General features: G+C 66.3%; 45 protein-coding genes (2 of these 45 running past the window's edge). 24 read left to right on the top strand and 21 right to left on the bottom strand.

What is annotated here, in order from left to right:
* The 4 genes in view from ACETPF_RS02900 to ACETPF_RS02885 are tightly spaced (at most 28 nt apart) and all read right to left on the bottom strand, a layout consistent with a single transcriptional unit that may run on beyond the window.
* Nucleotides 1–1,123: the 5' portion of a sugar porter family MFS transporter gene (locus ACETPF_RS02900; RefSeq protein ID WP_373932760.1), read on the bottom strand. It extends 290 nt beyond the left edge of the window; the window shows 1,123 of its 1,413 coding nt (coding positions 1–1,123); it begins with the start codon at nt 1,121–1,123; the stop codon falls past the left edge of the window.
* A 28-nt stretch (nt 1,124–1,151) separates the two neighbouring features.
* Nucleotides 1,152–2,027, bottom strand: a complete 876-nt coding sequence (locus tag ACETPF_RS02895) for an SMP-30/gluconolactonase/LRE family protein (RefSeq protein ID WP_373933052.1) — start codon at nt 2,025–2,027, stop codon at nt 1,152–1,154.
* A gap of 1 nt (nt 2,028) precedes the next feature.
* Nucleotides 2,029–2,787, bottom strand: coding sequence for a D-xylose 1-dehydrogenase (gene xylB / locus ACETPF_RS02890; RefSeq protein WP_373932759.1), 759 nt, complete (start codon nt 2,785–2,787; stop codon nt 2,029–2,031).
* A complete protein-coding gene (locus ACETPF_RS02885) occupies nt 2,784–3,926 on the bottom strand; it encodes a fumarylacetoacetate hydrolase family protein (protein WP_373932758.1) in 1,143 nt (380 codons plus the stop codon). The genes xylB and ACETPF_RS02885 overlap by 4 nt, the downstream gene beginning before the upstream one ends.
* A 164-nt stretch (nt 3,927–4,090) precedes the next feature.
* Here ACETPF_RS02885 and ACETPF_RS02880 point away from each other — a divergent pair, with 164 nt between their 5' ends.
* Nucleotides 4,091–4,270, top strand: coding sequence for a hypothetical protein (locus ACETPF_RS02880; RefSeq protein WP_373932757.1), 180 nt, complete (start codon nt 4,091–4,093; stop codon nt 4,268–4,270).
* A 107-nt stretch (nt 4,271–4,377) separates the two neighbouring features.
* On the opposite strand, the gene ACETPF_RS02875 is transcribed toward ACETPF_RS02880, so the two are convergent.
* Entirely contained in the window at nt 4,378–4,797 is a 420-nt protein-coding gene (locus tag ACETPF_RS02875; RefSeq protein WP_373932756.1) for an EF-hand domain-containing protein, read from the bottom strand.
* A 260-nt stretch (nt 4,798–5,057) separates the two neighbouring features.
* Here ACETPF_RS02875 and purB point away from each other — a divergent pair, with 260 nt between their 5' ends.
* Nucleotides 5,058–6,374 (top strand): adenylosuccinate lyase, encoded by a 1,317-nt coding sequence (gene purB / locus ACETPF_RS02870; RefSeq protein ID WP_373932755.1) that lies wholly within the window; start codon nt 5,058–5,060, stop codon nt 6,372–6,374.
* Nucleotides 6,375–6,462: 88 nt separating this feature from the next.
* On the opposite strand, the gene ACETPF_RS02865 is transcribed toward purB, so the two are convergent.
* The gene (locus ACETPF_RS02865; RefSeq protein ID WP_373932754.1) at nt 6,463–7,533 is read right to left on the bottom strand and encodes a LacI family DNA-binding transcriptional regulator; all 1,071 of its coding nucleotides are present in this window, start codon (nt 7,531–7,533) and stop codon (nt 6,463–6,465) included.
* 75 nt (nt 7,534–7,608) lie between these two features.
* Nucleotides 7,609–9,753 carry an alpha-glucuronidase family glycosyl hydrolase gene (locus ACETPF_RS02860; protein WP_373932753.1) on the bottom strand — a complete coding sequence of 715 codons (2,145 nt, stop codon included), beginning with the start codon at nt 9,751–9,753 and terminating at the stop codon, nt 7,609–7,611.
* A gap of 139 nt (nt 9,754–9,892) precedes the next feature.
* Here ACETPF_RS02860 and ACETPF_RS02855 point away from each other — a divergent pair, with 139 nt between their 5' ends.
* The 8 genes from ACETPF_RS02855 to ACETPF_RS02820 all read left to right on the top strand — a co-directional run bounded on the left by ACETPF_RS02855 (nt 9,893) and on the right by ACETPF_RS02820 (nt 24,534).
* Nucleotides 9,893–12,268, top strand: a complete 2,376-nt coding sequence (locus tag ACETPF_RS02855; protein WP_373932752.1) for a glycoside hydrolase family 3 N-terminal domain-containing protein — start codon at nt 9,893–9,895, stop codon at nt 12,266–12,268.
* Nucleotides 12,265–14,625, top strand: coding sequence for a glycoside hydrolase family 3 N-terminal domain-containing protein (locus ACETPF_RS02850; RefSeq protein WP_373932751.1), 2,361 nt, complete (start codon nt 12,265–12,267; stop codon nt 14,623–14,625). Before ACETPF_RS02855 ends, ACETPF_RS02850 begins: the two co-directional genes overlap by 4 nt.
* Nucleotides 14,626–14,639: 14 nt before the next feature.
* Nucleotides 14,640–15,851: a D-mannonate dehydratase ManD gene (gene manD, locus ACETPF_RS02845; RefSeq protein WP_373932750.1), complete on the top strand. Its 1,212-nt coding sequence runs from the start codon at nt 14,640–14,642 to the stop codon at nt 15,849–15,851.
* A 141-nt stretch (nt 15,852–15,992) separates the two neighbouring features.
* Nucleotides 15,993–17,288 (top strand): MFS transporter, encoded by a 1,296-nt coding sequence (locus ACETPF_RS02840; RefSeq protein ID WP_373932749.1) that lies wholly within the window; start codon nt 15,993–15,995, stop codon nt 17,286–17,288.
* Nucleotides 17,285–18,700, top strand: coding sequence for a glucuronate isomerase (gene uxaC / locus ACETPF_RS02835; protein ID WP_373932748.1), 1,416 nt, complete (start codon nt 17,285–17,287; stop codon nt 18,698–18,700). Before ACETPF_RS02840 ends, uxaC begins: the two co-directional genes overlap by 4 nt.
* Nucleotides 18,697–20,175 (top strand): mannitol dehydrogenase family protein, encoded by a 1,479-nt coding sequence (locus ACETPF_RS02830; protein WP_373932747.1) that lies wholly within the window; start codon nt 18,697–18,699, stop codon nt 20,173–20,175. Before uxaC ends, ACETPF_RS02830 begins: the two co-directional genes overlap by 4 nt.
* 131 nt (nt 20,176–20,306) lie before the next feature.
* On the top strand, nt 20,307–23,195 hold the full coding sequence (locus ACETPF_RS02825) for a TonB-dependent receptor (RefSeq protein WP_373932746.1): 2,889 nt from the start codon (nt 20,307–20,309) through the stop codon (nt 23,193–23,195).
* A gap of 115 nt (nt 23,196–23,310) precedes the next feature.
* Complete coding sequence (locus ACETPF_RS02820) at nt 23,311–24,534, top strand: SGNH/GDSL hydrolase family protein (RefSeq protein WP_373932745.1); 1,224 nt, start codon at nt 23,311–23,313, stop codon at nt 24,532–24,534.
* Here the strand turns inward: ACETPF_RS02820 and ACETPF_RS02815 are convergent.
* On the bottom strand, nt 24,518–25,000 hold the full coding sequence (locus ACETPF_RS02815) for an Lrp/AsnC family transcriptional regulator (protein ID WP_373932744.1): 483 nt from the start codon (nt 24,998–25,000) through the stop codon (nt 24,518–24,520). The genes ACETPF_RS02820 and ACETPF_RS02815 overlap by 17 nt on opposite strands.
* A gap of 98 nt (nt 25,001–25,098) precedes the next feature.
* Between ACETPF_RS02815 and putA the strand changes: the two genes are divergently transcribed.
* Both putA and ACETPF_RS02805 read left to right on the top strand, forming a co-directional pair.
* Nucleotides 25,099–28,692, top strand: a complete 3,594-nt coding sequence (gene putA, locus ACETPF_RS02810) for a trifunctional transcriptional regulator/proline dehydrogenase/L-glutamate gamma-semialdehyde dehydrogenase (RefSeq protein ID WP_373932743.1) — start codon at nt 25,099–25,101, stop codon at nt 28,690–28,692.
* A 97-nt stretch (nt 28,693–28,789) separates the two neighbouring features.
* The gene (locus ACETPF_RS02805) at nt 28,790–29,917 is read left to right on the top strand and encodes a DUF6270 domain-containing protein (protein ID WP_373932741.1); all 1,128 of its coding nucleotides are present in this window, start codon (nt 28,790–28,792) and stop codon (nt 29,915–29,917) included.
* A gap of 15 nt (nt 29,918–29,932) precedes the next feature.
* Here the strand turns inward: ACETPF_RS02805 and leuA are convergent, their stop codons facing one another.
* The 6 genes from leuA to ACETPF_RS02775 form a co-directional block, all read right to left on the bottom strand.
* Nucleotides 29,933–31,606, bottom strand: a complete 1,674-nt coding sequence (leuA, locus tag ACETPF_RS02800; RefSeq protein ID WP_373933051.1) for a 2-isopropylmalate synthase — start codon at nt 31,604–31,606, stop codon at nt 29,933–29,935.
* Nucleotides 31,607–31,848: 242 nt separating this feature from the next.
* Nucleotides 31,849–32,469 (bottom strand): YceI family protein, encoded by a 621-nt coding sequence (locus ACETPF_RS02795; RefSeq protein ID WP_373932740.1) that lies wholly within the window; start codon nt 32,467–32,469, stop codon nt 31,849–31,851.
* A gap of 111 nt (nt 32,470–32,580) precedes the next feature.
* Nucleotides 32,581–33,333: a FadR/GntR family transcriptional regulator gene (locus ACETPF_RS02790; protein WP_373933050.1), complete on the bottom strand. Its 753-nt coding sequence runs from the start codon at nt 33,331–33,333 to the stop codon at nt 32,581–32,583.
* Between the two features lie 17 nt (nt 33,334–33,350).
* On the bottom strand, nt 33,351–34,274 hold the full coding sequence (locus tag ACETPF_RS02785) for a Gfo/Idh/MocA family protein (RefSeq protein ID WP_373932739.1): 924 nt from the start codon (nt 34,272–34,274) through the stop codon (nt 33,351–33,353).
* The gene (locus tag ACETPF_RS02780; RefSeq protein ID WP_373932738.1) at nt 34,271–35,848 is read right to left on the bottom strand and encodes an aldehyde dehydrogenase (NADP(+)); all 1,578 of its coding nucleotides are present in this window, start codon (nt 35,846–35,848) and stop codon (nt 34,271–34,273) included. The genes ACETPF_RS02785 and ACETPF_RS02780 overlap by 4 nt, the downstream gene beginning before the upstream one ends.
* 92 nt (nt 35,849–35,940) lie before the next feature.
* Entirely contained in the window at nt 35,941–37,743 is a 1,803-nt protein-coding gene (locus tag ACETPF_RS02775) for an IlvD/Edd family dehydratase (RefSeq protein ID WP_373932737.1), read from the bottom strand.
* Nucleotides 37,744–37,831: 88 nt separating this feature from the next.
* Here ACETPF_RS02775 and ACETPF_RS02770 point away from each other — a divergent pair, with 88 nt between their 5' ends.
* Nucleotides 37,832–38,737, top strand: coding sequence for a 2-dehydro-3-deoxygalactonokinase (locus tag ACETPF_RS02770; RefSeq protein WP_373932736.1), 906 nt, complete (start codon nt 37,832–37,834; stop codon nt 38,735–38,737).
* Entirely contained in the window at nt 38,734–39,366 is a 633-nt protein-coding gene (locus ACETPF_RS02765) for a 2-dehydro-3-deoxy-6-phosphogalactonate aldolase (RefSeq protein WP_373932735.1), read from the top strand. The genes ACETPF_RS02770 and ACETPF_RS02765 overlap by 4 nt, the downstream gene beginning before the upstream one ends.
* A gap of 4 nt (nt 39,367–39,370) precedes the next feature.
* On the opposite strand, the gene ACETPF_RS02760 is transcribed toward ACETPF_RS02765, so the two are convergent.
* Entirely contained in the window at nt 39,371–41,407 is a 2,037-nt protein-coding gene (locus tag ACETPF_RS02760) for a hybrid sensor histidine kinase/response regulator (protein ID WP_373932734.1), read from the bottom strand.
* Between the two features lie 144 nt (nt 41,408–41,551).
* Between ACETPF_RS02760 and ACETPF_RS02755 the strand changes: the two genes are divergently transcribed.
* From ACETPF_RS02755 to ACETPF_RS02710, 10 genes are all read left to right on the top strand, one after another.
* Nucleotides 41,552–42,586, top strand: coding sequence for a COX15/CtaA family protein (locus tag ACETPF_RS02755; protein ID WP_373932733.1), 1,035 nt, complete (start codon nt 41,552–41,554; stop codon nt 42,584–42,586).
* Nucleotides 42,583–43,383 carry a hypothetical protein gene (locus ACETPF_RS02750; protein WP_373932732.1) on the top strand — a complete coding sequence of 267 codons (801 nt, stop codon included), beginning with the start codon at nt 42,583–42,585 and terminating at the stop codon, nt 43,381–43,383. Before ACETPF_RS02755 ends, ACETPF_RS02750 begins: the two co-directional genes overlap by 4 nt.
* A gap of 135 nt (nt 43,384–43,518) precedes the next feature.
* Nucleotides 43,519–43,998: a 50S ribosomal protein L13 gene (rplM, locus tag ACETPF_RS02745; protein WP_373932731.1), complete on the top strand. Its 480-nt coding sequence runs from the start codon at nt 43,519–43,521 to the stop codon at nt 43,996–43,998.
* Entirely contained in the window at nt 43,998–44,531 is a 534-nt protein-coding gene (gene rpsI / locus ACETPF_RS02740; protein ID WP_373932730.1) for a 30S ribosomal protein S9, read from the top strand. Before rplM ends, rpsI begins: the two co-directional genes overlap by 1 nt.
* Nucleotides 44,532–44,696: 165 nt before the next feature.
* Nucleotides 44,697–45,119, top strand: coding sequence for an iron-sulfur cluster assembly scaffold protein (locus ACETPF_RS02735; RefSeq protein ID WP_373932729.1), 423 nt, complete (start codon nt 44,697–44,699; stop codon nt 45,117–45,119).
* A complete protein-coding gene (locus tag ACETPF_RS02730) occupies nt 45,119–46,918 on the top strand; it encodes a cation:proton antiporter domain-containing protein (RefSeq protein WP_373932728.1) in 1,800 nt (599 codons plus the stop codon). Before ACETPF_RS02735 ends, ACETPF_RS02730 begins: the two co-directional genes overlap by 1 nt.
* Entirely contained in the window at nt 46,915–47,241 is a 327-nt protein-coding gene (locus ACETPF_RS02725; protein ID WP_373932727.1) for a DUF423 domain-containing protein, read from the top strand. The genes ACETPF_RS02730 and ACETPF_RS02725 overlap by 4 nt, the downstream gene beginning before the upstream one ends.
* A 45-nt stretch (nt 47,242–47,286) precedes the next feature.
* Nucleotides 47,287–47,757, top strand: coding sequence for a Fur family transcriptional regulator (locus ACETPF_RS02720; RefSeq protein WP_373932726.1), 471 nt, complete (start codon nt 47,287–47,289; stop codon nt 47,755–47,757).
* Between the two features lie 49 nt (nt 47,758–47,806).
* Nucleotides 47,807–49,741 carry a 1-deoxy-D-xylulose-5-phosphate synthase gene (gene dxs / locus ACETPF_RS02715; protein ID WP_373932725.1) on the top strand — a complete coding sequence of 645 codons (1,935 nt, stop codon included), beginning with the start codon at nt 47,807–47,809 and terminating at the stop codon, nt 49,739–49,741.
* Nucleotides 49,742–49,760: 19 nt separating this feature from the next.
* Complete coding sequence (locus ACETPF_RS02710; RefSeq protein WP_373932724.1) at nt 49,761–50,792, top strand: polysaccharide pyruvyl transferase family protein; 1,032 nt, start codon at nt 49,761–49,763, stop codon at nt 50,790–50,792.
* A 56-nt stretch (nt 50,793–50,848) separates the two neighbouring features.
* Here the strand turns inward: ACETPF_RS02710 and ACETPF_RS02705 are convergent, their stop codons facing one another.
* From ACETPF_RS02705 to ACETPF_RS02680, 6 genes are all read right to left on the bottom strand, one after another.
* A complete protein-coding gene (locus ACETPF_RS02705) occupies nt 50,849–51,259 on the bottom strand; it encodes a DUF3035 domain-containing protein (RefSeq protein ID WP_328274804.1) in 411 nt (136 codons plus the stop codon).
* Complete coding sequence (gene lspA / locus ACETPF_RS02700) at nt 51,259–51,768, bottom strand: signal peptidase II (RefSeq protein WP_373932723.1); 510 nt, start codon at nt 51,766–51,768, stop codon at nt 51,259–51,261. The genes ACETPF_RS02705 and lspA overlap by 1 nt, the downstream gene beginning before the upstream one ends.
* Nucleotides 51,765–54,695, bottom strand: a complete 2,931-nt coding sequence (ileS, locus tag ACETPF_RS02695) for an isoleucine--tRNA ligase (RefSeq protein WP_373932722.1) — start codon at nt 54,693–54,695, stop codon at nt 51,765–51,767. Before ileS ends, lspA begins: the two co-directional genes overlap by 4 nt.
* Nucleotides 54,696–54,858: 163 nt before the next feature.
* On the bottom strand, nt 54,859–55,785 hold the full coding sequence (locus ACETPF_RS02690; RefSeq protein ID WP_373932721.1) for a bifunctional riboflavin kinase/FAD synthetase: 927 nt from the start codon (nt 55,783–55,785) through the stop codon (nt 54,859–54,861).
* An 8-nt stretch (nt 55,786–55,793) separates the two neighbouring features.
* Nucleotides 55,794–56,312 carry a dihydrofolate reductase gene (locus ACETPF_RS02685; protein WP_373932720.1) on the bottom strand — a complete coding sequence of 173 codons (519 nt, stop codon included), beginning with the start codon at nt 56,310–56,312 and terminating at the stop codon, nt 55,794–55,796.
* Between the two features lie 43 nt (nt 56,313–56,355).
* Nucleotides 56,356–57,671 carry the 3' portion of an ATP-binding protein gene (locus ACETPF_RS02680; RefSeq protein ID WP_373932719.1) on the bottom strand. Its footprint extends 394 nt past the window's final position, so 1,316 of the gene's 1,710 nt are visible here — the last part of the coding sequence; its start codon lies off the right edge, out of view — the gene reads right to left on this strand; it ends in the stop codon at nt 56,356–56,358.

Genomic DNA, 57,671 nt, shown 5'->3' with positions numbered 1-57,671 from the left:
CGACCAGCGCGATGATGCCGTTATTGCCGGGCAGCGACACCGCGCCATCCGCGCCGGTGACGGCGGTGGAAAAGGCGTAGGCCACCGTCGCCAGCGTCACCGCCATGCCAGCCGAGCCGATCAGCAGCAGCGGCTTGCGCCCGATCCTGTCGACCAGCGCGATCGTGGCGAGGCAAGCGCCGATCGACAGCACGCCCGAGAGGATATTGGTCTGGAGCGCATAATCCTCGGAAAAGCCGACCGCTTCCCACAGTGTCGCGCCATAATAGAAGACGACGTTGATGCCGACGAACTGCTGGAATACGGCCAGGCCGATGCCGGTCCAGACGATCGGGCGGATCTTGCCGCTGGCCTTGTCGATCAGGTCGGACAGCTTCGGGCGATGATGGTCGGCGGCCAGGCTGGCGCGGATCTCGGCCACCTTGCGGGTAGCTTCGGCCTCGCCGAACAGCCGGGTCAGCACCGCATGGGCGCGCTCGTCCTGCCCGCGCGCCACCAGATAGCGGGGGCTTTCCGGGATCACCAGCAGCGCCAGGAAGTAGATGGCGGCCGGGATCGCCTGGAGCCAGAACATCCAGCGCCACGCCGGATAGTCGAGCCACAGCGGCGCGGTCGATCCGCCCGCATAGCGCGCCAGCACGAAATTGGCGACGAAAGCGCCGGTCAGGCCGGAGATGATCATCACCTGCTGCACCGACGACAGCCGCCCGCGCACGGCGGCGGGGGTAACTTCGGAAATATAGACGGGCGATATCACGCTCGCCGCGCCGACGCCCAGGCCGCCGATGATACGGGCGACGATGAAGATGGCCGACGAATCGGCCGCGCCGGCGAGCAAAGCGCTCAGCAGAAAAAGGATGGCGGACAGCATCATGACGCCGCGCCGGCCGATGATGTCGGCCATGCGCCCAGCGCCGAACGCGCCGATCGACGATCCGATCAGGATCGCGCCGACATTGATGCCGATGCCCAGCTTGCCGAGGTCGAAGGCGCTTTCCAGCCCCTTCTGGGTGCCGTTGATGACCCCCGAATCATAGCCGAACATGAATCCGCCGATCGTCGCCACCGCGACGATGGCCGCAATGAAGGCCATGTTGACCTTGCCTGCGCTCCCCTCGCTCATTCGCCCGTCCTTCCTGTGTTCTTGTCGTTTATATCGTCGCAACGATCCCTGGCAGCCCAGCGACCCCGGGATCGAAGGCGAACAGATCGCCTGCCAGGGGCTGCACTGTCAACGCTGTCATGTCCAGTCCCTTGCGCGCGGTCGTCGCATAGGCCGTCCGCAGCCCCTCGCCGCCGAAGGCGATCTTGGTGATGTTGGCGACGGGGAAGCGGATTTCCCGCATCAGCGTGCCGGCCGGATCGTATCGCCGCACCGCCCAGCCCCCGAACAGCCCGGTCCACACGCAGCCTTCAGCATCGACGGTCGGACCGTCGGGCCAGCCCGTGCCGTCCTCGATCGTGGCGAAGATGGTCGGGCGGTCGACCACTTTCCCGTCCTGCAGCGCGCATTGCCAGATGCGCTTGCCCAGCGTGTCGGTGTGATAGAGGATGCGCCCGTCCGGCGAGAGGGCAGGGCCGTTGGTGATGGAGAAGGGCGGCAAGCCGACATCGGCGCACACGCCCTTGTGAAGGCGATAGAAGCGGCCGCTTGTCAGCTCCTCGCCATCGTCCATCGTGCCGAACCAGATCGCGCCATCGGGCGCGACGGTCGCGTCATTCTGGCGGTTGCCGGGCAGATGCGCTTCGGGCGCATGGAGGGGCGTGAAGCTTCCGTCCGTCGGATCGAAGCGATGAACGCCCGATTGAAGCCCAGCGGCGAACAGCCCGTCGTCTGTCGGCAATATCCAGCCAACCTGCCCCGGCGCGGTCCAGCTTCGTCCTGCATCCAGAGCGGGATCGTAGCGGTGGACGCGATGCTCCTTGATATCGACGAACCAGAGCGCCGCGTCGCGCGCGACCCAGGCCGGCCCCTCGCCCAGCGTCGCGCCAACCGATAGGACGCTTTGCGGCTCCACGCTCGCCATGTCAGCGCCACCCGGCGTCGATGAAATAATCATGGCCCGTGCAGTAGCGCGCGTCGTCCGACGCCAGGAACATCGCCAGCGCGGCGACGTCGACCGGCAGGATGCGTCCGTCCAGGCACTGGGCGGCGACGATCTCCGCCTCGCCCTCGGGCGTGTACCATTTCTCCTGGCGCAGCGTCTTCACATTGCCGGGAATGATGGTGTTGACGCGGATATTGTCGCGGCCAAGGTCGCGGGCCATGCTCCGCGTCAGCCCCTCGATCGCCGCCTTTGCGGTCTGGTAGAGCACCAGTTCCGGCAGAGCGAGGTGCCAGCTGATCGACCCGAAATTCAGGATGACGCCGCCGCCCGCGCGCTTCATCGTCGGCACCGCCGCCTGCGCGACGAAGAAGAGGTGGCGCAGATTGACCGCCATGCGCTCGTCCCAATAAGCGGGCGTGACCTCCTCGATCGTGTGCCGATCGTCATTGGCGGCGTTGTTGATCACGATGTCGATCCCGCCCAGCTGCTGCTCGACGGACCCGATCATGGCCTGCACCGCGTCGATGTCGCGCAGGTCGACGGCATGGAAGAGGGGCGCGACCGGCGCGTCGGCGAGCCGCGCGATCAGCGCCTCGCTTTCCGCCACGGCGATGTCGCAAAAGGCGACCCGTGCGCCCTGCCGGGCAAATGCTTCGACCAGACCCTCTCCGATACCGCTACCGCCGCCGGAAATGAAAACCCGCTTGTCCTTCAAGCTGGGGTAGATGGCGCGGTTCATGCGTGTTCTTTCTCTTTCACATTCAGCAGACCGCGCGCGGCCAGATTGGTCATCAGGGCGCTGACGCCGAAGGTCCAGGGCGCGGCGTCCTTTGACGTCACCACCTTGTTCACCAGCTTGCCGAGGCGCGGGGTGGAAATGGTGACGATGTCGCCAACCTTGTGGGTAAAGCCGCGACCCGGCTCGTCGCGGTCCTGCACGGGCGCGAAGAGCGTGCCCAGGAACAGCGCGAAACCGTCGGGATATTGGTGCTGCGACAGCGTCTGGCGCACCAGGTCGAGCGGATCGCGGCTGATCTGGTTCATGCTGCTGACGCCGTCGAGCCGATAGCCTTCCGGCCCGTCGATGGTCAGCGCGACCTCGGCATTGCGGACATCGTCGATGGTGAAGCCGTCATCGAACAGGCGGATCAGCGGGCCGAGCGCGCAGGAGGCGTTATTATCCTTCGCCTTGCCCAGCAACAGCGCCGAACGCCCCTCAAAATCGCGCAGGTTGACGTCGTTGCCCAGCGTCGCGCCGATCGTATTGCCGGCGCTGTCGACCACCAGCACGATTTCGGGCTCGGGGTTGTTCCAGGTCGAATCGGAACGGACGCCGATTTCAGCGCCGACGCCCACCGTCGAGAGGATCGGCGACTTGGTGAAAACCTCCGCATCGGGGCCGATCGCGACCTCCAGATATTGCGACCACAGACCGTCCTCGATCAGCGCGGCCTTGAGCGCCGCCGCCTCGGGCGTGCCCGGCACCACGCTGCGGATCGATCCGCCGACCCGTTCCTCCAGCCGACCGCGAATCTCGACGGCACGGGACGCATCGCCACGCGCGCTTTCCTCGATCACCCGCTCAAGAGCCGAAACGGCGAAGGTGACGCCGCACGCCTTGACGCATTGCAGGTCGACCGGGGTCAGCAACGGCAGGTCCATCTCGTCGAGCGGGCCGATCGCTTCGCCACTTTCGGGCGACAGGGGCAGCATGTCCGTCAGCTGCGCGACCGTGGGCGCGACTCGGCTCATGTCATAGGCGATGCCGTTCGCCACGAGGATCGGGCTGGGGCCGGCGGCGGTCTGCACGCGGCCAAGGAAAAGGCCCTCCCGCCAATCGGACGGAAGGCAATCGGGCAAGGAGGTGTCCCCCGGCATCATCAACTCCTATCTGATGCTTGTATTTGATAGCGCTACCAACATCTATCTGGCCGCGAAGTCAAGACCCGCGTCAGCGAAAAGCGAACCATCAATCCAGAATGAGCGGCCCCCGCATCTCCCGTCTTTTCGTTCGAGCCTTATTGCGCCATACAGGGGAGACTATGAGCAAAGACAAAGCCGCCACGCCCGAGCCTGAAGCGCCCGCAAATCCCGAAGGCCCGACAAATCTCGCCACTGCGGCCCGCACGTCCGCGGGCAAGGGCGTGTGGATGGGCACCGCCGTCGGCATCGGTTCCGCCGCGATCGTCGCCGCCCTGCTATATTCCCGCCGCAAGAGCTGACGCCGCCGGAAAAAAAAGGGCGGCATGGCCTTCGCTCCATGCCGCCCTCCGGTGCGACCCGGCAGGCTCTTATCTGCCCGGATGATCCGGGTCGTGCCCGTCTGCCGTCAGCCCGCGCCGCCGCTCAGGTAGCTGATCAGTTCAGGCTTGCTGACAGAGATATTCTTATCCTTGTCGGCGGTGGTGAAAGCACCATTGGCCCATGCAGTCACCTGCTCGGGCGCCAGCGTCGTGCCGGTCGCCTTCATCTCCTGATCCTTCAGGGCCATCATCCAGCGCGAAAATTCCGACTGGTCGAGCGCGCCGTCCTTGTTGACGTCATAGGCCGGAAACTCGCTGTCGACGATCGCCGCTACACTGGAGGCCGGGTTGGCGGGCGCTGCCGGTTGCGGTTGCGCGGGTGCGGCGGGTTGCGCCGGCATTGCCGATTGCGGGGCGGCGGGGCTGGCGCTCTGATCAGGGGCGGTCTGCGCCATCGCCGGCGCCGTCATGGCCAAAGCCGTGGTGAACAATAAAGTGCGGAACATCACAAACTCCTTTTGCCAATTGATCGGCCTGGATGTGGTTGGTTCCAGTCCAGCATTTCAACTGAAGCAACAATGAATAAACCTGGATCAATGTTCCTGAACAACCGTTCATCTTGTCATATTCGTCCTCAATATTGTGTCGCTTCGTCGCGAATATTTCCCGCGCCTCTCCTCTCGACCCAGGGGCGCCGCGATTTGCCCCGCTGCGCCGACGCTGCTAGGCGGCGCGCATATTGTCTCCTCCAACCGCAGGATTCGCTATGGTCCCCCGCTACGCCCGCCCCGCAATGACCGCCCTCTGGGAACCGGAAGCGCGCTTCAAGATCTGGTTCGAGATCGAGGCGCACGCGACCGAGAAGCTGGGTGAACTGGGCGTGGTGCCGCCCTCGGCGGCGAAGGCGCTGTGGGACTGGTGGGCGACCAACCCGGCGATCGACGTGCCCGCGATCGACGGAATAGAGGCGGTGACCAAGCATGACGTCATCGCCTTCCTCACCTGGGTCGCCGAACAGGTCGGCGACGAAGCCCGCTTCATGCATCAGGGCATGACCTCGTCCGACGTTCTCGACACCTGCCTTGCCGTGCAACTCACCCGCGCCGCTGACATATTGATCGACGATCTCGATGCGCTGCTGGCCGTCATCAAGCGCCGCGCTTTCGAGCATAAGCTGACCCCGACCATCGGCCGTAGCCACGGCATCCACGCCGAACCCGTCACCTTCGGCCTTAAGATGGCGGAAGCCTATGCCGAGTTCAGCCGGTGCAAGGCGCGCCTGATCGCAGCCCGCGCCGAAGTCGCCACCTGCGCCATTTCCGGCGCGGTCGGCACCTTCGCCAATATCGACCCGCGGGTCGAGGAGCATGTCGCGGAGAAGCTGGGCCTCGCCGTCGAGCCGGTCTCGACACAGGTCATCCCGCGCGACCGCCATGCCATGTTCTTCGCGACCCTGGGCGTCATCGCCTCGTCCATAGAGCGGCTGGCGGTCGAGGTCCGCCACCTCCAGCGCACCGAAGTTCTGGAAGCGGAGGAATATTTCTCGCCCGGCCAGAAGGGCAGCAGCGCCATGCCGCACAAGCGCAACCCGGTGCTGACCGAAAATCTTACCGGCCTCGCCCGCATGGTCCGCGCCTATGCGCTCCCCGCGATGGAAAATGTCGCGCTCTGGCACGAGCGCGACATCAGCCATAGCTCGGTCGAGCGCTATATCGGCCCCGACGCCACCATCACGCTCGACTTCGCGCTCGCCCGCCTGACCGGCGTCATCGACAAGCTGCTCGTTTACCCCGAGCGCATGATGAAGAATCTCGACAAGATGGGCGGCCTCGTCCACTCGCAGCGCGTGCTGCTGGCGCTGACCCAAGCCGGCGTGAGCCGCGAGGACAGCTACCGCTACGTCCAGCGCAACGCGATGAAAGTGTGGGAATCGGACGGCCAGCTCTCGCTGCTGGAACTGCTTAAAGCCGACCCCGACGTCGCCGCCGCGCTCCCCGCGCAGGAGATCGAGGAGAAGTTCAACCTCGATTATCACTTCAAACAGGTCGACACGATCTTCCGCCGGGTGTTCGGCGAAGTCTGACACCAAATCCGTTCGTTTCGAGCCTGTCGAGAAACGGTAGCGCTCCGCTAGTCACTTCTCGACAAGCTCGAATGGAACGGAGGTGGGTTTACCGCACCCCCATCCTCGGGCGCATCCGTGGCGCCGCGTCGGATTGCCGGCGGATCAGTTCATAGTCGAGCACCAGATGCTCGGCCTCTCCGTCGCGCCCCTGTCGCGCGCGCAATTCGCGCACCAGCACCTCCACTGCCGCGCGCGCCATCGCGCTGATCGGCTGGCGGATGGTCGTCAGTTCGGGCCAGATCGTCGTCGCCAGCGAGGTGTCGTCGAAGCCGCAGACGGTGAGGTCGCCCGGCACGTCGAGGCCGGTGCGGTGGGCGATGGCGACGGTCGCCGCCGCCATATCGTCGTTGCTGGCGAAGATCGCGGTCGGCGGGTCGAGAAGCGAGAGAATATGCTCGGCCGCATCCAGCCCCGACCGATAGGTGAAATAGCCCTGGGCGATCAGTTCGTCCTGCACCGGCAGTCCGGCCTGTTGCAACGCCTCGACATAGCCCTCGAACCGCTTGGTGCTGGCGCTCTGGTTCGGATTGCCCTTGATGAAGCCGATCCGGTTATGGCCGAGCGCGATCAGATGCCGCGTCATTTCATAGGCGGCATGGCGGTCGTCGATCGTCACGGCGGCAAGGTCGGGCAGCGGCAGGCCGGTCGCCACCGCCACCGCCGGCATCCCGGCCTTCTCCAGCGCCTTGACCAGATCCGACATGTCGCACAGCGGCGGGGGCAGGATGACCCCGTCGACCCGGCCGCGCTGGAGATGATCGACCACCGCCTTGATCGACATCGCCTCGTCCCATTTCTCGACGACCAGATGGACGCCGCTGCGGCTGGCCTGATCGAGGCTGCCGACCAGAAACTCGCTGAGATAGGAGGAGGAGGGGTTGGAGTAGAGCAGGCCGATGCGCGTCTCCTCACCGCCCGCCAGCGTCCGCGCGGCGGCGCTGGGCGCATAGTTGAGCGCCGCGATCGCCGCCTCCACCTTCTCCCGCGTCGCCGCCCGCACCACCTGCTCGGAATTTATGACCCGCGAAACCGTCATCGGCGACACCCCCGCATGGCGCGCCACATCGTTGATGGTCGGCGCGTTGCGCTGGCGGCGCGAAGTTCTTGTGTCGCTCAACGGGGTCAGGCTTTCTTGCGTATAATGTCGTTCCCGAAATGGTAGCGCCATCTTGCGCGCAACATAAGTGAAAAATCAGTGATGGCCAGGAGCGTAGGGAAAGCGCTGCGCCTTGTACCAATTGAGGTCATGTTCAGGCGCGGCCGCGCCGGCGGGCAGGGGCAGGCGGTTGATCGACTGGAAATAGGCGATGCTGGCGTCCCGCCACCATTGGGCCTCGCGCCGCTGGATGGCAAGGAAGCTCTCCGTCTGGGCGAAGCGTTCGGCATCGACCAGCGGGCGAAGGCTCTGCCATGTCCGCTGCATGTTGGCCACATAGGCGAGGCCCCGATCATAATGATCGACCATCCCGTTCCACAAGGTCTCGCCCGATTTCAGGCGGTAATGCCACGGAACATGATGAAACCAGAGCAGGTCGCGTTCCGGTGTAGTCTTGGGATTTGCGAGCATTTTCGCGATTTGCGGCGCATATTGGGCGATGGCGTCGCTGCCGGTCCTGGTGCGGTCGAAGCCGATGCCGGCCGCGTCCGCCTTGTGATAATAAACCGGATTCCATTCGGGCCGTGCCAGGTCCGACACCCAGGGGGCGGGGCCATAATGATGGCCGGTGCCCATCACATGGGCCAGGCCCAGCGGCGTCATATAGTCGACCGCCGCCTCGCGCGATCCCATCATCATGGCAACGACCGGTCCGACCACGCGCGGGTCGGGCGCGAAAGTCATCGCCGCCCATTCGCGCGCGATGGCTTCCGCCGACAGGCTGGTGTCCCACGCCATACGACCAAAGGCGTACCAGTCCGCCTGGTTGAAGATCGACCCGCTCCAGTCGCGATCGACCCCGATATTGGCGACCCCGGCGATCCCGGTCAGCCGGTGGCCGAGCAGCGACCCGTCGATCACCCTGGCGACGGTCGATCCCTTGCCCTTCGCATATGTATCGGCGTCCAGCACCTCCTCGAACAGCGGCCCCAGATAGGTGAGGTGGGTCGACTGGCCGAGATATTCCTTGGTGATCTGGAATTCCATCATCAGCGGCGTCTTTGGCATCGCGCCGAACAGGGGATGGAAGGGCTCGCGCGGCTGGAAATCGATCGCGCCATTCTTGACCTGCACGATGACATTGTCGGCGAACTGCCCGTCCAGCGGCTTGAAGTCGGTGAAAGCCTGCTTGGCGCGGTCGTCGGGATTGTCATGGGCATAGACGAAGGCGCGCCACATCACGATCCCGCCATGGGGCTTCACTGCGGCTGCCAGCATGTTCGCACCATCGGCATGGGTGCGCTTATAATCCTGCGGCCCCGGCTGGCCTTCGCTGTTGGCCTTGACCAGAAAGCCGCCGAAATCAGGGATGGCGCGATAAATCTCGTCCGCCTTCGCCTTCCACCAGGCCGCCACCTGCGGGTCCAGCGGGTCGGCGGTCTTGAGGCCGTCCAGTTCCATCGGCGCGGTCCACTTGACCGACAGATAGACGCGGATGCCATAGGGCCGGAAGATGTCGGCCAGCGCCGCCGCCTTGGCGATATAGGGGGCGGTCAGGCTGTCCGCCTTCGCATTCACATTGTTGAGGACCGTGCCGTTTATCCCGATCGAGGCGTTGGCGCGGGCATAGTTGGTATAGCGCGGTCCCTTGTAATCGGGCAGCCGCCACCAGTCCCATATCGATTGCCCGGCATAACCCCGCTCCACCGTGCCATCCAGATTGTCCCAATGGTTGAGCAGCCGCAGCCCGATTTTCGGTGCGCTGACGATGTCGATCGCATCGAGAGCCGCGCCCGTCTGGGCCAACCGCAGCCAGTGATAGGCGCCGTGCAGCAGGCCGACATCACTGTCGGCCGCGATAAGCGTCATCGCCGTGCCGCCTTGCTGGATCGACCGGATCGCATAGCCTTCCGCGCCAAGCGCGGCTGTCTTTACGGGCAGGGCAGGGGCCGTCGCCGGCGTCGCCAGCCACAACGCTCCTGTCTGAGATTCCGCCGTCCGCGCAGGCGTGCGGCCGGTCATGCCGGCGACGCCGCGTTGCAGCTCGTCGGTCGCGGCTTTCAGGATCGCGCTGCTTCCGACCGCCACGATAGCGCTCGCATGAGCGGTGATCGCGGCAGCGCGGCTCTCGTCGGCGCGGGCGTAGCGCAGCCACAGATCATAGCCGTCCTCCGCCGACGCCATCGGCGACAGCGCCATGCAGGCGAGGCTCAACATCCAGAAACCCAGGCGCGCTATCACTCATCCCTCTCCTCGATGCGATCCTTGCCGGCCATTTAAACGGCGTTGACAAACATGTCTTGTCCGACCAATGGTAACGGTATCAGTCAGCGCTGCAAGCTAAAAGCGGCGGCCGGCTGAAAATGGAGGGGGCTTTCACATGATTCATCCCGGCAAAATCCTGGGCCTGTCGACCGCGCTGGCGCTCAGCATGATCGCGCCCGTCGCTGCGGCCGCCCCTGCGCCAGCCTCCGCCAGCGCCCGCCCGCTCTACAAGGACGCATCCGCCCCCGTCGAGTCGCGCATCGACGATCTGCTCGCCCGCATGACGCTGGACGAAAAGATCGCGCAGATCACCACGGTATGGGAGGGAAAGGTCGCGATCTTCGACGACCGGCTCCAGCTCGACCTCGCCAAGCTCCGGGCCGCCTATCCGGCGGGTCTCGGCCATTTCGCCCGCCCTTCCGATGCGAAGGCGGGCGGGAGTCCTCGGGTCGTACCGGGACGTGACGCCCGCCAGACGGTCGCGCTCGTCAACGCCCTGCAAAAATGGGCGATGACGGAAACCCGCCTCGGCATCCCGATCCTCTTCCATGAAGAGGGGTTGCACGGCTACGCAGCCCTCGGCGCGACCAGCTTCCCCCAGGCCATCGCCATGGCCTCCGCCTTCGATCCCGCGATGCTGCGTCAGGTGAACGCGGTCATCGCCCGCGAAATCCGATCGCGCGGGGTCACCCTGGTCCTTTCGCCGGTCGTCGACATCGCCCGCGATCCGCGCTGGGGCCGGATCGAGGAGACGTTCGGCGAAGACCCCTATCTCGCCGGCGAGATGGGCGTCGCCGCTGTCGAAGGCTTGCAGGGGGAGGGGCGCGCCCGCACCCTGCGCCCCGGCAAGGTGTTCGCTACGCTCAAGCATCTGACGGGCCACGGCCAGCCCGAAAGCGGCACCAATGTCGGCCCCGCTCCCTATTCGGAGCGCGAACTGCGCGAGAATTTCTTCCCGCCATTCGAACAGGTGGTGAAGCGCACCGGCATCGAAGCGGTCATGGCGTCCTATAACGAGATTGACGGGGTGCCAAGCCACGCCAACCGCTGGCTGCTGGAGGATATTCTCCGCCGCGAATGGGGCTTCAGAGGGGCGGTCGTGTCCGATTATTCGGCGGTCGACCAACTCATGAGCATTCACCATATCGCCCCCGATCTGGAAGGTGCGGCGATCCGCGCGCTCGACGCAGGCGTCGACGCGGACCTGCCCGACGGCATCTCCTATGCGAAGCTCGGGAAGCTGGTGCGCGACGGCAAGGTCGCCGAGGCGAAGGTCGACCAGGCGGTGCGCCGGATGCTGGAGCTGAAGTTCCGCGCCGGCCTGTTCGAGAACCCTTATGCCGATGCCGCCGCCTCGGAAAAGATCACCAACAATGCCGAGGCCCGCGCGCTGGCGCTGACCGCCGCCCAGCGCTCCATCACCCTGCTGAAGAATGACGGCATGCTGCCGCTGAAGCCCGAAGGCACGATAGCGGTCATCGGCCCCAGCGCCGCCGTCGCGCGTCTGGGCGGCTATTACGGCCAGCCGCCACATACCGTATCGATCCTCGACGGGATCAGGGCGAAGGTCGGATCGAATGCGAAGATCGTCTTTGCCCCAGGCGTCAAGATCACCGAGGATGACGACTGGTGGGCCGACAAGGTCGTGAAGTCCGATCCTGCCGAAAACCGCAAGCTGATCGCGCAGGCGGTCGAGGCGGCGCGGGGCGTCGACCATATCGTCCTGACCCTGGGCGACACCGAACAAACGAGCCGCGAAGGCTGGGCCAGCACGCATCTCGGCGACCGCCCCAGCCTTGATCTCGTCGGCGAACAGCAGGAACTGTTCGACGCCTTGAAGGCGCTGGGCAAGCCGATCACCGTCATCCTCATCAACGGCCGGCCCGCCTCGACGGTGAAGATCAGCGAGCAGGCGAACGCCATAATCGAAGGCTGGTATCTGGGCGAGCAGGGCGGCAATGCCGTCGCAGACGTGCTGTTCGGCGACGTCAATCCGGGCGGCAAGCTGCCCGTCACCGTCCCCCGCTCGGTCGGCCAGCTGCCCATTTTCTACAACGCTAAGCCATCGGCGCGGCGCGGTTATCTGTTCGATACCACCGACCCGCTCTACCCCTTCGGCTATGGCCTCAGCTACACGACATTCGAGCTTTCCGCGCCCAAGCTGGCAGCAACCAGCATCGGTGCGGGCGGCCAAACAACTGTCTCACTCGCTGTTCGCAACACGGGTCAACGTGCCGGAGACGAGGTCGTCCAGCTCTACATTCGCGACAAGATCAGCTCGGTCACCCGCCCTATCAAGGAACTGAAGGGCTTCCGGCGCGTGACGCTGAAACCGGGCGAGAGCCGCACCGTCAGCTTCGCGATCACGCCCGAAAGCCTCCAGATGTGGAATGACGAAATGCACCGCGTGGTCGAGCCGGGCGAGTTCGAGATCATGACCGGCAACTCGTCGGTCGCGCTCCAGTCCACGACGCTGACGGTCACTCCATGAGCCTGTCGCGTCGCCACGCCCTTGGCCTGCTCGCCTCCACTGCCGCAACGCCGGCGCTGGGGAAGGCGCGCAGCGGCCCGCTCTACAAGGATGCGTCCGCGCCCATCGACCTGCGCGTCCGCGATCTCCTCTCCCGCATGACGCTGGAGGAGAAGGTCGGTCAGATCATCGCGCTCTGGGCGACCAAGGCGGAGGTGATGGACGGCATCGCCTTCTCGCCCGCCAAGGCGAGCGCCGCCTATCCCGACGGCTTCGGCCAGATCACCCGCCCGTCCGACAAGCGCGGCGTAGCGGGCGATGCCAACCAGGCGGGCGGCGTCGGCGCGCGCTGGCGCACGCCGCAGGAGACCGTCGATTTTGTCACCGCCGTCCAGAAATGGGCGATCGAGGAAACCCGCCTTGGCATCCCCGTCCTCTTCCACGAGGAATCGCTGCACGGCTATATGGCGACCGAAGCGACCATGTTCCCGATGGCGATTGGCCTCGCCGGCAGCTTCGACCGCGACCTGATGCGCGACGTTCAGTCCGTCATCGCCCGCGAAGTCCGCGCGCGCGGCGTGCATCTGGCGCTGTCTCCCGTCGTCGATATCGCCCGCGATCCCCGCTGGGGCCGGATCGAGGAGACGTTCGGCGAAGACCCCTATCTCTGCGGCGAAATGGGCGTCGCCGCCGTCCTCGGCCTGCAAGGGGAAAGCAGGCAGCTCGGCCCCGACAAGGTAATGGCGACCCTCAAGCACATGACCGGCCACGGCCAGCCGCAGGCGGGCGAGAATGTCGCGCCAGCGCCGATCAGCGAGCGGGAACTGCGCGAAAATTTCTTCCCGCCCTTCCGCGAGGTGTTCAAGCGCACCGGCATCGCCGCCGTGATGCCCAGCTATAACGAGATTGACGGTGTGCCGAGCCACCAGAACAAGTGGCTGCTGAACGACATTCTGCGCGGCGAATGGCATTTCGATGGCGCGGTGGTCAGCGATTATGGCGCTGTCCACGAACTCGACACCATCCACCATGTCCAGCCCGACCCGCAGGCCGCCGCGCGCGCCGCCCTGCGCGCGGGGGTCGATTGCGAGCTGCCCGACGGGATGACCTATCGGACGCTCGTGGAACAGGTGCGCGGCGGCAAAGTCCCGCAGGAAGCCGTCGACATCGCAGCCGAGCGCATGTTGACGCTGAAATTCCGCGCGGGCCTGTTCGAAAATCCCTGGCCGCGCCGGGATCATGCGGCGATCACCGGCAACCGGGAAGCGCGCGCGCTGGCGCTCAAGGCCGCGCATCGCTCCGTCGTTCTGCTGAAGAACGACGGCGTCCTGCCGCTCACCCCCGGCGCGCACAAGCGCGTCGCGGTGATCGGCCCCAACGCCGCCATCGCCCGCCTCGGCGGCTACTCCAGCGTGCCGCGCCAGACCGTCTCGCTGCTGGAAGGCGTGCAGGCCAAGCTCAGGGGCAAGGCGGATGTCGTCCATGCCCAGGGCGTGTTCATCACCCAGAGCGAGGATCGCTCGGCCAACGAGGTGCTGCTCGCCGACCCGACGAAGAACCGAGCGCTGATCGCGGAGGCGGTAGAGGTCGCGAAGTCAGCCGACATCGTCATCCTCGCCATCGGCGACACCGAACAGACCAGCCGCGAGGGCTTCGCAAGGAACCATCTCGGCGACCGCACCAGCCTCGATCTGGTCGGCGAACAGAATGACCTGTTTCTCGCCATGAAGGCGACCGGCAAGCCGGTCGTCGTCTGCGCGATCAACGGCCGCCCGCCCAGCTATCCCACCGTGGCGGAAGGCGCGAACGCGCTGCTGGAATGCTGGTATCCGGGGCAGGAGGGTGGCACCGCGATGGCCGACATCCTGTTCGGCGACGTCAGTCCCGGCGCGAAGCTGCCCGTGACCGTCGCGCGCGACGCGGGGCAGGTGCCGGTCTTCTACAACCGCAAGCCGAGCGCCCGGCGCGGCTATGTGTTCGAGGATATAAGTCCGCTTTACCCGTTCGGCTATGGCCTCTGCTACACGAGCTTTGCGTTTGGGAAGCCACGCCTGTCTTCTCCCCGCATCGGTACGGGCGGCGAAGTGACGGTCGAAGTCGACGTCCGTAATACCGGCCAACGGGCAGGGGACGAGGTCGTCCAGCTCTATGTCCGCGATCAAACCGCCAGTGTCACCCGCCCGATCAAGTCATTGAAGGGGTTCGAGCGAGTCTCTCTCGCGCCCGGCGAGGCGAAAACCGTTCGCATCACGCTCGGCCCCGCCGCTTTCTCGCTCTGGAACCTCGACATGCAGGAAGAGGTCGAACCCGGCCTCTTCGACATCATGGTCGGTCCGGACAGCGAAAATCTCCAGACCATCCCGCTCGAAATCATCTGAACAGGACTGTGCACATGCCAAAGATCGTAGATGCCAAGGTCATCATCACCTGCCCCGGCCGCAATTTCGTGACGCTCAAGATCATTTGCGACGACGGCACTACCGGCGTCGGCGACGCGACGCTCAACGGCCGCGAGCTGTCGGTCGCCAGCTACCTGACCGACCATGTCATCCCCTGCCTCATCGGCCGCGACGCGCACCGGATCGAAGATATCTGGCAGTATCTTTACAAGGGCGCCTATTGGCGGCGCGGCCCCGTCACCATGACCGCGATCGCGGCGGTCGACATGGCGCTGTGGGACATCAAGGGGAAGATCGCCGGGCTGCCCGTCTATCAGCTGCTGGGCGGGGCGAGCCGGGAGGGCGTGATGGTCTATGGCCACGCCAACGGCACGACGATCGACGACACGATCGAGGCCGCGCTCGACTATCAGCGCCAGGGTTACAAGGCGATCCGCATCCAGTGCGGCGTGCCCGGCATGGCGTCGACCTATGGTGTCAGCAAGGACCGCTACTTCTACGAACCCGCCGACGCCGACCTGCCGACCGAGAATGTCTGGAGCACGAGCAAATATCTGCGCGTCGTGCCCGAACTGTTCAAGGCGGCGCGCGAGGCGCTGGGGTGGGACGTGCACCTGCTGCACGACATCCACCACCGCCTGACCCCGATCGAGGCGGGACGACTGGGCAAGGATCTGGAGCCCTATCGCCCCTTCTGGCTGGAGGACGCCACTCCTGCCGAGAACCAGGAAGCGTTCAAGCTGATCCGCCAGCACACCACCGCGCCGCTCGCAGTCGGGGAAATCTTCAATTCGATCTGGGACGCGAAGGATCTGATCCAGAACCAGCTGATCGACTATATCCGCGCCACCGTGGTCCATGCCGGCGGCATCACGCACCTGCGCCGCATTGCCGCGCTGGCCGACCTCTATCAGGTGAAGACCGGCTGCCACGGCGCGACCGACCTGTCGCCCGTCTGCATGGCCGCCGCGCTGCATTTCGACCTGTCGGTGCCGAACTTCGGCGTGCAGGAATATATGCGCCACACACCCGAGACCGACGCCGTCTTCCCGCACGCCTACACGTTCCAGGACGGCATGATGCATCCGGGCGACGCGCCGGGCCTGGGCGTCGACATCGACGAGGAACTGGCAGCCGGATACGAATATAAGCGCGCTTTCCTGCCGGTGAACCGGCTGGAAGACGGCACGCTGTTCAACTGGTGATGGGAATGTCCGGCCTATCCTGCCAGCCCTCTCACGCACGGCACCGACATCCGTTCGCCCTGAGCTTGTCGAAGGGCACGCGCGTGCTTCGACAGGCTCAGCACGAACGGATGTTGGGGGCTGTGGTAAATGGATGAGCCAATGACCGCCATCCCCAAACCCTTGGGGCCCAAACCCTCCGGCAAAGTCCGCTGGATCGTCTGCGGCCTGCTCTTCGCGGCGGTGGTGCTGAGCTATGTCGACCGCCTCGTGCTGCCGACGCTCAAGCCCGATCTTCAGGCGCGTTATGGATGGAGCGAGAGCGGCTATGCCGACCTCGCCATCTGGTTCCAGGCGGGCTATGGCATCGCCTATGTCTTCTTCGGCCGCCTGATCGACCGGATCGGCGCGCGGGCGGGCTATGCGTTGGCCGTGACGCTCTGGACGATCGGCCATGTCGCCCACATCTTCTTCACCTCCACCGCCGGGATGCTGCTGGCGCGCATTCCGCTGGCCATCGGGGAGGCGGGAACCTTTCCCGCCGCGATCGCCGCGACCAACGAATGGTTCCCCAAGAAGGAGCGCGCCTTCGCCATCGGCATCTTCAACGCCGGATCGAACGTCGGCGCGATCCTGACGCCGCTGATCGTGCCGATCATCGCGGTGTCGATGGGCTGGCGCTGGGCCTTCATCCTGACCGGCCTGCTGACCGTCGTCTGGCTCGCCGCCTGGCTCGCCTTCTACCGCCGCCCGCGCGAGAAGAAGAGCCTGACGCCCGAAGAACTGGCCTGGATCGAGACCGATCCGGTCGAGCCGCAGCGCCCCGTCAAATGGGCGACTTTGTTCCGTCATCGCCAGACCTGGGCCTATATGCTGGGCCGCTTCCTGATCGATCCGGTGTGGTGGACCTTCCTGTTCTGGCTGCCGGATTTCTTCAACAAGCAATATGGCGTCAAGATGCTGGACTTCGGTCCGCCGCTGATCGCCGTTTACCTGCTGGCCGACGTCGGCTCGATCGCGGGTGGATGGACCTCCTCGCGCCTGATGGGCCGGGGCTGGAGCGTCAACCGCGCCCGCAAGAGCGCGATGCTGCTCGCCGCCCTCTGCGCCGTGCCGATCGCCTTTGCGACAAGCGCGCCATCCATGTGGGTCGCGGTCGGCCTGATCGGCCTCGCCTGCGCCGGGCATCAGGGCTTCTCCGCCAATCTCTACGCGCTGCCGGGCGACGTCTTTCCGCGCTGGATGGCGGGGTCGGTCGTGGGCTTGGGCGGCCTGTCCGGCGCGGTCGGCGGCATGCTGATGGCGAAGTTCGCCGGCGTCATCCTCGAAACCATCGGCAGCTACGGCCCGATCTTCGCCGTCGCCTCGGTCGCCTATCTCGTGGCGCTCGCCGTCATCCATCTTCTCCTGCCCCGCTATCAGCCGGTGGCGATACCCCTTGCCGAAAGCGCCGCATGACCACGCCCTTGCGTCTCCATCCCGATCGCCTTTTTCCGTCCGACCCCTCCACCCGCACCATCGCCCGCGCCCTCTATGCGGGCGTCAAGGATCTGCCGATCGTCAGCCCGCACGGCCACACCGATCCGCGCTGGTTCGCTTATGACGAAGCCTTCGCCAACCCGGCCGAGCTGCTGATCGTGCCCGACCATTATGTGTTTCGGATGCTTTACAGCCAGGGGGTGAAGCTGGAGAAGCTGGGCGTGCCAACCGTCGACGGCAGCCCGACCGAGGCCGATCCGCGCGCCATCTGGCGCCGCTTCGCCGCGCACTATCACCTGTTCCGGGGCACCCCCTCCCGCCTGTGGCTCGACTGGGTGTTCGCCGAGGCGTTCGGCATCGACGTGCAGTTGGAGCGCGCCACCGCCGACCATTATTATGACATCATCGACGCGGCGCTCAAGACCGACGCCTTTCGCCCGCGCGCGCTGTTCGAACGGTTCAACATCGAAGTCATCGCCACCACCGAAGGCCCGCTCGACCCGCTCGACCATCATCGCGCGATCCGGCAGTCGGGCTGGGCGGGCAGGGTAGTCACCGCCTACCGACCCGACCCGGTGATGGACCCCGACATCGCCGGCTTCGCGGACCGGGTGCGCGCCTTCTGCGCCATGGCGGGCCAGGACGCCGGCGGCTTCGCCGGCTATCTGCGCGCGCATGAAAAGCGCCGCGCCGATTTCCGCGCGGCCGGCGCGACCTCGACCGATCACGGCCACCCGGACGCCTTCACCGCACATCTGCCCCCCGCCGATATCGAAGCGCTCTACGCGCGCGCGATGAGCGGCCCGCTGAGCGCCGCCGACGCCCGCCTGTTCCGCGGCCATATGCTGACCGAAATGGCGCGCATGTCGATCGAGGACGGCTTGGTCATGCAGCTCCACCCCGGCGTCCATCGCAGCCACAATGCCGCCGTGCTCGCCCGCTTCGGCCGCGACAAGGGCGGGGACATTCCGCTGCCCGGCGAATTCGTGCAGGCATTGAAGCCCTTGCTCGACCTCTATGGCAACGATCCGCGCCTGACCCTCATTCTCTTCACCCTGGACGAGGACGTCTATTCTCGCGAACTCGCCCCGCTCGCCGGCCATTATCCCGCATTGAAGCTCGGCCCGCCCTGGTGGTTCCATGACAGTCCCGAGGGGATGCGCCGCTTCCGCGAGCGCGCGACCGAGACCGGCGGCTTCTACAACACGGTCGGCTTCAACGACGACACCCGCGCCTTCCTGTCGATCCCGGCGCGGCACGACGTTGCCCGGCGCATGGATTGCGCCTTCCTTGCTCGGCTCGTCGCCGAACATCGGTTGGACGCGGACGAAGCCCACGAACTCGCCCATGCGCTCGCCTATGATCTGGTCAAGAAAGCTTACAAGCTGTGAAAAGACTGTCGTCCGCCACGCTGGCGGATTTGCCCGCCGATGTGATTCGCCCCGGCTATGATCGCGCTGCCGTCCGTCACGGCGTCGTGCATCTCGGCATCGGTGCATTCCACCGCGCCCATCAGGCGGCATTTTTCGACGATGCGCTTGCCGCCGGCGACCTGCGCTGGGGCATCGTCGCAGCCTCGCTCCGCTCGCCTGCCGTGCGCGACCAGATGGAACCGCAGGACGGCCTTTACACCATGCTGGTGCGCGACGGCACGGCCGAGCAGGCGCGCGTCATCGGCGCGGTCCGCCAGGTGCTCGTCGCGCCGGAGGAGCCAGAGGCGCTGATCACCGCGATGGCCTCGCCCGACACGCATATCGTGACGCTGACCATTACCGAGAAGGGCTACAAGCTCGATCCCGCCACCGGCGCGCTGATCGAAGATGATCCGCAGCTCGCCGCCGACCTCGCCTCGCTCGACCGGCCCCAGACCGCGCCCGGCTTCATCGTCGCCGCGCTTGCCCGCCGCCGCGCCGCCGGCCTGCCGCCCTTCACCGCGATCAGTTGCGACAACCTCCCACACAATGGCGCACGGCTGCGCGATGCGGTGGTTGCGCTTGCCCGCCGCCATGACGCTGCGCTGGCCGACTGGATCGCGGCGGAAGGCGCTTTCCCGCAGACGATGGTCGACCGGATCGTGCCCGCCACCACCGAAGAGGATATCGCGCAGCTCTCCGCCCGCCTCGGCGTCGAGGACCGGGCGATGGTCAAGACCGAACCTTTCCGCCAATGGGTGATCGAAGACCGCTTCTGCGGCCCGCGTCCCGATTTCGGCCCCGGCGTTCAGCTGACCGCCGCCGTCGCGCCCTGGGAAGAAGCCAAGCTGCGCCTGCTCAACGGCGCGCATAGTGGGATCGCCTATCTGGGCGGCCTGGCCGGAATCGATCATGTGCACGAAGTGCTGGCGCTGCCCGATGCGCGGCACTTCGTGGAGGCACTGTGGGACGAGGCGGAAACGACGCTATCACCCCCGCCTGAACTGGATGTCGCCGCCTATCGTCGCGCGCTGATGGCCCGCTTCGACAATCCGACGCTGCGCCACCGCACGCGCCAGATCGCCATGGACGGATCGCAGAAGCTGCCCCAGCGCCTGCTCGCGCCGATCGCGGACCGGCTGGCGCGGGGGCAGGGGATCGCCGCGATGGCGCTGGCGGTCGCGGCTTGGATTCGCTGGCAGGCCGGGCGCGACGATATGGGCGCACCGCACGCGGTCGACGACCCGCTGGCGGGTCTGATCGTGCAGCGGCTCGCGCCTGCCTCGACCGCCGCCGATCGGGTGGACGCGATCCTCGGCCTTGCCGCAGTCTTCCCGCCGGGTTTAAGCGACAATGGCGACTTGCGCGACACGCTCGCCCGCTGGCTGGCGATCCTCGAACAGCAGGGCGCTCGCGCCGCGCTCGCCACCCTGCGGCAGGATTGCCACAGGTAAATGTAACGCTACCATTTTTCCCGCTTGTATTATTGACAAGCGTCTAAACAGCGCTATCCACCGCGTCATTGATAACGGTAACAGTAGGCTTGTGTCTAAGCCCTGTGCGCTGGTTCGGAGAGGTTTTTCCCATGTCTGCACATATTCACGCCTTTCGCGCCGCCCTGTTCGCGGCGTCCGCCCTGGGTTCGCTCGGCCTGTCTCAGGTCGCCATGGCGCAGGACGCCGCGCCGCAAACCGCCGCGCCGGACGAAGAAGTCACCGACATCGTCGTGACTGGCATCCGCGGCTCGCTGCAAAGCGCCACCAATGCCAAGAAGAATGCCGTGGCCTTCGGCGACGCCATCTTCGCCGAAGATATCGGCAAGCTGCCCGCGACCAACCTGGCCGAAACACTGAACCGCATGCCGGGCGTCCGCCTCAACCGCGACATCACCGGCGAAGGCACGCAGGTGGCGATTCGCGGCCTTGGCCCCAGCTTCTCGAAGGTGCTGCTGAACGGATCGCAGATCGCGGTCGCGTCGGACGGTGGCACCACCGGCGGCGGCGGCGACAACCGCCAGGTCGATCTCGACTTCTTCCCGTCGGAACTCTTCACCCGGCTCGATCTCGCCAAGTCGGCGACCGCTTCCACCATCGAAGGCGGCATCGCCGGCACGGTCAACCTCCGCAACGCGCGGCCGTTCGACAAGCCCGGCACCCATGTCACGGTCGTCGCACAGGGCCAATATACCGACAGCAATGACAAGATCAGCCCGCGCGGCGCGCTGGTTGCCAGCCAAACCACCGACACGTTCGGCATCCTGCTCGGCGTCGCCGGCGTCAAGACCAAGACTCGCGTCGACGGCTTCGACACGGTGGGCTGGACCGACGGCAATCTGGGCGCGGGCGATCCGGGCGGCAACAATTTCACCTGGGCCTCGGTCGTGCCGCGCAACGCTGGCCACGGCCTCGTCGCCGGTCAGCCGGTCGATGTCGTCGCGACTTCGGGCCTGACCCGGGGCCAACTCAGCACCGCGCTGATCCCGCGTCTCGCCCGCAACGCGCTCACCACCGGCGACCGCTCGCGCATTTCGGCGCTCGCGTCGGTCGAATGGCGTCCGAGCGACGCGCTGCACTTCGCGATCGACGGCATCTGGGCCAAGTCCACGCGCGACTTCACCCGCGTCAACATGAACTGGCAGGTCCGCAACTCCGGCCCCGGCACCAGCCCGCAATCGACCGGCGGCATGATCCCGATCGACCTCACTGTGGACGAAAACAACGTCGTCACCAGCGGCACCTTCGCCAACTCCTCCTTCTTCCTGGAGGCGAGCCGCTTCAAGCAGACCACCCATTTCTGGAACATCAACCCCAGCGTCACTTGGCAGCCGACCGACAAGCTCAAGGTCGTCGCCAACCTCAACATGTCGAAGAGCCGCTTCTTCCGCGAGCAGCCGACCTGGGCGTTCCAGACGACGCCGCAGTCGGGTGTCGATGTCTATTATGACAACACGGACGGCTATTATCCGCAGATCACGACCAATATCGATCTCAACAGCCCGGCCGCCGGCTGGCAATGGTATCGCCAGAATGTCCAGAATGTCCGCCGTCGCACCGAAACGCAGGGCGCGCATCTCGACCTCGTCTATGGCGACGAATATCTGAACTTCAAGGTCGGCGCCGCCTATGACCGCGCTAAGCGCCTCGTGCGCGCCTTCGACAACAGCTCGGCCTATCAGCTGACGGTGTGCGGCGCGAATTGTGCCGGTCAGACGGGAACGATCACCAACGCACAGGTGCCGCAATATCTGTTGCCCTTCCCTGTGAACAATTTCGGCCATCTGGCGAACCGCAATGTCGGCTACTCCGCCTTCGTCGTGCCGGACTTCAACGCCATCATCGATGCCACCAACTATAACCAGTTCCGCGACAACGCCCCCGAAGCGCGCGGCGCGGTCACCGGCGGCGCGACCGGCGATGTCGATGAGAAGGTGTGGGGCGCCTATTTCGAGGTCAACGGCCGTACCACGCTGGTCGGCCGCGACCTGGATGTGAACGCCGGCATGCGCTACGCCCGCACCAAGCAGAATGTGCTCGGCCCGAGCCAGGTCGGCACCACCATCGTCGATATTGAGGCGAATTCCACCTACGAGAATTTCCTGCCCGCGCTCAACGTCACCTGGAGCGCCCTGGACAATCTCAAGCTGCGCTTCTCGGCCTCGCGGACGATGACGCGACCGGAAGCCAGCAACATCCTGCCGGGCGTCACTTTCTCCGATCCGTCGGCGCTGATTGCGACCGCCGGCAACCCGGACCTTCAGCCTTTCACCTCGAACAATCTCGACATCGGCGGCGAATATTATACCGGCGGCATCGGCTATATCGGCGTGACTGGATTCCAGAAGACTATCCAGGGCTTCACGCTGACGCAGCAGAGCCAGGTGACCTTCGGATCGCTGAACATCCCCTTCGCAAGCCTGCAATCGACTCAGCAGAATGCGCTCAACGACCGCGCCCGCGCCACGGGTCTGGCCGTCGAGAACCTGCCGATCACGGTCAACCGTCCGGTCAACCTCCAGTCGCTCAAGATCCAGGGGATCGAGGCGACCTGGGTGCAGCCGCTCGACTTCCTGGTGAAGGGCCTCGGCTTCTCGGCCAACGGCACTTACCTCAAGCAGTCCTCGGCGTCCGGCCTGGTCGCCACCGGCGTGCCCAAATGGTCCTACAATCTTCAGGGCTTCTATGAGGATCACGGCCTGTCGGTCAGCCTGAACTATGTCTGGAACGACAAGTCGATCGGCCAGAACGGTCCGCAGAACGGCATCAGCAACGCCTTCCTCGGCAATGACTCGCGCGGTCAGCTTGACCTGTCGGCGGGATATCAGCTGCCCTTCTTCAACAAGGCGCTGCGCCTGACGGTGGACGTACTCAACATCACCAACGAGCCGATCCGCACCATCTTCGCCTACGACAACGCGCCCTATTCGATCTTCTACCCCGGTCGCCAGGTTCTGGCCGGCATCCGGGCGAACTTCTGATCCTCCCCCTGAGGACAACTTGAGGGGCCGGCCGCAACGCCGGCCCTTTTTCTTTCTGGACATTTGTTCCGTTCGGGCTGAGCGAAGTCGAAGCCCTTTTCTTGGGGAGCCCGAGATGCGACCGTTGATCTTCCTGCCCCTGGCCCTCATCGCCGCCGCCCCCGCGCAAGCGAAGGAGTGTGCGCCCGCCTGGGTCGCCGCCTGGGCCTCGGCGCAATATGAGCCGGTAAACGACGCCGTCCTGCCCCCCGGCACGCTCAAGGACCAGACGCTGCGCCAGATCATCCGCCCTTCCGTGGCGGGCGACCGGCTGCGCGTGCGCCTCTCCAATGTCGCCGGCACCCAGCCGTTGCGGATCGCGGGCGTCAGCATCGCGCGGGCGTTGGGCAGCGCGTCACCGGCCGTCGATCCGGCCAGCGTTCTCCCGCTCCGCTTCGATGGAAAGGCGGACGTGATCGTCCCGCCGGGCGCGGACTATCTGTCCGATCCGGTGCCGATGCCGGTCGCGGCGCTGGCGAATATCGCGGTCTCCATCCGCTATGACGGCGAACCGGAACAAACCTCGCACCCCGGCTCGCGCGCGACATCGTGGCATCTGCCGGGCCATCATCTGTCCGACGCCACGATGGCCGATGCATCCCATTTCGACCACTGGTTCCACCTTTCCGGCCTGGAAGTCGAGCGCTGCGCCCCGGCAAGGCTGATCGTCGCGCTGGGCGATTCGATCACCGACGGCCGCGGCTCCACCACCAACGGCAATGATCGCTGGACCGATCGCCTGGCCGAGCGGCTTCAGGCCGATCGCAAGCGGCGCAAAACCGCCATCGTCAATCAGGGGATCGGAGGCAACCGGCTGCTCGACGATGGCCTTGGCCCCAACGCGGTCGCCCGCCTCGACCGCGACGTTCTGGGCCAGCCGGGCGTCACCCACCTGATCCTGCTCGAAGGCATCAACGATCTCGGCACGCTGACCCGCGAAGCCCCGGTCAGCCGCCAGGCGCACGAAGCCCATGTCGCCCGTATCATCGGCGCCTACCGGCAGATCATCGCCCGCGCCCGAGCGAAGGGTATCAGGGTCATCGGCGCTACAATCATGCCTTTCGTCGGCAACGACTATTATCATGCCGACGCGCAGAATGAGGCGGATCGGCAGGCGGTCAACGCCTGGATCCGGCAGCCCGGCCATTTCGACGCCGTGATCGACTTCGACCGCGTCACCCGCGACCCCGCGCGCCCCGACCGCCTGCTGCCCGCCTATGATGTCGGCGACGCGCTCCATCCTTCGCCCGCTGGCTACAGGGCGATGGGCGACGCTGTGCCGCTCAGCCTCTTCGACTGACCCGCCGGCTCCCCGACTCCAGCACTGTTTCCATCGCGACGAAGGTGGATGTGCTGGCGACATGGGGCAGGGCGCTGATCTTCTCGCCCAGCACCGCGCGATATCGGCGGATGTCGGCGGTCCGCACCTTCAGCAGATAGTCGAAATTGCTCGCCAGCATGTGACATTCCTCGACCTCGGGGATGCGGCGCACCGCCGCGTTGAACTCTTCCAGCGCCGCTTCCCGCGTGTCGCTCAGCTTCACCTCGGTAAAGGCGACATGGTCCATGCCCATTTTCGCCGGATCGACGATCGCGCGAAAGCCGCGGATGACGCCGCTCTCCTGCAACCGCCGCAGCCGCACCTGGCAGGGCGTCTTGGACAGGCCCACCGCAGCCGCCAAATCGGTGACGGTCATCCGCCCATCCTCCACCAGCGCGGCGATGATGCGGCGGTCATATTCGTCGAGATCGGGCGATTTTTCCATTCTTTCTGCCTAGCATGACATCGATAATAAGTCATTCGGCCTCAATTCGGGGTCGAGATAAGCCGGAATGACGTTGGCTCCTCCGCTATAATGCCCCTATGACCGGACAGCCCTTCGCCACCTTCGCCCCCGCCATCCGTCAGGCCACCCCGCTGCGCGCCGCGATCACCGCCGCCTATCGCCGAGACGAGGCGGCGGCGATGGCGCCGCTGATCCGCTCCGCCACCCTGCCGGCCAAGGTCCGCGCCGCGATCGCCGAAACCGCTACCAGCCTCGTCACCGCGCTGCGCGCCAACCGCAAGGGCAGCGGCGTGGAAGGGCTGGTGCAGGAATATGCGCTCTCCAGTCAGGAGGGCGTGGCGCTCATGTGCCTTGCTGAAGCGCTGCTCCGCATCCCCGACACCGCGACCCGCGACGCCCTCATCCGCGACAAGATCGCCGACGGCGACTGGGGATCGCATCTGGGGGGCGGCAAGTCGCTGTTCGTCAACGCCGCCACCTGGGGCCTGGTCGTCACCGGCAAGCTGGTCGGCAGCGTCGATGATCGCGGCCTCACCGCCGCGCTCACCCGCCTCGTTGCCCGCGCGGGCGAGCCGGTCATCCGGCGGGGCGTCGACCTCGCCATGCGGATGATGGGCGAACAGTTCGTCACTGGCGAAACCATCGGCGAGGCATTGAAGCGCGCCCGCGACATGGAGGCGAAAGGCTTCGCATACAGCTACGACATGCTGGGCGAGGCCGCGACCACCGCCGCCGACGCCGCGCGTTACTATGCCGATTATGAAAACGCCATCCACGCCATCGGCAAAGCGTCCGCCGGGCGTGGCATCTATGCCGGCCCGGGCATCTCGATCAAGCTCTCCGCCCTCCACCCCCGCTACAGCCGCGCGCAGGCCGACCGCGTCATGAGCGAACTGCTCCCCGCCGTGAAGACACTCGCCGCGCTCGCCAAAAGCTACGACATCGGCTTCAACATCGACGCGGAGGAGGCCGACCGGCTCGAACTATCGCTCGATCTGCTCGAAAGCCTGGCGCTGCACCCCGACCTCGCCGGCTGGAACGGCCTCGGCTTCGTCGTGCAGGGCTATGGCAAGCGCTGCCCCTTCGTCATCGACTGGATCGTGGACCTCGCCCGCCGCGCGAACCGCCGCATCATGGTCCGCCTGGTCAAGGGCGCCTATTGGGACGCGGAAATCAAGCGCGCGCAGGTGGACGGGCTGGAGGGGTTCCCGGTCTATACCCGCAAGCTCCACACCGACATCGCCTATATCGCCTGCGCGCAGAAGCTGCTGGGCGCGCGCGATGCCGTCTTCCCGCAATTCGCCACCCATAATGCCCAGACGCTGGCGACCATCCATCATCTCGCCGGCCGGGATTTCGCGATCGGCGACTATGAGTTCCAATGCCTGCACGGCATGGGCGAGCCGCTCTACGAACAGGTCGTCGGCGCGGACAAGCTCGACCGCCCCTGCCGCATCTACGCCCCGGTCGGCACGCACGAAACGCTGCTCGCCTATCTTGTCCGCCGCCTGCTGGAAAATGGCGCGAATAGCAGCTTCGTCAACCGCATCGCCGATCCGCAAGTGCCCATCGCGGACCTTGTCGCCGACCCGGCCGATATCATCCGCGCCATGCCGCATCCCGGCGATCCGCATGACCAGATCGCGCTGCCGGCCGACCTCTACCCCGACCGCCGCAACTCCGCCGGGCTCGACCTCAGCAACGAAGCGACGCTTGCCGACATCGGCGAATCGCTTCGCCATAGCGCGACGCTGAACTGGACTGCCGCGCCGCAGGACGGGGCAGGGGAGAGCCGTCCGGTCCTCAACCCCGCCGATCATCGCGACATTGTCGGCCATGTCACCGAAGCCTCGCCCGACGAAGCGCGCGCCGCCGCCGCCCGTGCCGCAACCTCGCGCTGGGCCGATGTGCCGGTCGCCGATCGCGCCGCCGCGCTCGATCGCGCCGCCGACGCGATGCAGGCCCGCATGCCCATCCTCCTCGGCCTCATCGTCCGCGAAGCCGGCAAGTCGCTGCCCAACGCCATCGCCGAAGTCCGGGAAGCGATCGACTTCCTGCGCTATTACGCCGCCCAGGCTCGCGCCACCTTCGGCCCGGCGCAGCGGGCCTTGGGCGTCGTCACCTGCATCTCCCCCTGGAACTTCCCGCTGGCGATCTTCACCGGACAGGTCGCCGCCGCTCTGGTCGCGGGCAACGCCGTCCTCGCCAAGCCGGCCGAGGAAACCCCGCTCATCGCCGCCGAGGCGGTGCGCCTGCTGCATGATGCGGGCATCCCGACCGACGCCCTCCACCTCGTCCCCGGTGACGGCGCCATCGGCGCGGCCCTCGTCGCCGCGCCTGAAACGCAGGCGGTGATGTTCACCGGCTCGACCGACGTCGCCCGCCTGATCCAGAAGCAGCTCGCCACCCGCCTCTCGCCCGCCGGCAAGCCGATCCCGCTGATCGCCGAAACAGGTGGCCAGAACGCGATGATCGTCGACAGCAGCGCGCTCGCGGAGCAGGTGGTGGCGGACGTCATCGCCTCCGCCTTCGACAGCGCCGGGCAGCGCTGCTCCGCGCTTCGTATCCTCTGCCTTCAGGACGATATTGCCGACCGCACGCTCGCCATGCTGAAGGGCGCGCTTGGCGAACTCCGCATCGGCCGCACCGATGCTCTGAAGGTCGATATCGGCCCCGTCATCAGCGCCGAAGCCCGCGACAGCATCAACCGCCATATCGCCGCGATGGAGGCATGGGGCCGCCGGATCGACCAGAGCCTGCTGCCGCCCGAAGCCGCGCACGGCACCTTCGTGCCCCCCACCATCATAGAGATCGACAGCATCGCGGACTTGAGCCGCGAGATATTCGGCCCGGTCCTCCACGTCCTGCGGTTCCGCCGCGAGGGGATGGACGCGCTGGTCGATGCCATCAACGCCACCGGCTATGGCCTGACCTTCGGCCTGCACACCCGCCTCGACGAAACCATCGCGCGCGTGACCGAGCGGGTGAAGGTCGGCAACATCTACGTCAACCGCAACGTCATCGGCGCGATCGTGGGGGTTCAGCCCTTCGGCGGCTGCGGCCTGTCGGGCACCGGGCCAAAGGCGGGCGGGCCGCTCTATCTCGGCCGGCTGGTGACGACCCCGCCGGTTTTCGCCGAGCGCGTCAGCCATCTCCGCTCGCCGCTCAGCGCCTTCGCCGACTGGCTCGACGCGCAGGGCGAGGGGGATGCCGCCGCGCAGGCCCGCCATATGGGCGACGCGTCGGCGCTCGGGGTTGAACTGACGCTTCCCGGCCCGGTGGGCGAACGCAACCTTTATGCGCTTCATCCGCGCGGCCGCGTCCTGTTGCGCCCCGCGACGCGCCAGGGACTGTTTCGCCAGATGGCGGCGGTGCTCGCCACCGGCAATGTCGGCGTGGTGGAAGGCGTGACCCCGCCGCCCGGCCTGCCGTCGGAGGTTGCCGCCCGCTTCAGCAGCATCGCCACCGGCCCCTATGCCGCCGCGCTGGTGGAAGGGGACGCGGCGAAAATCCTCGCCACGATGCAGCATGTCGCCGACCTTCCCGGCCCGATCGTCCCCGTCCATGCCGACGCGCAAGGCTATTGCCTCGACTGGCTGCTGGAAGAACGATCGACTTCGATCAACACCACGGCGGCTGGCGGCAACGCCAGCCTCATGATGATTGGATAGTTACCGATTGTTTCCGCCGCGGCGCCAAGGGTTGACCCGCCATAGCCGATCCCCTCTTATGTGACAGTTCGATGTCAACCGTGGGGAAGGGGTCGGGGTGAACGTCGCTTATGTAGGAAGTTGTTATAGCGAGGAATTCATCAAGCATGTGCTTGATGATCCCGTGCCCAGTCTTCGCTTCTTTCGCGTCAGCAGCGTCAGTTTGATGGACCCGCAGGTGCTCGACCTCGGGGACATGTCGGAACTGACGCCGGAATGTCGGCGGCACCTGTCCTACGAAAATCGCAAGAATTTCCGGCAGCGAATGCGTGAGGTCGCGCCTGACCTGCTGGTGGTGGATTTCATCCGTGACATACGATGCGCGCTGCTGACCGACGGCGAAGGCTTTATGTCCTTTCCTTACGAACTGATCGCCGAGCCGCGCCCGCCCAGAACGACATTTCTCGATCGGTTTGAAATCATTCCGTTCGGCTCGCCCGACTATGTCCGCCTCCATCGGCAGGCGCTCAACCGCTTCTGCAATTTCATGAACGAAGCGCTGCCGGACTGCCGTGTCCTCATCCTCAATTTCAAGCCGACTTGGGATTATCGCGGGCGCGCGCGCACCCATATCGACTTCCGCTCCGATTTCATGGCGTGGAGCGCGCGGGCGCCGATGCAGGATATGATGGGCCGTTACTGCGCCGAACGCATCGAGGCTGCGACCCTTCTCGATTATGACGGGCCTTTATGGAGCGACGACAATGCGAAATATGGTCCCGCCTCGGTGCATTATGCGGCCGCATGCTGGCGGCTGATGGAGCGGCGGTTCGACCGGGAAAACTTCGCCTTCCATCCGGCCGAACCGCCGAGCGCGGTGGAACTCGGCGCCCGCCTGCGGGCCAGCTTCGATGCGTTCGGTGAAGAGGCCCCACTGCTGGAGAATGGCCGGTGGCGGCGGCTGGCGCGATCGGGGGCCGATGTGCTCACCGATCTCGTTCCCGTGCTCATGCAGGAGATGGTGCACCGCCACGGCTTGAACCGGCCGCCCAACGTGGTCGATGCCTATAACGCTTTCGTCTGGCTCCTGGGCCGGCCACCCGAAAGCATCGAGACGCTGATGGCGCACGCCGCCTTGCCGAACCTGGACGCCCTTCGTCAGTGGCTGATGACGGCCGAAGAGTTCAAGATACGCTACGACGAAATGCTGGAGCGCCCGTCGATCAGGGACCAGCCGCCAGGCTGATCCCCGCGCGCCGCGTCACCCTCGTGCCGCCACCCCGTTCGCAGCGGACAGCACCGCCTTCACCGAAGCGGTCGCCACGTCGCTGTCGGTGCCGACGCCGAAGATGGTGCGCCCGTCGGTCGTGCGGCACTCGACATAGGCGGCCGCGTTCACATTGCTGCCCGCGCCGATCGCATGTTCGCTATAGTCGGCGATCTCCAGTTCGACCCCGAACGCCTCGCGCAGCGCCGCCAGCACCGAGGAGAGGAGGCCGTTGCCGCGCCCGGATACGGAACGCTCGACGCCGTCATGGGCGATCGTGCCGGTGAAGATGCGGTCGCCCGCCTGTCCGCCCTCATGATAGTCGATCAGGGCGTAGGGCTGTGTCCCGGTCAGGCAGTAATGCGCCTCGAACGCCTCGCCGATGTCGGCCGCGTTGAGCTCGCGGCTGCTGCTGTCGGCCAGAGCCTGCACCACCTTGGAGAAATCCGCCTGCATCCGCTTGGGCAGCTTGTAGCCCTTGTCCTGTTGCAGCACCCAGGCGACGCCGCCCTTGCCCGACTGCGAATTGACGCGGATCACCGCTTCATAGTCGCGGCCCAGATCCTTGGGGTCGATGGGCAGATAGGGCACGTTCCAAATCTGGTCGTTGCGCGCCTCCTGCGCGGCAAAGCCCTTCTTGATCGCATCCTGATGGCTGCCGGAAAAGGCGGTGAAAACCAGTTCGCCGGCATAGGGATGGCGCGGGTGCACCGGCAGCTGGTTGCAATATTCGACCGTCTGGATGACCTCGTCGATGTCGGAAAAGTCGAGGCCGGGATTGATTCCCTGGGTGTACATGTTGAGCGCGACGGTCACCAAATCGCAATTGCCGGTGCGCTCGCCATTGCCGAACAGGCAGCCTTCGACGCGGTCCGCGCCTGCCATGATTCCCAGTTCCGCCGCAGCGACGCCGGTGCCCCGGTCGTTATGCGTGTGCAACGAAATCACCACGCTGTCGCGCTTCGAAATATTGCGGCAAATCCATTCGATCTGGTCGGCATAGATGTTGGGCGTCGCACATTCGACTGTCGCGGGCAGGTTCAGGATCAGCGGCCGTTCCGGCGTCGGCCGCAATATCTCCATCACCGCCTCGCAACATTCCAGGCTGAAATCTAGCTCGGCGGTCGAGAAGGTTTCCGGCGAATATTCGAAGTGCCAGTCCGTGTCGGGCTGGGCGGCGGCATGGTCGCGCAGCAGCTTGGCGGCATGGACCGCGATGTCCCGCACCTCATGCCGTTCCATCTGGAACACGATGTTCCGCCAGGCGGGCGACACGGCGTTATAGACATGCACGATCGCCTTTTTCGCGCCGCGCAGGCTCTCGAACGTGGTGGCGATCAGGTCCGCGCGCGCCTGCGTCAGCACCTGCGGCATCACATCGTCGGGGATCGCGCCATCGCGCACCAGCCCCGAAATGAAGTCGAACTCGGTCGCCCCCGCGCTCGGGAAGCCGACCTCGATCTCCTTGACCCCCACCTTCAGCAGCAGGTCGAAGAAGCGCCGCTTCTTCTCCGCGTTCATGGGATCGATCAGCGACTGGTTGCCGTCGCGCATGTCGGTCGACAGCCAGCGGGGCGGGGCGGTAATGACGCGCGACGGCCATTGCCGGTCGGGCAGGTCCACTTGCGGGAAGGGGCGGTATTTCAGGGACGGTTCGGTCAGCATGATGGCTATTCCTGCGCGGCGCGCCCGTGGCGCGTCCGGTGATCGACTTGACTGATATGAGTGCCCTTAGGCGGATCAACGCTGCCCTTTAGTCGGTAGGCAGCCCAAAAGCCACGCCTAAGGGCGTGTAAGTCGAAGCAGGGTAAGAAGCGCGACGCTCTGCATGATGAAGCGCCCATAACGCAGAATGGGGCCGACTTGCAAGCCGGCCCCATTCCCGTCCCAGGATTATGCCGTGCGCCGGATTACTGCTTCTCGAAGCCGGCGATGACCTTCAGCTCGATCGCGTCGCCCACCATCGGCACGCCGTAGCCCATGCCGAACTCGCTGCGTTTGATCGTGCCGGTGGCGACGAAGCCGATATTCTCCTTCTTGCTCATCGGCTGCACGCCCGCGCCGTAAAATTCGGCGTCCAGCGTGACCGGCTTGGTAACGCCGTGCAGGGTGAGGTTGCCGGTGATCTCCGCGCCGGTCGCGCCTTCGGGCTTGACGCTGGTCGATACGAAGGTCGCGGTCGGGAATTTCGCCGCGTCGAAAAAGTCCGGCTTCATCAGATGCTCGTCCAGCTTGGCGACGCCGGTGCGCAGGTTCGCGATCTGGAACGTCACCTCGACCTTGCTGTTGGCGGGGTTGGCCTTGTCCAGCGTCAGCGTGCCGGTCGGCTCGGCGATCGTGCCGGCGTTGTTGGTGAAGCCCATATGATCCCAGGCAAAGACGACCTGGGTGTGGCCGCCATCGACCTTGTAGCTGCCGCCGCTCACCTTCGCGGCGTCCTTGCTGCCGGGCGCGGACGGGGCCTGCGCGATGACGATGGTGCCGCCGGCAATCGCGATCAGGGCAGCGGCGGGGATGAGAAATTTCTTCATGGGGCAAGACTCTCCGAAATGCTCAAGGGGCACCACCACAATAGGCGGCGGCCCCCAATCAATCCAGAGCCGTGAAGGCGAACGGATCGTTTCGGTAAACGCCCATCCTACCTAAGGTTTTGGCAGAGAGTCGAAGCCGCCCGGCTCGTTCATCGGTATGTCCATGTCGGCGAGCGCCAGCCGCAGCAACTCCATCATCGCGGCGCGCGCGGCGGCGGTGTCGCGGCTGGCGATGGCCGCGAAGACGGCGCGATGGTCGGGCAGGGGATCGCGCGGCATCATCTGCTTGCGATGCTTGAAGGTGGTGGTCCAGCTCACCGCAGCCCCGACCGAACTCGCCAGCGCAGCGAGCGCGTCATTATGCGTCGCGGCAAGCACCGCATGGTGGAACCGCTGGTCCGCCGCGCGCCCGTCGGGGCTGGAGAGGCCATGTCGGCCCATCTCCGCCAGCGCGGCCTCCATGACGGCAAGCTGCTCGTCGGTCCGCCGCCGGGCGGCAAACTCCGCCGCCGCCGGCTCGATCACACCGCGCAGTTCGAACAGGTCGCGGATGAAATCGGCGTCGGGCTCGCCCGCGAACATCCAGGCCAGCATTTCGGGGTCCAGCACGTTCCAGCGGGATCGCGGCAGCACGCGGGTGCCCGCCTTGGGCCGGCTTTCCAACATCCCCTTGGCGATCAGGATGCGCACCGCCTCGCGATAGGCGGTGCGGGACACGCCCAGCCGGTCCGATGCATCGATCTCGCCCTCGAACAGGTCACCCGGCTTGTGCCGGCCGGTCAGGATCGCGGTCCCCAGGTCGCGGGCGATCGCCTGATGGATGCGGAGCGCGCTTTCCTCGCCTGGCTTGTCCGCGCTCCCCATCATCCCCGCTCCGTCGGTTAGTCCTCGAATGCCGCCGTAGGGCAATGCCGCCCGCAAAGGAAGGCGTCGGCCACGATCCGCAACGGCGCGAGGTCGACGTCGATCCGCCGCTCCGCCACCAGTCCCACGAAGCGGCGATACATCGCCGGATATTCCTCATCCGGCGCTTTCAGCTGCACCTCGCCGTCGAGCCGCAGCGTGTTCCCGCCCTCCGACAGCAGCAGACTGCCCCGGTCGGTCTCGACCGCGATGTCCCAGGTCTGCGGCCCGGTCTGCCGCCAGTCGAACACGGCATCGACCGGAGCGCCCGATGCCGTCGCCATTTTCAGCGTCGCGCCGATCGGCGCCTGCTTGTTCTCCGGCACTTCCAGTTCGGCCGACAGCAGCATCACGGCCTCCGGCACGATCTCGGTCAGGATCGACAGCGCGTTGATGCCCGGATCGAATACGCCAAAGCCGCCCGGCTCCCAGATCCAGGGCTGGCCCGGATGCCAGTGCCGCACATCCTCGCGCCACTGGATGTCGATGCTGCGGATCGTCCGCTCCCCGATCCACGCCTTCGCCTGCGCGACGGCGGCGGCATAGCGGCTGTGCCAGCTTGCGTAGAGCGTGACATTATGCGCCTGCGCCAGCGCCACCAGCGCCTCCACCTCGGTCACGGTCGCGCCCGGCGGTTTTTCGAGGAAAACATGCTTCCCCGCCAATATCGCCTGCCGCGCCGCCGCATAGCGCACCTGCGGCGGCTGGCAGAGGATGACGGCGTCGAGGTCGTGTTCGCCCGCCAGCATCGCGCCGAGATCGGGGTAATTATTCACCCCATCCCCCCGCGCGTTGCGGCTGGCAACCGCGACCAGGTCGATGCCGTGGATCGTCTCGATCGCGGGCAGGTGCTGGTCGCGCGCGATCTTGCCGAGGCCGACGAGCCCTGCCCGGATCGTCATGCGGCGCAGTCCAGCTTGCCCTCGATCCGGCGGGTCAGACCCCACGGATTGCTCTCCTGCAACGCGGGCGGCAGCAGCGCGTCGGGCACGTCCTGATAGCAGACGGGGCGCAGGAAGCGCATCATCGCCAGCGTGCCGACCGAGGTCGAGCGGCCATCGGCGGTGGAGGGGAAGGGGCCGCCATGGACCATGGCGTGCGTCACTTCGACGCCGGTGGGCCAGCCATTGGTCAGGATGCGCCCGACCTTGCGGCTGAGCGTCGGCAGCAGCTTGGCCGCATCCGCCTCGTCGCCCGAGCCCAGCTGAAGCGTCGCGGTCAGCTGGCCTTCGAGGCCCGCGATGGTGGCGATCACTTCCTCAATGCTGGAGCAGCGGATCAGGACCGACGAGGAACCGAACACTTCCTCCGCCAGCACCGGGTTGCTCTCGAACGTCGCCCGGTCGGTCGCGAAGAAGGCCGCCTGGCCCCGGTTTACGCCCTCCGGCTCGGTGCCGCGCGCCACGGTGGTCACGCCGTCCGCGCCGACCAGCGCGGCAACGCCCTTCTCATAGGCCTGGTGGATGCCCGGCGTCAGCATGACCTGCGGCGCTGCGCCCGACAGCGCCTGCGCTGCCGAAGCGACGAACGTGTCGAGGTCCGGCCCGTCGAGCGCGATGACGAGGCCGGGGTTGGTGCAGAACTGCCCCGATCCCATGGTCAGCGACGCGACGAAGCCCGCGCCCAGCGCCTCGGCGCGGTCCTTGAGCGCCCCCGGCAGCAGCACGACCGGATTGATCGACGACATTTCGGCATAGACCGGGATCGGCTCCTTGCGCTCGGCCGCGATCTTCATGAGCGCGGTGCCGCCGCCACGCGACCCGGTGAAGCCCACCGCCTTGATGCGATGGTCGGCGACCAGCGCGCTGCCCAGCGATCGATCCGCGCCCGGCAGATAGGAAAACACGCCTTCGGGCAGGCCGCAGCTCGCGACCGCCGCCTGAATGGCGCGGGCGACCAGCTCGCCGGTGCCGGGATGGGCGCTATGCCCCTTGACGATCACTGGCGATCCGGCGGCGAAGGCCGACGCGGTGTCGCCGCCCGCGACCGAGAAGGCGAGCGGGAAGTTGGACGCGCCGAACACCGCGACCGGGCCGACCGAATGGTTGACGCGGCGCAGGTCGGCGCGCGGCAGCGGCGCGCGGTCCGGCATCGCCCGGTCGATGGTGGCGTCGAGCCAGTCGCCCAGGCGCACATAGGATGCGAACAGGCGCAGCTGGCCCACGGTGCGGCCACGCTCGCCCTCCAGCCGGGGGCGGGGGAGGCCGGTTTCGGCCATCGCGGTTTCGATCAGCAGGTCGCCGATCCCCATGATATTGTCGGCTACCGTCTCCAGGAAGGTCGCGCGCGCATCGGGGGACAGGGTGGAGAAGGTCTCGAACGCGGCGTCGGCCAGCGCGGCGGCTTCCTCGACCTCGGCGGGCATGGCGCTCGAAAAGGCGACCTCGCCCTTTTCGCCCGTGGAAGGGTTGATGGCGCTGAAGGGGGTGCCGCTATGGCGCTCGCTCGCGCCGATAAGGATGGCTCCGTTGAACATGGCTGTCTCCTGATGATGTCGGGAAGAAGGCGGGGTCGGGCACCAGATGGCCCGCCATTCCCCGCCTTTCAATAGGATTTACGGTAGCGCTATCAATGATTGTCGCGGGGCAGTCCCTTGCTCTGCGCGATGCGCTGATATTTCTCCGCCCCCTCCAGAATCGCGCCGGTGCTGAGCTGGCCGACGACCGAACGCTGGATTTCCTGCCAGGGGGTCTGCGACGCGGGATATTTGAACCCGCCCGCCGCCACCAGCGCGGCGCGACGCGCCTCCAGTTCCTCGTCGGAAATCAGCACGTTCACGACCCCGGCCTTCAGGTCCATTCGCACCCGGTCGCCATCCTTGAGCAGCGCGAGCCCACCCATCGCCGCCGCTTCGGGCGATGCGTTGAGGATGGAGGGGCTTCCCGACGTGCCCGACTGGCGGCCGTCGCCGATGCATGGCAGCGCCGATACGCCCTCGGTGATGAGATAGGCAGGCGGGCGCATGTTCACGACCTCGGCCGCGCCGGGATAGCCGATCGGCCCCGCGCCGCGCATGAACAGCAGCGTGTCGGGCGTGATCCCGGTCGCCGGATCGTCGATGCGGTGGTGATAATCCTCCGGCCCGTCGAACACGATCGCGGGCCCCTCGAAGGCTTCGGGATCATCGGGGTTGGACAAGTAACGCTGGCGGAATTCGTCGCTGATGACGCTGGTCTTCATGACGGCGGCGTCGAACAGATTGCCCGACAGCACCAGGAAGCCAGCTTCCTCCTTCAATGGCTGGGCGAAGGGCCGGATGACCTTTTCATCCTCGATCGGGACGCCCCGGCAATTCTCGCCCATGGTCCTGCCATTGACGGTCATGGCGTTCTCGCGAATCAGCCCGTGCTCGATCAACTGGCCGATGACGGCGGGCAGGCCGCCGGCGCGATAATAATCCTCGCCCAGATATTCGCCGGCCGGCTGCATGTTGACCAGCAACGGCACCTTGTGTCCCACCGTCTCCCAATCCTTGAGCGGCAGGTCGACACCCATGTGCCGCGCGATGGCGGCCAGGTGAATGGGCGCGTTGGTCGATCCGCCGATCGCCGAATTGGCGACGATCGCATTGTGGAATGCGTCCAGCGTCATGATGTCGGAGGGCTTGAGATCCTCATGCACCATTTCCACGATGCGCTTGCCGGTGCGGTAGGCGGCTTCCTGCCGGTCGCGATAGGGGGCGGGGATCGCGGCGGAGCCGGGCAGCATCATGCCCAGCGCTTCGGCGAGCGCGTTCATCGTGCTGGCGGTGCCCATGGTGTTGCAGAAGCCGGTCGAGGGCGCGGACGACGCGACCAGCTTGATGAAACCTTCATCGTCGATCTGACCGGCCGCGAGCAGCTGGCGCGCATGCCAGACGATCGTGCCCGATCCGGTCCGCTCGCCCTTGAACCAGCCGTTCAGCATCGGCCCGACCGACAGGGCGATGGCGGGAATGTTGACGGTCGCGGCCGCCATCAGCAGCGCCGGCGTCGTCTTGTCGCATCCGGTGGTCAGGATCACCCCGTCGAGCGGGTAGCCATAGAGCGCCTCCACCAGCGCCAGATAGGTGAGGTTGCGGTCGAGGCCCGCGGTCGGGCGCTTGCCCGTCTCCTGAATCGGATGGCACGGAAATTCGATGGCGATGCCGCCCATCTCGCGGATGCCGTCGCGCATCCGCTCGGCCAGCGCGATATGGTGGCGATTGCAGGGCGACAGGTCGCTGCCGGTCTGCGCGATGCCGATGATCGGCTTGCCGCTGCGTAATTCCTCCAGGCTCAGCCCGAAATTCAGGTAGCGTTCCAGATAGAGCGCGGTCATGTCGATATTGTCGGGGTTGTCGAACCAGGCGCGGCTGCGCAGTTTCGGGGCGGGGGTCGAGCTATCGGTCATCGGGCATCCTGACGCAGAGAAAAGGAGCGCGCGTTGACGCGCTTGATTGGGTGATATACTCATACAAATAACATTTCAAGGACCAGATGTGGCCGACTATCACGTGATGGGGGACTGGGGGACGAGCCGGCTGCGGCTGTTCCGGGTGGAGGGCGACCGCATCGTCGCCCGCTGCGACGGACCGGGAATCGGTGCGGTCGGCCAAGCGGCGGAGGCGGCCTTTGCCGAGACGATCGCGCCCTGGCTGGACGACGGCCTGCCTGCCTCCGTCACCCTTTGCGGCATGGCTGGAGCCCGCGACGGCTGGGTCGAGGCGCCCTATGCCGATTGCCCCGCCGATGCGACTGCATGGCGCACCGCCGCCGCGCGCTTCGACTGGCGCGGCGTTCCTGTCACCATCCTCGCCGGCCTCGCCTGCACCGACGAAGATGGCATGCCCGACGTGATGCGCGGCGAGGAAGCGCAGATATTCGGCGCGCTCGCCCGCGATCCCGCGCTCGCGCGCGGGCGGCATCTGCTCCTCCTCCCCGGCACCCACAATAAATGGGTATGGATCGAGGATGGCTGCATCGCCCGCTTCCGCACCGTGCCGACCGGCGAGCTGTTCGCCCTTCTGCGCGACCATTCGACCCTCGGGCCGCGCGGCGCGCCGGTCGATCCGACCGACGAGGCAGCGGGTTTCGCCGAAGGGCTGGCCCGCGCGCACCCCAATCAACTGTACAACTCGCTGTTCAACTCCCGATCGATGCAGCTCCGCGCCGGCCGATCGCCCGGCTGGGCGGCGGGCTATCTGTCGGGCCTGCTGATCGGCGGTGAGGTGGCCGAAATGCTGGCCCACGTCGGCGGAGCGGGGGAGGCGCTGCTGATCGGCGACACGCGGCTCTGCGGCCTTTATGGCGAGGCTTTGGCCCGGCACAATATCCGGGTCGGGCACAGGGATGGCGACGCCTGCGTGCTTGCGGGACTCGGCTTTACGGGAGAGATGAACCCATGACCCTGGATCAGCTGCTGGCCGGCGGCGCGCCGCCCGTCTGCGCCATTCTGCGCGGCCTTCGCCCCGACGAGGCGATCGACGTCGGCGCGGCGCTGATCGACGCCGGCATCCGCATACTCGAAGTCCCCTTTAACTCGCCCGATCCCCTGGTCAGCATCGCCGCGATGCAGGCCGCGTTCGGCGACATCGCGCTGGTGGGCGGCGGCACGGTGCTGAGCGTCGCGGCGGTCGAAGCGCTGCACGAAGCGGGCGGGCGCATCATGGTCACCCCCAACACCGACCCCGCCGTCATCGCGCGCGGCGCGGAACTGGGCATGGAGCTGCTCCCCGGCTTCATGACTCCCACCGAAGCCTTCGCTGCCATTGCGGCGGGCGCGCGCCGCATCAAGCTCTTCCCCGCCGCGCGCCTGGGCGGCGCGTATGTGAAGGCGGTGAAGGACGTGCTGCCGCCCCATGTCGGCGTCTGGGCGGTGGGCGGCACCGGCGCGGACTCGTTCGCCGACTGGCTCGCCGCCGGTTGCGAAGGCATCGGCGTGGGCGGCGCGCTTTTCAAGCCGGGCGAGGATGCCGCGACCGTCGGAGCGCGCGCCCGCGCGCTGGTGGCGGCATGGCGGGCGTCGCGCGACTGACCTTTCAGCCCGCCTGCGCCACCGCTGCTTCCCGGTCCAGCATTTCGCGCACCTTGGCGGCCAGCTCGGCATAGCTGAAGGGCTTGGGCAGGAGCTCCACGCCCGCGTCCAGCCGCCCATGATGGACGATCGCGTCGCGGGCATAGCCGGTCGTGAACAATGTCCGCAGCCCCGGCCAGCGCTCCCGTGCCGCGTGGGCAAGGTCCGCGCCTGTCATCCCGCCGGGCAGCACCACGTCGGTGAAGAGGAGGTCGACCCGGCCGTCGATCGCTTCCAAAGCCGCAAGCGCCGCCGGCCCGTCGCTCGTCGGCACGACATGATAGCCAAGGTCGCGCAGCACCTCGACCGAATAGGCGCGAACATTGTCATCATCCTCGCACAGCAGGATGGTCTCGCGCCCGCCGGCCGGCGCGGCTTCCACGCAGTCCGCCTCATCCTCATTGGCCGCGACCATGCCCTGATATTGGGGCAGGTAAAGCTGGACGCTCGTCCCGACGCCCGGCTCGGAATGCACGCGCATATGCCCGCCCGACTGCTTGATGAAACCATAGACCATCGACAGGCCAAGGCCCGTGCCACGCCCCACCTCCTTAGTGGTGAAAAAGGGTTCGATCGCATGGGCCAGCGTGGCCGCGTCCATGCCTTCGCCCGTGTCGGACACGGCCATCAGCACATAGGGGCCGGGGGCGACATCCTCGCCCCACGTGCTGTCCGGCTCGATCCGGCTGTTCGCCACCTCGATCGTCAGCGTGCCGCCGCCCGGCATCGCGTCCCGCGCATTGACCGCCAGGTTGAGCAGCGCATTCTCCATCTGGTTCACATCGACCTCGATCGGCCAGGCATCCGGCGTTTCGACCGTTCGCACCACGATTGTTTCGCCCAGCGTGCGGTGGAGCAGGTCGGACATGCCAGCCACCAGCCGGTTGGGATCGATCGGGCGCGGGTCGAGCGGCTGGCGGCGGGAGAAAGCGAGCAGCCGTTGGGTCAGGACCGCCGCGCGCTCCGCCCCGGCCGACGCCCGTTCGACCATCCGGCGCAGCTTCTCGTCGCCCGGCGGTAGCGCGCGCGCCAGCAGGTCCAGATTGCCCGTGACGATCTGGAGCAGATTGTTGAAGTCATGCGCGATTCCGCCGGTCAGTTGCCCCAGCGTCTCCATCTTCTGCGCCTGACGCAGCTCTGCCTCCGCCTCCGCCAGCCGCCGCGCATCGGCGCGCTGTTCGGTCACGTCCCGCGCCACGCAATAAACGAGTTCGCCGTCGGGAACGGCGGTCCAACTGAAGGTGCGGTAATCGCCGTCCCTGGTGCGGAACCGGTTGTCGAAGCGCATCACCGGTTCTCCTGCCGCGAGCCACTCGATCCGCTGACGGGTCGCTGCCGCGTCGTCGGGATGCTCCATCCATCGCGATGTCCGCCCGACCAGTTCGGTTTCGCTCCACCCCAATATCTCTGTCCAGGCGGGACTCGCGGCCAGCCATGTGCCCGCCGCATCGGCGATGACGAAGGGATCGCGCGCTAGCGCCCAGAGCCGGTTGCGGTCAGCCAGCATCGCCCGTTCGGCCAGCACCCGCTTGGTCGTCTCGCTGACGATGCACAGCACTCCGCCGATCGTCCCGTCGGCCTCGAACACCGGCGAATAGCTGATGTCGAAATAGACATCCTCGCCCCGACCATTGTCGCGCTCGATATAGAAGGGCCGGTCCTTGGCGTGGATGGTCTCGCCGCTGTCGAGCACGGATCGGAGCAGCGGCCCCAGATCGTCCCACAATTCCGCCCAGCCCTCGCACGCTGGCCGGCCGAGCGCGCCGGGATGCTTGTCGCCGATCGTCGGCGCATAGGCTTCGTTGTAGAGCGCGCAGAGGTCTGGTCCCCAAAACAGCACGATCTCCGCCTTGGACGACAGTATCAGACGCACGGTGGAAACCAGGGAGGGCGACCAGCGATTGACCGGCCCCAGCGGAGACGGCGCATCGATCGCGGCGGTCAGAGCGCCCAGCGCGCCTTGCGTAGCGATCATCGCAGCCGTGCCGGTCGGCCCCGTCATCATCGAATACCTATGTTATGTATGACCTTTGGGTCAGATACGTCCCCCCGGCCATTTGGTTTCATGGTGAAGATGTCTGCGCGACCGGTGATGCTCTGTCGCAACGACTTGAAACCGGCTGCTTTCCGGCGCATGGACCGCGGCATGATCGCGCCCTCTCTGTCCGTCCGCTCCCGCCCGGCCGCGATCGGCCGCTGGCTGCTCGGCGTCGCTTTCCTCGTCTTCTGCATGGTCGTGGTGGGGGGCATTACGCGCCTCACCGAATCGGGCCTGTCGATCACGCAATGGAAGCCGATCACCGGCGCGATCCCGCCCTTGACCCACGACCAATGGATGGCGGCGTTCCGGGACTATCAGCAAATCCCCGAATATCGCGAGATCAACCGGGGCATGAGCCTTGCCGCTTTCCAGTTCATCTTCTTTTGGGAATGGGTGCATCGGCTGCTCGGCCGGCTGATCGGCCTTGCCTTCGCTCTGCCGCTCGTCTGGTTCGCCTGGAAGCGGGCCATTCCCGCCGGCTATGGTCCCCGGCTGGTGGCCCTGCTGGCGCTTGGCGGATTGCAGGGCGCGATTGGCTGGTGGATGGTGAAGTCGGGCCTGTCGGTTCGCACCGATGTCAGCCATTATCGCCTCGCGGTGCACCTGCTGACCGCGCTTTTCATCATGGGCGGCCTCATCTGGACCGCGCTCGACCTGCTCGCGCTCGCCCGCGACCCGCAGGCCCGGCCCGCGCGACCGCGTCCCGTCGCGATCGTCGTGCTGCTTCTGCTGCTGGTCCAGCTCATGCTCGGCGCCTTCACCGCCGGGCTGGACGCGGGCTATGTATCGAGCACATGGCCGCTGATGAACGATCATCTGGTCCCCGAAGGAATCGACTGGACGGGGTCGCTCTGGGCGACTTTGTCGAGCGATCCCTATCTCGTCCACTTCCTCCATCGCTGGTGGGCCTGGGTCGCGGCGGCCGGGCTGTTCGTTCTGGCGGCGCGCGCCAAAAGGGCAGGGCAGCGCCGCGCGTCCATCGCCATCCACATCAGCGTCGGCGCGCAGATTATCCTCGGCATCGCCACCGTGCTGAGCGGCATCGACCTTCCGGTTGCGGTGCTGCACCAGGCGGTCGGCGCGCTGGTGGTCGCCGCCGCCGCCTGGGGCGCGCACAGCATCGGCGCGGAGCGCGCATGAGGGCCGCGCTGGGGCTCGCGGCCCCCGTTATCCTTATTGCGTTCGCTCAGCCGGTCGTCGCCGAGACCATCACCATCCCCTTCGCTCCACCGGTCGATCGGGCCTTTACATATCTGATCGAGCAGCATCGCCCGGTCGACGGGAAAAGCGCGCGCTTCACGTCGGTCCGCAACCTTCGGTTCACGCGGGCGGGCGAGGGATATACGCTGATCGCCACCCTTCGAGAGATCGACAGCGATGCTGCGGAACATCGCGCCGCCCCTTATCGCGCCGCCATGGGGCCGCTCATCGGCTTGGAGTTGCACTTCCGGCTCGACGATCGTGGCCGCATCGTCAGCCTTGACGATGCGGAGGCGGTCTGGGCGAAGGTCCGCAATGGCGTGGACGCCATGCTCGCCGGCTTCCCGCCAGACAGCGACCGCTACCGCGCCGCGAAGAATGTCCAGGCGCTATTCGCCGCCCTTTCGCCCGAATCACGCCTCGCGCTGCTCGCGGGCGAGTTCCAGCCGCTGTTCCTCTTCGCCGGCGTGACTGTCGAGGATGGCGCTGGCCGGCAACTCCGCACCCAGGCCGGATCGCCGCTGGGCCGGCCGGTCCCGGTCGAGGGTGCGGTGAGGCTGGTCGAGCGCCACGGCGGCGCGTTCGGTCTGGCCGAGGAACTCAAGGGGGAGGGGGTGACGGTGGCGATCCGCTACCGCGTGTCGCGCGCTTCGGGCCTCGTCGAAAGCCAGACGCGCCACCTTACCGTCGGCGGCGACACGCTGACCGAACGTCGCACCCTGACGCCCGCCCGCTGACCCGCGGTATCATTTTACCCGTCAGCAAAGCCGCGGTTGCTCTTGACTTGAAGGGTGTCACCGGTCATTAGCGCCCCACTTCCGGGTGCCCGCAACGGTGCCCGGTTTCCTTTTTCATTCTGGAGAATTGGCACCATGAAGGCGCTGATGAAGACCACCAAGCCGGCGACCCCGGCCACGGTCGAAAAGAAGTGGATCCTGATCGACGCGGAAGGTCTCGTCGTCGGCCGCCTCGCTTCGACCGTCGCGAACATCCTTCGCGGCAAGCACAAGACGTCTTTCACCCCCCATGTCGATTGCGGTGACAATGTCATCATCATCAACGCGGCGAAGGTGAAGTTCACCGGCCGCAAGCTGACCGACAAGGTCTATTACAAGCACACCGGCTATGCCGGCGGCATCAAAGAAACCACCCCGGCCAAGATCCTGGAAGGTCGTTTCCCCGAGCGCGTGCTTGAAAAGGCCGTCGAGCGCATGATCCCCCGTGGTCCGCTGGGCCGCCAGCAGATGCGCAATCTCCGCATCTTCGCCGGGTCCGAGCATGTCCACGAAGCCCAGAACCCGCAAGTGCTCGACTTCGCGTCGCGCAACCGCAAGAACAAGGTGGGTGCATAATGTCCGATAACCGCCAGTCCCTGTCCGACCTCGCGTCGCTGACCGCCAACGCTCCGGCTCCGGCCGCTGCGCCCGTCGAAGCCGGCGAAGCGCCCGCCGCTCCGGTCCAGCCCTCCGCTCCGCTGCGCGCGCAGGAAATCGACAGCCTCGGCCGCGCCTATGCCACCGGCCGCCGCAAGGACGCCGTCGCTCGCGTCTGGGTGAAGCCCGGCACCGGCAAGATCACCGTCAACGGCCGCGACCAGGAAATCTACTTCGCGCGTCCCACGCTGCGTCTCGTCATCAACCAGCCGTTCGGCGTGACCGATCGCGTGGGCCAGTATGACGTGATCTGCACCGTCAAGGGCGGCGGCCTGTCGGGTCAGGCCGGCGCGGTCAAGCATGGCATCGCTCAGGCGCTCAGCAAGTATGAGCCGGCCCTGCGCAGCGCGGTCAAGGCCGAAGGCTTCCTGACCCGCGATCCCCGCGTCGTCGAGCGTAAGAAGTACGGCAAGGCGAAGGCCCGCCGCAGCTTCCAGTTCTCGAAGCGCTGATCGTTCAGATATCGCTACAGAAAGGGGTCGGCCGTCCGGCCCCTTTTTTGTTGCGCCAATGATTCGGAATGTGGATTTACAGTCGAAGTGCATTGAGAAGCAGCGCGGACGCTAAATTCGCTTGCTGCCTTCACCCCGGCCGCTTCCTGGCCTACATGGAGCGGCATGAGCGCTCCCCTCTATAACAAAGACATATTGCGGCTGGCCGCCAGCATCCCGCATCACCAGCGGCTGGTGGACGCGCAGGCCAGCGTCGAGCGGCGGTCGCCCACTTGCGGGTCGCGGGTGATCGTGGACGTGCGAATGGCTGAAGGGCGAGTCGCGGACATGGGGCTGGACGTGAAGGCGTGTGCGCTGGGGCAGGCGTCAGCATCGCTGATGGCGGCGCAGGCGATCGGCATGAGCGCCACGGAGCTGGCGGACGCGCGCGACAGGTTGACCGCTTATCTGGCTGGAGAGAGCGACGATCTCGAATTCTGGCCGGGGCTTGCGGTGCTGGCTCCGGCGCGCGGCTATCCGGCCCGCCACGCCTCGATCCGACTGGGGTTCGAGGCGATCGCCGAGGCCGCACGAATGGCGGACGCCTGATGCCCAATCATGCCGCAGCCAGCGCCACTGACATATTGCTGGGCGAAGGCGTCGTCCTGCTGGGCGCGGCGGTGGCGTTCGTGATGCTGTTCCGCCGGTTCGGGCTGGGCGCAGTGCTGGGCTATCTGGTGGCGGGCGCGCTGGTCGGGCCGCAGGGGCTGGGCCTTGTCGGCGGCGGCGAATCGAAACTGGCCATCGCCGAAATCGGCATCGTCCTGCTGCTGTTCCTCGTCGGGCTGGAGCTTCATCCCGCGCGTCTCTGGCGGCTGAAGCGCGATATTTTCGCGCTTGGCCTGGCGCAGGTCGTTACCTGCGGCTGCGTCCTGACCGCCATCATCTTCTACAGCACGGGATTCAGCTGGGGCGCGGCGATCGCGCTCGGGATGCCGCTAGCGCTGTCTTCGACCGCGCAGGTGCTGCCGGGCCTGAAATCGAGCGGGCGCATCAATTCGCCCTTCGGCGAAAAAGTCTTTTCAATCCTGCTGTTCCAGGATTTGTCGATCGTTCCGCTGATCACCATCATCGCCGCCCTGTCGCGTAACCCGGCCGACGCCGCCGGACCGCCGGGATGGGTGCTGGCGGGCTATACGGTGGCGGCGATCGTGGGGCTGGTGCTCGCCGGGCGCTTCGTGCTGCGGCCGCTGCTCGGTTTGGTCGGGCGGCTGGGCGAGCGGGAATTGTTCGTCGCGGTGGGCCTCTTCACCGTACTGGCGGCGGCGGCGCTGATGCACACGCTTCACCTGTCGACGGCGTTGGGCGCGTTCGTCGCGGGCGTGATGCTGGCCGATTCGCCCTATCGCCATGAGATAGAGGCCGATGTCGAGCCGTTCCGGTCGATCCTGCTCGGCCTGTTCTTCCTGGCGGTCGGCATGGTGCTGGACCTGCGCGCGGTGGCGGCCAACCCATTATTTGTCCTGACCATGGCCGCGATCCTCGTCGCGACCAAGACCGCCATCATCACGGGGCTGGCCCGGCTGTTCGGCATGGACTGGAAACAGGCGCTGGGCGCGGGGCTGCTGCTGAGCCAGGGCGGCGAGTTCGGCTTCGTCCTGTTCGCGCAGGCGCAGAATGCCTATCTGATCGCGCCGGAAGCAGCGAGCCTGTTCAGCGCCATCGTCACCTTCTCCATGGCGACGACGCCCTTCCTGATGCTGTTCGCCCGGCGGTTCGAATTCGCCTCGCCGAAAGACCGGCCCGATCTTGCCACGCCCGACGAAGCGCCGCGCGGCACCGCGATCATCGTGGGCTATGGCCGGTTCGGCCAGACCGTCGCGCAGATGCTGATGGGGCATGGCTTCGACGTCGTGCTAATCGACAAGAAGCCGGCGCAGATCGAGACATCGAGCCGGTTCGACATGAAGGTCTATTATGGCGACGGCACCCGCATCGACTTGCTGCGCCGAGCGGGCGGGGAGGACGCGCGGCTGATCGCCTTCTGCATCGACGATCCCACGCTCGACCGGCGTGTATTGGAGCCGGTGGCCGAAGCCTTTCCGCAGGCGGCCTTGATGGTCCGCGCCTTCGACCGGCGGCAGGTGCTGGCGCTGGAGGGCATGGACCTGGCCGGGATAGTGCGCGAGGTGTATGAGTCGGCGGTCTGCATGGGCGTGATGGCGATGCAGGCGCTGGGCGTGCCGGGGGAGGAGGTCGAGGAAGTGGAGCGGCAATATCGCGCCAATGACGAACAGCGCATGGCCGCGCAGATCGAGCATGGCACGTTGCTCGCCGCCAAGGATCTGATGTACCGCCCGGGGCGTGCGATGCGGCTCGTCAGCCGGGGCGATGGGGAGGGAGCATGATCGCTGTCTTCGCTTGCCTGTCGGCGGCGCTGGCTATCGGCGCCGGGGCATTCGGGGCGCATGGCGCGAGCGACCCGAAGGCGGCGGAATGGCTGCGGACCGGCGGCCTCTATCAGTTGATCCACGCAGTGGCCGCGCTGGCGATCATGGGCGTGGCGCGCGGGGCGGCGGCGACGCTTCTCTCCGGGGCGGCGATCTTTGCCGGCTCGCTCTATGTCATGGCTCTGGGCGGTCCGAAATGGCTGGGCGCGGTGACGCCGGTGGGCGGCGTGCTGATGATCGCCGGCTGGCTGTGGGCGGCATGGCTGTTCGGGCAGCGATGACGCGCCGCCCTTGCCCCCCGGTGCGGGGCAGCATAGATTAGCATCATGGCCGACCACCACCATCATGATCATCTGGAGCCAACCGGCGAAAAGCTGGCCGACGCCGCACGCCGCACGCTGGAGGCGCAGCAGGAGCAATGGACGCCGATGCGGGCCGCGATCTTCGACGCGCTGGCGGCCGAGGAAAAGCCGGCGTCGGCCTATGATATCGCCGATACTGTGTCGAAGGCACGGGGCAAACGGGTCGCGCCCAACAGCGTCTATCGCATCCTCGACCTGTTCGTGACGAACAATATCGCGATGCGGGTGGAAAGCGCCAACGCCTATATCGCCAACGCGCATCCGGGCTGCCACCATGACTGTATTTTTCTGGTGTGCCGCAACTGCAAGCAGGCGACCCATGTCGACGACGACCGGGTCACGGGCGACGTGCGCGCGGTGGCGAGCCATGAAGGTTTCCATGCCGAACGGCCGGTGATCGAAATATTGGGCACCTGCGCGAAATGCGCGGCGTGACGCGGGCGTTGCGCCGCGCCCCGGAACAGCCTAGCGCCCAGCGGAGTCTATGACCCAGATGAACGATCGCCCCGAAACCCCGCTGCTGGACCAGGTGGCATGGCCGTCAGACCTGCGGAAGCTGAAGCCCGAACAGCTGCCGCAGCTGGCCGATGAACTGCGCGCCGAGACCATCGCGGCCGTTGGCGTCACCGGAGGACATCTGGGGTCAGGCCTTGGCGTCGTCGAACTGACCACCGCTATCCATTATGTCTTCGATACGCCCGCCGACAAGCTGATCTGGGATGTCGGCCACCAATGCTATCCGCACAAGATACTGACCGGCCGGCGCGACCGCATCCGCACGCTGCGGCAGGGCGGGGGACTATCGGGTTTCACCAAGCGGGCCGAGAGCGAGTATGATCCGTTTGGCGCGGCCCATAGTTCAACCTCGATCAGCGCGGCCTTGGGTTTCGCCATCGCCAACAAGATGCAGAACAGGCCTGGCAAGGGCATTGCCGTGATCGGCGACGGTGCGATGTCGGCGGGCATGGCCTATGAGGCGATGAACAATGCGCGCGAGGCCGGCAACCGCCTGATCGTGATCCTGAACGACAACGACATGTCGATCGCACCGCCGGTGGGGGGACTTTCGGCCTATCTCGCGCGCCTCGTGTCGAGCCGCGAGTTTCTGGGGCTACGCGATATTGCCAAGCGGCTGGCGCGTAAGCTGCCCCGGCCGCTGCACAAGGCGGCCAAGAAGACCGACGAATATGCGCGCGGCATGGCCATGGGCGGCACATTGTTCGAGGAGCTGGGCTTCTATTATGTGGGACCGGTCGACGGGCATAATCTCGACCAGTTGATCCCGGTGCTCGAAAATGTCCGCGACGCCGCCGAAGGGCCGTGCCTGATCCATGTGGTAACGCAGAAGGGCAAAGGCTATGGCCCGGCCGAAGCGGCGGCGGACAAATATCATGGCGTGCAGAAGTTCGACGTCATCACCGGCACGCAGGACAAGGCCCCGCCGGGACCGCCCAGCTACACCAATGTCTTCGCCCAGGCGTTGATCGTTGAGGCTCAGCGCGATTCCACGGTGTGTGCGATCACTGCGGCGATGCCGTCGGGCACGGGACTCGACAAGTTCCAGCAAGCCTTCCCCGATCGCATCTTCGACGTGGGGATTGCCGAGCAGCATGCCGTGACTTTTGCGGCGGGTCTTGCGGCGCAGGGGATGCGGCCCTTCTGCGCGATTTATTCGACTTTCCTTCAACGCGCCTATGATCAGGTGGTGCATGACGTGGCGATCCAGAATCTCCCCGTCCGCTTCGCCATCGACCGGGCGGGGCTGGTCGGCGCGGACGGCTCGACCCACGCCGGCAGCTTCGACGTCACCTATCTCGCCACCCTGCCCAATATGGTCGTTATGGCTGCGGCGGACGAGGCGGAGCTGGTCCATATGGTCCATACGTGCGCGGTTCATGACAGCGGGCCGATCGCGGTGCGCTACCCTCGCGGCAATGGCACTGGCGTCGCGATGCCGCAGGTGCCAGAGCGCCTTGAGATCGGCAAGGGGCGGATCGTGCGCGAGGGACGGCAGGTCGCCATCCTGTCGCTCGGCACCCGCCTTGAGGAAGCATTGCAGGCGGCCGATGTGCTGGAGGCGAAGGGGCTGTCGACAACCGTCGCCGACCTGCGCTTTGCCAAGCCGCTCGATGAGGCGCTGATCCGCCGGCTGCTGACCACGCATGAGGTGGCGGTGACCATTGAGGAAGGCGCGATCGGTGGCCTTGGCGCGCATGTGCTGACGCTGGCGAGCGACCTTGGCCTCATCGACAATGGCCTGAAGCTGCGGACGATGCGCCTGCCCGATATTTTCCAGGACCAGGACAAGCCGGAGAAACAATATGCGCAGGCTGGGCTGGACGCCGACGCGATCGTCGCTACGGTCCTGACGGCGCTGCGTCACAACAGCGCAACCATCGGGGCAGAAGCACGCGCCTGAAATCATCAAAGGGGGCCGAGTGACCAACAGCATCCTGCGGCATGTCGAAGAACATGGCGCCATCCCGTTGAGCTGGGCCGCCGGGACGGGCGGAGCGGACTATCTGAACCTGGGCGACGCCTTGAGCCCGGCCATGGTCTCGATGCTGACGGGGCTGCCGATCCAGCACGAGCCCATGTCGTCCGAGCGGCTGCGCATGGCGGCGGTGGGATCGATCGGGCAGAATTATGTGGGCGGCGAAGTCTGGTACTGGGGCACCGGTTCGTCGCATTATGCGAGCGGCTCGGGCGGCGGCAAGGAACTATACACCCGCCCGCCCGGCACGGATGTGCATATCTGCGCCACGCGTGGCCCCTTTTCGCGCAAGGTGCTGAACGACGGCGCGCCTGTTGCGCCGAATAGCGTGTATGGCGATCCGGTGTGGATCCTGCCGGACTATTATCCGGGGCCGGTCGAGAAGAAATGGGATCTGGGCGTCCTCATCCACTTGGTGGACCTTGCCGACCGCGATTATGAAGCGCACCCAAAGGATTATGCCCGCTATGTCGTGCCGGAGGAGTTTGCCGGATCGGTCAAGCTGTTGAACACGGTGACACCCCGGTCGGTCGAGGGGCTGAAGCAGCGGCTGGACGACATCCTCTCCTGCCGCCGGATCGTGTCGACCAGCTTGCACGGCATGGTGTTCGCCGAAAGCTATGGCATACCCTGCCTCTATTTCGGCGTGCGGGGACCGAAGCCCGGCCTTGCGACCGTTCATCTGGACGTCGATGATGTGAAGCAGATCGACACGCGCTTCACCGATCTTTATCTCGGCCTCGGCAAGCCGGACCTGCCCATCTATGTGCAGGATCGCAAGAAGCCGACCGACTGGGCCGATGTGATGCGCGCGGTGGATACGGGCTGGGAGCCGGTCGCCTTTGACGCGCAACCGATGATCGACGCCTGCCCGGTGCCGGCGAAACCGATCAGTGCGCCGGAGGGTGGCACCATATTCGATCATCCGTTGATCGCGGGAATGCCGCTGCTGGGCGGGGAGCGAACGAAGGATTGAATGTATCGTTGCCGTTCAGGCAGGTTTCCCGCGCCTGCCTGAACGGCGCCTATTCCTTATTGCGGGACCGCGGCGCGGGCTTCCTGCCCGTCGCCTTCGGGCGCGGCGATGACGTCGCGGGTGGTCGCGCCCTTGTCGACGACTTCGGTGCCGGGATCTCCGACCGCGGAACGGATGCCGGGCGCCGCATTGGCGCGGCCGGCGGCATTGAGCGCCGCGCTTTCGCCCGCGCTGCGCTGCGCCGGGCCGCCGAACATCGCCTGCATCGCTTCGGCGCGCGAATCGACCGCTGCCGCCGACGGCGTACCGGGGGCGGGGGGGACGAGCGCGAAATCGGGGGGGATCACCAGAGGCGCGGCGCGCGAGACGGCGAACTCGTCGGGCCGGTCGCGGTTGAACAGACCACCGCCGCCGCCACAGGCGGACAGGGAGGCGATCAGGCCGGTGGCGAGGATCAGTTTACGCATCAGTGAGAAGTCTCCGATTTTGCGCCCTTGTCGCGCAGCAGTAGCGCCCGTGCAAGCAGGATCAGCACGCCGATGGTGATGGCCGCGTCCGCCAGGTTGAAAATCAGGAAGGGCCGCCATTCGCCGAAATGCAGGTCGGCATAATCGACCACATAGCCCAGGCGCACGCGATCGACGATGTTGCCGATCGCGCCGCCCAGCACCAGGCCCAATGCCGCGACATCCTGCCGCGCCTTTTCCCGCCACATCCAGACCGCGACGAAACCGGCGATCAGGAAGGTCATAAGGACCAGCGCCCAGCGCATCGCGTCGGTATCGGCGTGGAAGAAGCCCATCGACACGCCCCTGTTCTCCAGCCAGCGCAAGCGGAAGATGGGGAGGATGTCGATCCCTTCCTCCGCCCGGCTCTTGAGCGCGAGCGGGTAGGTGACGCTGTATTTGACGAGCTGGTCGAGCGCGAGCGTGGTGATCGCGACGGTCAGGCCCAGGGGGCGGTGATTGATGCTCATGCCTCCAGCACCGTGTCGCAGCGGTCGCAGAGCGTGCCGTCCTCTTTCACTTCGGGGAGCAGGCGCCAGCAGCGGCCGCATTTGTGCCAGTCGCTCGGCTTGACCACGATGCCGTCACCTACGCCCATTTCGACCCGGGCGACGATAGCGATTTCGGCGAAGTTCACACCGTCGCTGGGCAAAACTTCACCCATGGTGACATCGGCCTCCAGGCTGGAGCGGATGATCTTTTCCCGGCGCAGCGGCTCGATCGCCTCGTTCACCTGATCGCGCTGGTAACGCAGTTCGGTCCATTTGTCGGCGAGGTGGCTGTCGATCCAGCGCGCGTCGACCTCCGGCCATTCGAGGAAATGGACACTATCTTCGCCGCTTGGGAAGCGGCTTTGCCACACTTCCTCGGCAGTGAAGGGGATGATCGGCGCGACATAGCGAACGAGTGCGTGGAACAGCGTGTCGAGCAACGTGCGATAGGCGCGGCGCTTCGGGTCCGACTTCGCATCGCAATAGAGGCAGTCCTTGCGGATGTCGAAGAAGAAGGCGCTGAGGTCGCTGTTGGCGAAATCGAAGATTGCGCGGGTGTAGCGGCTGAATTCGAGCCAGCTTTCGCTGCCCTTTTCCTTGTCCACCACGGCGCGCAGTTCCGCGTCGAGCTGCGCCAGGCGGTGGAGCATGTAGCGCTCCAGCTCGGGCATGTCGGCGTAGGCGACGGCTTCCGTCTCTTCATCATAGTCGGACAGAGCGCCGAGCATGTAGCGGAATGTGTTGCGCAATTTGCGATAGGCATCGGACGCGCCGGCCAGCACTTCCTTGCCGATGCGGACGTCATCGAAATAGTCGGTGCTGGCGACCCAGACGCGCAAGATGTCCGCGCCGCTCTCCTCCATAACCTTGAGAGGATCGACGCCGTTACCCTTGGCTTTGGACATCTTTGTGCCGTCAGCAGCGAGCGCGAAGCCGTGGGTCAGGACGGCCTTGTAAGGGGCCTGGCCGCGCGTGCCGCAGCTTTCGAGCAGCGAGGACTGGAACCAGCCGCGATGCTGGTCCGACCCCTCGATATAGAGGTCGGCGCGCACGCCTTCGCCATAGCGGCCTTCGACCACGAAGCTGTGGGTCGAGCCGCTGTCGAACCAGACGTCGAGAATGTCGTTGACGACTTCATAGTCGGCGAGGTCGTAATCCGGGCCGAGCAGCGCCTGATGATCCGCGCCGAACCAGGCGTCCGCGCCGCCGGCCTTGAACGCTTCGACGATGCGGGCGTTGACTGCCGGATCAACCAGATAGTCGCCGCTCTTGCGATGAACATAGAGGGCGATCGGCACGCCCCAGGCGCGCTGGCGCGAGATGACCCAGTCTGGGCGGCCCTCCACCATGGAGCGGATGCGGTTGGTCGAGCGCTCGGGCACCCAGCGGGTTTGGGCGATGGCGTCGAGCGCGATTTCCCTTAACGTCGCGCCATTACCCGTCACCCCAGCGAAGGCTGGGGTCTCGTGCGTCTGCGCGTCGCTGCCCGAGATGCCAGCCTGCGCTGGCATGACGGACCGGGGGGCGTCCATGGGGATGAACCATTGCGGGGTGCAGCGGTAGATGATCTTCGCCTTGGAGCGCCAGCTATGCGGATAGCTGTGCCTGAAATCGTCCGACGCGGCGAGCAGCGCGCCCGCCTCGCGCAGGTCGGAGCAGATCGGTCCGTCCTTGGCGACGAACTTGGGGTTGATGACCGACCCCTGCCCGCCCAGCCACAGCCAGTCGGCGCGATATTTGCCGTCACCCTCGACCGCGAAGACGGGGTTGATACCGTGCGCCTTGCACAGCGCGAAGTCGTCCTCGCCATGGTCGGGGGCCATGTGAACGAGGCCGGTGCCCGCGTCGGTCGTGACGAAATCGCCGGGGAGGAAAGGGCGGGGTTTGGCGAAAAAGCCGCCGAGATGGTGCATGGGGTGGCGGGCGAACGTACCAGCGAATTCAGAACCCTTCATTCGGTCAGCATGAATTACCCAGGATGCATCACCGGCTTGCGGAGCAGCGAAGGTGTCCGGTCCTGCCACCATCCCAGTGCGTTGCTCGAATGCTCTGGCGAGAGGTTCTGCGACTAGAAACCGTCGGCCATCCCCCCCCTCGTAAAAAAGGACATAATCTATGTCTTCGCCGTAAGCGAGCGCTTGGTTGACTGGAATTGTCCAAGGCGTGGTCGTCCATACTACTGCGTATACGGGCAAACCGCTGTCCAGCACCTTCTGGATAACAGGTGATTTTGATTCGACGATCTCGAACGCCACGTCGATCTGGGTCGAGACGATGTCCTCATATTCGACCTCCGCCTCTGCCAGCGCGGTCTTTTCGACCGGGGACCACATCACGGGCTTGGCGCCACGGTAGAGCTGGCCGCTTTCCGCGAATTTCAGCAGTTCGCCGACGATGGTCGCTTCGGCGTCGAACTTCATGGTGAGATAGGGGTCTTCCCAATCGCCCATGATGCCGAGCCGTTTGAACTGCTCGCGCTGCACGCCGACCCATTTGTCGGCATAGGCGCGGCACTGGGCGCGGAATTCGGCGGCGGGCACCTCGTCCTTGTTCAGCTTCTTCTTGCGATATTCCTCCTCGATCTTCCATTCGATGGGGAGGCCGTGGCAGTCCCAGCCGGGCACATAGGGCGCGTCCTTGCCAAGCAAGGATTGCGAGCGGACGATGATGTCCTTCAGCACCTTGTTCATCGCATGGCCCATATGGATGTCGCCATTGGCGTAGGGCGGGCCATCATGCAGGATGAAGCGTTCGCGGCCGGCGCGCTTCTCGCGCAGCTTGCCGTAGAGGTCCATCGCCTCCCACTTCGCCGCGATGGCGGGTTCCTTTTGCGCCAGGCCGGCCTTCATGGGGAAATCGGTCTGGGGCAGGAAGACGGTGGTCTTGTAGTCGGGTGCGTCGGTCATGCGGGTCCGCGAACAAACAGCCGTTCGTCCTGAGTAGCCATTGAGCCTGTCGAAATGGCGTATCGAAGGACAAAGCGCTGCGCCTGATGCTTCGATACGGGTCTTCGGCTTCGCTCAGCTCTTACTCAGCACGAACGGGGTGGAGGAAAATCTGTGGAGGGCATTAGGCGAGGCGGGGCGTTCCCGCAAGGATTTGCCGTGCGTCGGCGCAGTCCTGCGCGATGCCGGCCATCAGCGCGTCGAGGCCGTCATATTTGCGCTCGGCATGGAGGTAGCGGATGAGCTGGACCTCGATCGGCTGATCGTAGAGGCTTTCGGCGAAATCGAAGAAATGCGGCTCCAGCAATTCCTTGGGCGGATCGAAACTGGGGCGGACGCCGAGGTTAGCCGCGCCGTCGAGGACGCGGCCATCGGCGAGCAGCCCGCGCACCGCATAGATGCCATAGGCCGGGCGGAGATAGGCGCCCATGTCGATGTTGGCAGTGGGGAAGCCGATGGTGCGGCCGAGCTTGTCGCCATGCTGGACGACGCCCCGGATCGCGAAGGGGCGGGTGAGGAGGCGGGCGGCGGTGTCGCAATCGCCGGCCATGAGCGCGGCGCGGATGCGGCTGGACGAGATGATGCCTTGCGCGTCCGACACGGGCGCGACGGCTTCGGCGGGCAGGCCAAGCGCGGCGAAGCTGTCGACCGTGCCGCTGCGCCCTCTGCCGAAGGTGAAATCCTGCCCGGTCACCACCGCCGCGACGCCTAGCTGCTGGCGCAAGAGGTCGACATAGGCCTGGGGCGAGAGAGCGGCGAGATCGGCGGTGAAGTCGAATACCAGCATTGCGCCGGCGCCCGCGCGGGCGAAGAGGGCTTCACGCTGATCGAGCGTGGTCAGGCGAAAAGGCGGCGTGTCGGGCCGGAACAGCCGCATCGGGTGCGGATCGAAGGTGGCGATGATTGCGGGGCGGCCTTCGCCACGCGCGCGATCAATGGCGCGGCCGACCACCGCCTGGTGGCCGGCGTGAAAGCCGTCGAAATTGCCGAGCGCCATGACGCTCCCGCGCATATGGGGCGGGACCGGGGCGCTGCTGGAAAGCCGCTCCATGGGCGCGCCTATAGGGGCGCGGTTGTGGTGTGGCAATCCGCTCGCTGGAAGGTGACGAAGCTGTAGGCGGGGCGGCCATTCAGTGCGGCATGATCGGCGCGGGCGGTCTCGCGCCAGTTGGCCGGGTCGGGATAGGCGATGGCGGCGTCGCCCTCTGCCGCGAGATGCACTTCGGTGAGTTCGATGCGGGTCGCGAGCGGCAGGAACAGACGATAGATTTCCGCGCCGCCGATCACCATCAGCGTCGGCGCGGCGGCGAGTAGGAGCGCCTGACCGACGTCATGCGCGACTTCCGCCTCTGGCGCGGTCCATGCGCGATCGCGCGTCAGCACGATATGGCGGCGACCGGGCAGCAGGCCGGGCAGGCTGTCGAAGGTGCGCCGGCCCATCAGCATCGGGTGGCCGGCGGTCAGCGCCTTGAAATGCTGGAGATCGGCGGGAAGGCGCCAGGGCAGGTCGCCATCCTTGCCGATCACGCCATTGTCGGCGCGGGCGAGGACGAGGACGATGTCGGTGGGACGGCTCACTCGCAGCCTCGTAGCGGCCCCGTCCGCTTCCGCCAAGCGCGCTTTACGCCACCTGCGCGCGGGCGGCGGCGATGCTGGCGTGGAGATGGGCGCGGCGGAAGGGTTTGGAGAGGCGGACGACATCGGGCGCGATCAGGTCTATGCCCTGGTAGCCGGAGATGATGAGCAGGGCGATGGCAGGATGCTCCGATCGCAGCCGCAGCACCAGTTCCGCCCCCGTCATGCCCGGCATGACATGGTCGGTGATGACGATGTCGGGTCGGTGCCCCGCCTCGATCATGCCGATGGCCAGTTCCGCCTGGTCGATATCGACCACGTCATAGCCCATATCCTCCAACATTCCGCGCGTGCTGGCGCGCACCAGCATATTGTCGTCGACCAGCAGGATGCTGCCTTTCGAGCGGCCGGGTGGCAGATGGCGCGGGTCGGCTTCGTCGGCGCGGGGCTTCGCGCGCTCGACTGGGAGCCAGAACTGGATCTGCGTGCCCATGCCAACTTCGCTGTCGATCTCCAGTGCGCCGCCAAGCTGGGCGGCGAGGCCATGCGCCATGGAGAGGCCTAGGCCGGTGCCATGGCCGGTCGGCTTGGTGGTGAAGAAGGGCTCCATCGCCGCCGCCTTGACCGACGGGCTCATGCCGATGCCGGTGTCGGCGATCGTCAGGCAGACATAGGGGCGCCGGGCGAGAGGGGCGGGCAGGCCATCCTCGCGCAGGTCGGCATGGATGTGGAGGCTGCCGCCGTCGGGCATGGCGTCGCGGCTGTTGACGACGAGGTTGAGGATAGCGAGTTCGAGCTGATGCCCGTCGGCATGGACCGGCGGCAGCTGCGCGGGCGCATCGATCTTCAGGGTAATGCGTGGTCCCAGCGTGCTTTCGAGCAGCGCTTCCATCCCGGTGAGCAGCGCGGGCAGGTGGACCGCAGTCGGCACCAGCGGCTGGCGGCGGGCGAAAGCGAGCAGGCGCTGCACCAGCGTCTGGGCGGTTTCGGCGGCCTGCATCGCCATCCCGGCGGTGCGGGCAAGCTGATCGGCGGACAATTCGCCCGACAATATGCGGTCGAGACCGCCCATGATGGGGGTGAGGAGATTGTTGAAATCATGCGCGACATGGCCGGTGAGCTGGCCCAGCATCTCCATTTTCTGGACCTGGCGCAGCGTGTCCTGCGACTTTTGAAGTTCCTGTGTCCGCTCGCGCACGCGCTGGTCCAGATGATTGTTCAGCGCTTCCAGCGACGCAAAGAGACGGCCATTTTCCAATGCGGTGGACGCGGCCCGGGCCAGCGCCTCCAAAAGCGCGATCTGGTTGTCGGTGGGTGCGCCAGGCTCGGACCAATAGGCGCCGACAGCCGCGATCGGATCGG

Origin of the sequence: Sphingobium agrisoli (genome assembly GCF_041877245.1) — a bacterium.
In the GTDB taxonomy this organism is placed as follows: Bacteria; Pseudomonadota; Alphaproteobacteria; order Sphingomonadales; family Sphingomonadaceae; genus Sphingobium.
This window is presented reverse-complemented; position numbering and strand designations above follow the sequence as displayed.

Excerpts from the sequence above, each read along its gene's own strand:
- rplM (WP_373932731.1), top strand. The coding sequence starts at position 43,519 with ATGAAGGCGCTGATGAAGACCACCAAGCCGGCGACCCCGGCCACGGTC.
- ACETPF_RS02705 (WP_328274804.1), bottom strand. The coding sequence starts at position 51,259 with ATGCGTAAACTGATCCTCGCCACCGGCCTGATCGCCTCCCTGTCCGCC.
- purB (WP_373932755.1), top strand. The coding sequence starts at position 5,058 with ATGGTCCCCCGCTACGCCCGCCCCGCAATGACCGCCCTCTGGGAACCG.
- ACETPF_RS02725 (WP_373932727.1), top strand. The coding sequence starts at position 46,915 with ATGATCGCTGTCTTCGCTTGCCTGTCGGCGGCGCTGGCTATCGGCGCC.
- ACETPF_RS02895 (WP_373933052.1), bottom strand. The coding sequence starts at position 2,027 with ATGGCGAGCGTGGAGCCGCAAAGCGTCCTATCGGTTGGCGCGACGCTG.
- ACETPF_RS02750 (WP_373932732.1), top strand. The coding sequence starts at position 42,583 with ATGAGGGCCGCGCTGGGGCTCGCGGCCCCCGTTATCCTTATTGCGTTC.
- ACETPF_RS02875 (WP_373932756.1), bottom strand. The coding sequence starts at position 4,797 with ATGTTCCGCACTTTATTGTTCACCACGGCTTTGGCCATGACGGCGCCG.
- dxs (WP_373932725.1), top strand. The coding sequence starts at position 47,807 with ATGACCCAGATGAACGATCGCCCCGAAACCCCGCTGCTGGACCAGGTG.
- xylB (WP_373932759.1), bottom strand. The coding sequence starts at position 2,787 with ATGAACCGCGCCATCTACCCCAGCTTGAAGGACAAGCGGGTTTTCATT.
- ACETPF_RS02775 (WP_373932737.1), bottom strand. The coding sequence starts at position 37,743 with ATGACCGATAGCTCGACCCCCGCCCCGAAACTGCGCAGCCGCGCCTGG.
- ACETPF_RS02815 (WP_373932744.1), bottom strand. The coding sequence starts at position 25,000 with ATGGAAAAATCGCCCGATCTCGACGAATATGACCGCCGCATCATCGCC.
- ACETPF_RS02730 (WP_373932728.1), top strand. The coding sequence starts at position 45,119 with ATGCCCAATCATGCCGCAGCCAGCGCCACTGACATATTGCTGGGCGAA.
- ACETPF_RS02760 (WP_373932734.1), bottom strand. The coding sequence starts at position 41,407 with ATGACGGGGCCGACCGGCACGGCTGCGATGATCGCTACGCAAGGCGCG.
- rpsI (WP_373932730.1), top strand. The coding sequence starts at position 43,998 with ATGTCCGATAACCGCCAGTCCCTGTCCGACCTCGCGTCGCTGACCGCC.
- ACETPF_RS02780 (WP_373932738.1), bottom strand. The coding sequence starts at position 35,848 with ATGTTCAACGGAGCCATCCTTATCGGCGCGAGCGAGCGCCATAGCGGC.
- ACETPF_RS02850 (WP_373932751.1), top strand. The coding sequence starts at position 12,265 with ATGAGCCTGTCGCGTCGCCACGCCCTTGGCCTGCTCGCCTCCACTGCC.
- putA (WP_373932743.1), top strand. The coding sequence starts at position 25,099 with ATGACCGGACAGCCCTTCGCCACCTTCGCCCCCGCCATCCGTCAGGCC.
- lspA (WP_373932723.1), bottom strand. The coding sequence starts at position 51,768 with ATGAGCATCAATCACCGCCCCCTGGGCCTGACCGTCGCGATCACCACG.
- ACETPF_RS02765 (WP_373932735.1), top strand. The coding sequence starts at position 38,734 with ATGACCCTGGATCAGCTGCTGGCCGGCGGCGCGCCGCCCGTCTGCGCC.
- ACETPF_RS02880 (WP_373932757.1), top strand. The coding sequence starts at position 4,091 with ATGAGCAAAGACAAAGCCGCCACGCCCGAGCCTGAAGCGCCCGCAAAT.
- ACETPF_RS02720 (WP_373932726.1), top strand. The coding sequence starts at position 47,287 with ATGGCCGACCACCACCATCATGATCATCTGGAGCCAACCGGCGAAAAG.
- ACETPF_RS02690 (WP_373932721.1), bottom strand. The coding sequence starts at position 55,785 with ATGGAGCGGCTTTCCAGCAGCGCCCCGGTCCCGCCCCATATGCGCGGG.
- ACETPF_RS02820 (WP_373932745.1), top strand. The coding sequence starts at position 23,311 with ATGCGACCGTTGATCTTCCTGCCCCTGGCCCTCATCGCCGCCGCCCCC.
- ACETPF_RS02755 (WP_373932733.1), top strand. The coding sequence starts at position 41,552 with ATGATCGCGCCCTCTCTGTCCGTCCGCTCCCGCCCGGCCGCGATCGGC.
- ACETPF_RS02855 (WP_373932752.1), top strand. The coding sequence starts at position 9,893 with ATGATTCATCCCGGCAAAATCCTGGGCCTGTCGACCGCGCTGGCGCTC.
- ACETPF_RS02840 (WP_373932749.1), top strand. The coding sequence starts at position 15,993 with ATGACCGCCATCCCCAAACCCTTGGGGCCCAAACCCTCCGGCAAAGTC.
- uxaC (WP_373932748.1), top strand. The coding sequence starts at position 17,285 with ATGACCACGCCCTTGCGTCTCCATCCCGATCGCCTTTTTCCGTCCGAC.
- manD (WP_373932750.1), top strand. The coding sequence starts at position 14,640 with ATGCCAAAGATCGTAGATGCCAAGGTCATCATCACCTGCCCCGGCCGC.
- ACETPF_RS02795 (WP_373932740.1), bottom strand. The coding sequence starts at position 32,469 with ATGAAGAAATTTCTCATCCCCGCCGCTGCCCTGATCGCGATTGCCGGC.
- ACETPF_RS02885 (WP_373932758.1), bottom strand. The coding sequence starts at position 3,926 with ATGCCGGGGGACACCTCCTTGCCCGATTGCCTTCCGTCCGATTGGCGG.
- ACETPF_RS02825 (WP_373932746.1), top strand. The coding sequence starts at position 20,307 with ATGTCTGCACATATTCACGCCTTTCGCGCCGCCCTGTTCGCGGCGTCC.
- ACETPF_RS02790 (WP_373933050.1), bottom strand. The coding sequence starts at position 33,333 with ATGGGGAGCGCGGACAAGCCAGGCGAGGAAAGCGCGCTCCGCATCCAT.
- ACETPF_RS02735 (WP_373932729.1), top strand. The coding sequence starts at position 44,697 with ATGAGCGCTCCCCTCTATAACAAAGACATATTGCGGCTGGCCGCCAGC.
- ileS (WP_373932722.1), bottom strand. The coding sequence starts at position 54,695 with ATGACCGACGCACCCGACTACAAGACCACCGTCTTCCTGCCCCAGACC.
- ACETPF_RS02785 (WP_373932739.1), bottom strand. The coding sequence starts at position 34,274 with ATGACGATCCGGGCAGGGCTCGTCGGCCTCGGCAAGATCGCGCGCGAC.